This window comes from Aliivibrio logei, assembly GCF_001691055.1.
Lineage (GTDB): Bacteria > Pseudomonadota > Gammaproteobacteria > Enterobacterales > Vibrionaceae > Aliivibrio > Aliivibrio salmonicida.
On sequence record NZ_MAJU01000004.1, the window covers coordinates 576,196 to 633,866 of the forward strand.

General features: G+C 38.9%; 48 protein-coding genes (1 of these 48 running past the window's edge). 25 read left to right on the forward strand and 23 right to left on the reverse strand.

Features of this window, described 5'->3' with window-relative positions:
• A protein-coding gene (gene rsgA / locus A6E04_RS02790) for a ribosome small subunit-dependent GTPase A (protein ID WP_065609851.1) crosses the window boundary here: on the reverse strand, window positions 1-793 show its 5' portion. 251 nt of this gene lie to the left of the window's left edge; only the first 793 of its 1,044 coding nucleotides appear in the window; the start codon lies at window positions 791-793; its stop codon lies off the left edge, out of view.
• A gap of 292 nt (window positions 794-1,085) precedes the next feature.
• Here rsgA and A6E04_RS02795 point away from each other — a divergent pair, with 292 nt between their 5' ends.
• The 3 genes from A6E04_RS02795 (at window position 1,086) to A6E04_RS02800 (ending at window position 3,812) form a co-directional block, all read left to right on the forward strand.
• Window positions 1,086-2,432, forward strand: coding sequence for a magnesium transporter (locus A6E04_RS02795; protein ID WP_065609853.1), 1,347 nt, complete (start codon window positions 1,086-1,088; stop codon window positions 2,430-2,432).
• 309 nt (window positions 2,433-2,741) lie between these two features.
• A complete protein-coding gene (locus A6E04_RS21245) occupies window positions 2,742-2,915 on the forward strand; it encodes a hypothetical protein (RefSeq protein WP_175365406.1) in 174 nt (57 codons plus the stop codon).
• Window positions 2,916-3,035: 120 nt separating this feature from the next.
• Window positions 3,036-3,812: a glycine betaine ABC transporter substrate-binding protein gene (locus A6E04_RS02800; protein ID WP_065609855.1), complete on the forward strand. Its 777-nt coding sequence runs from the start codon at window positions 3,036-3,038 to the stop codon at window positions 3,810-3,812.
• A 121-nt stretch (window positions 3,813-3,933) separates the two neighbouring features.
• Here A6E04_RS02800 and A6E04_RS02805 read toward each other — a convergent pair whose 3' ends face one another.
• From A6E04_RS02805 to A6E04_RS02820, 4 genes are all read right to left on the reverse strand, one after another.
• A complete protein-coding gene (locus A6E04_RS02805; RefSeq protein ID WP_065609857.1) occupies window positions 3,934-4,779 on the reverse strand; it encodes a universal stress protein in 846 nt (281 codons plus the stop codon).
• Window positions 4,780-4,790: 11 nt separating this feature from the next.
• Complete coding sequence (locus tag A6E04_RS02810) at window positions 4,791-6,278, reverse strand: SulP family inorganic anion transporter (protein WP_065609859.1); 1,488 nt, start codon at window positions 6,276-6,278, stop codon at window positions 4,791-4,793.
• Between the two features lie 511 nt (window positions 6,279-6,789).
• Window positions 6,790-7,665: a DMT family transporter gene (locus A6E04_RS02815; protein ID WP_065609860.1), complete on the reverse strand. Its 876-nt coding sequence runs from the start codon at window positions 7,663-7,665 to the stop codon at window positions 6,790-6,792.
• 81 nt (window positions 7,666-7,746) lie between these two features.
• Window positions 7,747-8,121: a nuclear transport factor 2 family protein gene (locus A6E04_RS02820; RefSeq protein WP_065609861.1), complete on the reverse strand. Its 375-nt coding sequence runs from the start codon at window positions 8,119-8,121 to the stop codon at window positions 7,747-7,749.
• A gap of 115 nt (window positions 8,122-8,236) precedes the next feature.
• On the opposite strand from A6E04_RS02820, the gene A6E04_RS02825 reads away from it, so the two are divergent.
• Window positions 8,237-9,103: a LysR family transcriptional regulator gene (locus A6E04_RS02825; protein ID WP_065609862.1), complete on the forward strand. Its 867-nt coding sequence runs from the start codon at window positions 8,237-8,239 to the stop codon at window positions 9,101-9,103.
• 79 nt (window positions 9,104-9,182) lie between these two features.
• On the opposite strand, the gene A6E04_RS02830 is transcribed toward A6E04_RS02825, so the two are convergent.
• The gene (locus A6E04_RS02830; protein WP_065609864.1) at window positions 9,183-11,045 is read right to left on the reverse strand and encodes a PhoX family protein; all 1,863 of its coding nucleotides are present in this window, start codon (window positions 11,043-11,045) and stop codon (window positions 9,183-9,185) included.
• A 703-nt stretch (window positions 11,046-11,748) separates the two neighbouring features.
• Between A6E04_RS02830 and A6E04_RS02835 the strand changes: the two genes are divergently transcribed.
• The 8 genes from A6E04_RS02835 (at window position 11,749) to A6E04_RS02870 (ending at window position 21,886) form a co-directional block, all read left to right on the forward strand.
• Window positions 11,749-13,815 (forward strand): M4 family metallopeptidase, encoded by a 2,067-nt coding sequence (locus A6E04_RS02835; protein ID WP_065609866.1) that lies wholly within the window; start codon window positions 11,749-11,751, stop codon window positions 13,813-13,815.
• A 378-nt stretch (window positions 13,816-14,193) separates the two neighbouring features.
• Window positions 14,194-14,802, forward strand: coding sequence for a transcriptional regulator BetI (betI, locus tag A6E04_RS02840; protein ID WP_065609868.1), 609 nt, complete (start codon window positions 14,194-14,196; stop codon window positions 14,800-14,802).
• A 23-nt stretch (window positions 14,803-14,825) separates the two neighbouring features.
• Window positions 14,826-16,286 carry a betaine-aldehyde dehydrogenase gene (gene betB, locus A6E04_RS02845; protein ID WP_065609870.1) on the forward strand — a complete coding sequence of 487 codons (1,461 nt, stop codon included), beginning with the start codon at window positions 14,826-14,828 and terminating at the stop codon, window positions 16,284-16,286.
• A gap of 59 nt (window positions 16,287-16,345) precedes the next feature.
• The gene (gene betA / locus A6E04_RS02850) at window positions 16,346-18,046 is read left to right on the forward strand and encodes a choline dehydrogenase (protein WP_065609872.1); all 1,701 of its coding nucleotides are present in this window, start codon (window positions 16,346-16,348) and stop codon (window positions 18,044-18,046) included.
• Between the two features lie 77 nt (window positions 18,047-18,123).
• The gene (locus A6E04_RS02855; protein ID WP_065609874.1) at window positions 18,124-19,065 is read left to right on the forward strand and encodes a choline ABC transporter substrate-binding protein; all 942 of its coding nucleotides are present in this window, start codon (window positions 18,124-18,126) and stop codon (window positions 19,063-19,065) included.
• A gap of 47 nt (window positions 19,066-19,112) precedes the next feature.
• Window positions 19,113-19,955, forward strand: coding sequence for a choline ABC transporter permease subunit (choW, locus tag A6E04_RS02860; protein WP_065609876.1), 843 nt, complete (start codon window positions 19,113-19,115; stop codon window positions 19,953-19,955).
• A gap of 2 nt (window positions 19,956-19,957) precedes the next feature.
• Window positions 19,958-21,145: a choline ABC transporter ATP-binding protein gene (choV, locus tag A6E04_RS02865; RefSeq protein WP_065609878.1), complete on the forward strand. Its 1,188-nt coding sequence runs from the start codon at window positions 19,958-19,960 to the stop codon at window positions 21,143-21,145.
• A gap of 267 nt (window positions 21,146-21,412) precedes the next feature.
• Window positions 21,413-21,886, forward strand: coding sequence for a MarR family winged helix-turn-helix transcriptional regulator (locus A6E04_RS02870; protein WP_065609880.1), 474 nt, complete (start codon window positions 21,413-21,415; stop codon window positions 21,884-21,886).
• An 86-nt stretch (window positions 21,887-21,972) separates the two neighbouring features.
• Here A6E04_RS02870 and A6E04_RS02875 read toward each other — a convergent pair whose 3' ends face one another.
• From A6E04_RS02875 to A6E04_RS02895, 5 genes are all read right to left on the reverse strand, one after another.
• The gene (locus tag A6E04_RS02875) at window positions 21,973-23,247 is read right to left on the reverse strand and encodes an NRAMP family divalent metal transporter (RefSeq protein ID WP_017021591.1); all 1,275 of its coding nucleotides are present in this window, start codon (window positions 23,245-23,247) and stop codon (window positions 21,973-21,975) included.
• A 375-nt stretch (window positions 23,248-23,622) separates the two neighbouring features.
• Window positions 23,623-24,777 (reverse strand): hypothetical protein, encoded by a 1,155-nt coding sequence (locus A6E04_RS02880; RefSeq protein WP_023602809.1) that lies wholly within the window; start codon window positions 24,775-24,777, stop codon window positions 23,623-23,625.
• Window positions 24,778-24,896: 119 nt separating this feature from the next.
• Window positions 24,897-26,090, reverse strand: a complete 1,194-nt coding sequence (locus A6E04_RS02885; RefSeq protein WP_065609882.1) for a hypothetical protein — start codon at window positions 26,088-26,090, stop codon at window positions 24,897-24,899.
• Window positions 26,091-26,202: 112 nt separating this feature from the next.
• Entirely contained in the window at window positions 26,203-27,438 is a 1,236-nt protein-coding gene (locus A6E04_RS02890; RefSeq protein WP_017021588.1) for an RHS repeat-associated core domain-containing protein, read from the reverse strand.
• Window positions 27,439-27,447: 9 nt separating this feature from the next.
• Window positions 27,448-31,230: an RHS repeat domain-containing protein gene (locus tag A6E04_RS02895; protein WP_065609884.1), complete on the reverse strand. Its 3,783-nt coding sequence runs from the start codon at window positions 31,228-31,230 to the stop codon at window positions 27,448-27,450.
• A gap of 1,059 nt (window positions 31,231-32,289) precedes the next feature.
• Between A6E04_RS02895 and A6E04_RS02900 the strand changes: the two genes are divergently transcribed.
• On the forward strand, window positions 32,290-33,246 hold the full coding sequence (locus A6E04_RS02900) for an AEC family transporter (RefSeq protein ID WP_023602806.1): 957 nt from the start codon (window positions 32,290-32,292) through the stop codon (window positions 33,244-33,246).
• Window positions 33,247-33,401: 155 nt separating this feature from the next.
• Here the strand turns inward: A6E04_RS02900 and A6E04_RS02905 are convergent, their stop codons facing one another.
• Both A6E04_RS02905 and gcvA read right to left on the reverse strand, forming a co-directional pair.
• A complete protein-coding gene (locus A6E04_RS02905; protein ID WP_026469665.1) occupies window positions 33,402-34,364 on the reverse strand; it encodes a DUF3187 family protein in 963 nt (320 codons plus the stop codon).
• Window positions 34,365-34,616: 252 nt separating this feature from the next.
• Complete coding sequence (gene gcvA, locus A6E04_RS02910; RefSeq protein WP_065609885.1) at window positions 34,617-35,519, reverse strand: transcriptional regulator GcvA; 903 nt, start codon at window positions 35,517-35,519, stop codon at window positions 34,617-34,619.
• A 128-nt stretch (window positions 35,520-35,647) separates the two neighbouring features.
• Between gcvA and A6E04_RS02915 the strand changes: the two genes are divergently transcribed.
• Both A6E04_RS02915 and A6E04_RS02920 read left to right on the forward strand, forming a co-directional pair.
• The gene (locus tag A6E04_RS02915; protein WP_065609887.1) at window positions 35,648-36,319 is read left to right on the forward strand and encodes a cupin domain-containing protein; all 672 of its coding nucleotides are present in this window, start codon (window positions 35,648-35,650) and stop codon (window positions 36,317-36,319) included.
• Window positions 36,320-36,331: 12 nt separating this feature from the next.
• Entirely contained in the window at window positions 36,332-37,438 is a 1,107-nt protein-coding gene (locus tag A6E04_RS02920) for a flavin monoamine oxidase family protein (RefSeq protein ID WP_065609889.1), read from the forward strand.
• A gap of 68 nt (window positions 37,439-37,506) precedes the next feature.
• Here A6E04_RS02920 and pepE read toward each other — a convergent pair whose 3' ends face one another.
• On the reverse strand, window positions 37,507-38,244 hold the full coding sequence (gene pepE / locus A6E04_RS02925; protein ID WP_012552222.1) for a dipeptidase PepE: 738 nt from the start codon (window positions 38,242-38,244) through the stop codon (window positions 37,507-37,509).
• A 473-nt stretch (window positions 38,245-38,717) separates the two neighbouring features.
• Between pepE and A6E04_RS02930 the strand changes: the two genes are divergently transcribed.
• Window positions 38,718-39,575: a PA4780 family RIO1-like protein kinase gene (locus A6E04_RS02930; RefSeq protein ID WP_012552221.1), complete on the forward strand. Its 858-nt coding sequence runs from the start codon at window positions 38,718-38,720 to the stop codon at window positions 39,573-39,575.
• Window positions 39,576-39,681: 106 nt separating this feature from the next.
• On the opposite strand, the gene A6E04_RS02935 is transcribed toward A6E04_RS02930, so the two are convergent.
• From A6E04_RS02935 to yddG, 3 genes are all read right to left on the reverse strand, one after another.
• A complete protein-coding gene (locus A6E04_RS02935; RefSeq protein WP_065609891.1) occupies window positions 39,682-40,299 on the reverse strand; it encodes a lipase family alpha/beta hydrolase in 618 nt (205 codons plus the stop codon).
• A gap of 104 nt (window positions 40,300-40,403) precedes the next feature.
• A complete protein-coding gene (locus tag A6E04_RS02940; protein WP_023602801.1) occupies window positions 40,404-41,471 on the reverse strand; it encodes an AI-2E family transporter in 1,068 nt (355 codons plus the stop codon).
• Between the two features lie 148 nt (window positions 41,472-41,619).
• A complete protein-coding gene (gene yddG / locus A6E04_RS02945) occupies window positions 41,620-42,510 on the reverse strand; it encodes an aromatic amino acid DMT transporter YddG (protein WP_065609895.1) in 891 nt (296 codons plus the stop codon).
• A 267-nt stretch (window positions 42,511-42,777) separates the two neighbouring features.
• Here yddG and A6E04_RS02950 point away from each other — a divergent pair, with 267 nt between their 5' ends.
• Window positions 42,778-44,664 (forward strand): methyl-accepting chemotaxis protein, encoded by a 1,887-nt coding sequence (locus tag A6E04_RS02950; RefSeq protein WP_017021578.1) that lies wholly within the window; start codon window positions 42,778-42,780, stop codon window positions 44,662-44,664.
• A gap of 29 nt (window positions 44,665-44,693) precedes the next feature.
• On the opposite strand, the gene A6E04_RS21085 is transcribed toward A6E04_RS02950, so the two are convergent.
• Both A6E04_RS21085 and A6E04_RS02955 read right to left on the reverse strand, forming a co-directional pair.
• Window positions 44,694-44,864 carry a hypothetical protein gene (locus tag A6E04_RS21085; RefSeq protein WP_139078728.1) on the reverse strand — a complete coding sequence of 57 codons (171 nt, stop codon included), beginning with the start codon at window positions 44,862-44,864 and terminating at the stop codon, window positions 44,694-44,696.
• 523 nt (window positions 44,865-45,387) lie between these two features.
• Window positions 45,388-46,710: a 6-phospho-beta-glucosidase gene (locus A6E04_RS02955; RefSeq protein ID WP_065609897.1), complete on the reverse strand. Its 1,323-nt coding sequence runs from the start codon at window positions 46,708-46,710 to the stop codon at window positions 45,388-45,390.
• Window positions 46,711-46,831: 121 nt separating this feature from the next.
• Between A6E04_RS02955 and A6E04_RS02960 the strand changes: the two genes are divergently transcribed.
• On the forward strand, window positions 46,832-47,749 hold the full coding sequence (locus A6E04_RS02960; protein WP_012552253.1) for a LysR substrate-binding domain-containing protein: 918 nt from the start codon (window positions 46,832-46,834) through the stop codon (window positions 47,747-47,749).
• A 19-nt stretch (window positions 47,750-47,768) separates the two neighbouring features.
• Here the strand turns inward: A6E04_RS02960 and trpS are convergent, their stop codons facing one another.
• The gene (gene trpS, locus A6E04_RS02965; protein WP_065609899.1) at window positions 47,769-48,806 is read right to left on the reverse strand and encodes a tryptophan--tRNA ligase; all 1,038 of its coding nucleotides are present in this window, start codon (window positions 48,804-48,806) and stop codon (window positions 47,769-47,771) included.
• A 372-nt stretch (window positions 48,807-49,178) separates the two neighbouring features.
• Here trpS and A6E04_RS02970 point away from each other — a divergent pair, with 372 nt between their 5' ends.
• Genes A6E04_RS02970 through A6E04_RS02995 form a run of 6 tightly spaced genes read left to right on the forward strand, consistent with a single transcriptional unit; the run spans window position 49,179 to window position 54,418 of the window.
• Window positions 49,179-50,246, forward strand: a complete 1,068-nt coding sequence (locus A6E04_RS02970) for an ABC transporter substrate-binding protein (RefSeq protein ID WP_065609900.1) — start codon at window positions 49,179-49,181, stop codon at window positions 50,244-50,246.
• 8 nt (window positions 50,247-50,254) lie between these two features.
• The gene (locus A6E04_RS02975) at window positions 50,255-51,076 is read left to right on the forward strand and encodes an alkaline phosphatase family protein (RefSeq protein WP_065600459.1); all 822 of its coding nucleotides are present in this window, start codon (window positions 50,255-50,257) and stop codon (window positions 51,074-51,076) included.
• On the forward strand, window positions 51,073-51,960 hold the full coding sequence (locus tag A6E04_RS02980; protein WP_065609902.1) for an ABC transporter permease: 888 nt from the start codon (window positions 51,073-51,075) through the stop codon (window positions 51,958-51,960). Before A6E04_RS02975 ends, A6E04_RS02980 begins: the two co-directional genes overlap by 4 nt.
• Window positions 51,947-52,735: an ABC transporter permease gene (locus tag A6E04_RS02985; RefSeq protein WP_017021573.1), complete on the forward strand. Its 789-nt coding sequence runs from the start codon at window positions 51,947-51,949 to the stop codon at window positions 52,733-52,735. The genes A6E04_RS02980 and A6E04_RS02985 overlap by 14 nt, the downstream gene beginning before the upstream one ends.
• Entirely contained in the window at window positions 52,732-53,751 is a 1,020-nt protein-coding gene (locus A6E04_RS02990) for an ABC transporter ATP-binding protein (RefSeq protein ID WP_065609904.1), read from the forward strand. Before A6E04_RS02985 ends, A6E04_RS02990 begins: the two co-directional genes overlap by 4 nt.
• Window position 53,752: 1 nt before the next feature.
• Complete coding sequence (locus tag A6E04_RS02995; RefSeq protein ID WP_017021571.1) at window positions 53,753-54,418, forward strand: HAD family hydrolase; 666 nt, start codon at window positions 53,753-53,755, stop codon at window positions 54,416-54,418.
• A gap of 30 nt (window positions 54,419-54,448) precedes the next feature.
• Here the strand turns inward: A6E04_RS02995 and A6E04_RS03000 are convergent, their stop codons facing one another.
• Together A6E04_RS03000 and cspE are read right to left on the reverse strand one after the other, a co-directional pair.
• Window positions 54,449-54,658 carry a hypothetical protein gene (locus tag A6E04_RS03000; protein ID WP_012552261.1) on the reverse strand — a complete coding sequence of 70 codons (210 nt, stop codon included), beginning with the start codon at window positions 54,656-54,658 and terminating at the stop codon, window positions 54,449-54,451.
• 291 nt (window positions 54,659-54,949) lie between these two features.
• Window positions 54,950-55,159 carry a transcription antiterminator/RNA stability regulator CspE gene (gene cspE, locus A6E04_RS03005; RefSeq protein ID WP_012552262.1) on the reverse strand — a complete coding sequence of 70 codons (210 nt, stop codon included), beginning with the start codon at window positions 55,157-55,159 and terminating at the stop codon, window positions 54,950-54,952.
• Window positions 55,160-55,636: 477 nt separating this feature from the next.
• Between cspE and A6E04_RS03010 the strand changes: the two genes are divergently transcribed.
• Window positions 55,637-55,843 (forward strand): hypothetical protein, encoded by a 207-nt coding sequence (locus A6E04_RS03010; RefSeq protein ID WP_017021570.1) that lies wholly within the window; start codon window positions 55,637-55,639, stop codon window positions 55,841-55,843.
• Between the two features lie 77 nt (window positions 55,844-55,920).
• Here the strand turns inward: A6E04_RS03010 and A6E04_RS03015 are convergent, their stop codons facing one another.
• The gene (locus tag A6E04_RS03015; protein WP_023602795.1) at window positions 55,921-57,525 is read right to left on the reverse strand and encodes a mechanosensitive ion channel family protein; all 1,605 of its coding nucleotides are present in this window, start codon (window positions 57,523-57,525) and stop codon (window positions 55,921-55,923) included.
• Between the last annotated feature and the right edge of the window lie 146 nt (window positions 57,526-57,671).

Genomic DNA, 57,671 nt, shown 5'->3' on the forward strand with positions numbered 1-57,671 from the left:
CATGGAAAGTATCGCTCACGCCTTGCTCACAATCGCTTAATTGCAGCTCTCGCATTCCAGGAGTATCCATTAGCAACCCGCCTTGTGGCATCCACTTCAATGCGCGTGAGGTCGTTGTATGTCGACCTTTGCTATCATCTTCTCGAATACCACCAGTTGCTTGTGCGTCTTCTCCCATTAAGGCATTAACCAGTGTTGATTTCCCAACACCTGATGAGCCCAATAGCGCGATGGTTTTTCCTTGTGTACAATATCCCATCAGTTCTTTGATATGCTCACTGTCTAGTGCATTTATCGCATGAACCATCATGAATCGATTTAACGTTTGTACTTGGTAGCGTTTTTCCTCGCTGTCATCACACAAATCTGCTTTAGTCAGTATAATCACAGGTTCTACATCAGCTTCTTTAGCCATTGCTAAATAACGCTCGATACGGCTTAAATTGAAATCATTATTTAATGAACAAACAATAAATAAACTATCAACATTAGAGGCAATAAGTTGGTTATCCACCTTAGAGCCCGGTGCTTTACGTTGAAATAATGATTGGCGTTCCAACCCTCTTTCTAACTTTAATTGCTCATCAAACAAAACCCAATCACCAACACACACACGATCACTGTTCGGTGTTTGTAGTAAATTAAATTGGCCTTCTTCGCTCAATACCACCACACCACTTCGATGCTGTTCTATCACTCTACCTATTCGCAGTTCGGTCAGTTCCTCTAACGTTAGCTGCTGCTGGAAAAATGGACGCCATCCAAGTTGAGGCAATGAAGGTAGTAAATTCATGTTGATCTTCCTTTGGGCATCTTGCCCATAATCTTAAGGTATATGAGAGTCCGTAACTCTCGGCAAAGATAATAATCACTTTGCAATAAAAAAGATTGAAGAAAACCGACAATTTTGAAATTTAATTACATCTTTAAGATGATAATTTACTGCCTTTCACCGATTTATTATGCCTTTGTAAATAAATACTAGGATCAAGGTTATTCGCTTGTTTTATATCAGCTATATAACCATTATAATTATTTTTATTTCCCTATAGTTTAAAGACGCTGCTTTCTTATGGAGTAAGAGATTGAACGAATTCCAAGACTTATCATCCCAGATTGATCCCCTATTTAATGCAGACCCACAGCAGCAAGTCGAATTACTCGGTGAGTACGTTGAACATGGCTTAGACAACGGTTCTTTTGCCCGTATTTTAGAAGCCTTCCCCGTTGATCAACGTGTGCAATTGTGGCGTCGTCTGCCATTAGAAATGCATATTGATGTATTAACCGAAATGCGTGCTGACGCGCGTGTTGCTATTCTTGAAGCGCTATCTGAAGCAGAGTTAAATTTCACGCTCGCTAAACTGGATAACTTATCGTTAATTGAATGGGCAGAGTCTCTACCTGAAGATATTTTCAGCCTTGCTTTGCAGCTTATCAACCGTGATGAGTTGGATCTATATGACGACGCAAAACAATACGAAGACGATGAAGTTGGGCATTGGGCTGATAGAAAAATTGCGACATTGCCTTTTAATGTCAGTGTTGGGCGAGCTAAAAAACTGTTAAAAACCAATTTATTTGAATCTCACCAGTACATGTACTTAATTAACCGTGCGCATAAGTTTCACGGTATTGTGCAATATACCGATATTTTAATTGCTGACGATTCAATAAAAATAAATACCCTTAAAATTGAAGATTGCCTAGCGCTTAATGTGCATCAGCCATTAAGTGAAAGTATCGAAGCTATTGAACATTCCGTCGTACCCAGTGTAGCGATCATTGACGATGAGAATACGTTAATTGGCCAACTCGATTGGCAGTTTGCAATTAACACTCAACGTGAGATTTATGAAACTCGCTTAATGGCCGGTACGGGTATGGATGAAGGCGATGATCTATTTTCCCCTATCTTTCGAAGTTCTAAAAAACGTGGGCTGTGGCTAGGTATTAATTTATTAACCGCCATTCTCGCCTCAATTACGATTGGATTATTTGAAGATGTGATCACTCAAGTGGTTGCACTTGCGGTATTGATGCCGATTGTGGCTTCAATGGGTGGTATTGCTGGTAGTCAAACATTAACCTTGATGGTTCGTGCCATGGCGCTCAATCAAATCACCCCCGGTAACCGCTTTACCTTATTAAAAAATGAGTTGGGAATTGGATCGATTAACGGGTTGTTATGGTCGTTGATTATCGGTGGTCTGGCTGGCGCATGGTTTCAATCGTTCGCTTTGGGAGCCACCATCTCCCTTGCCATCATTATCAACATCATTACAGCCGCGCTATTTGGCGTCCTTATTCCTATCACATTAGATAAGTTTAAATTAGATCCTGCATTGGCCGGTTCCGTCATATTAACCACGGTTACTGATGTTGTAGGCTTCTTTGCTTTCTTAGGCACCGCAAGCCTTGTCATGATGTGATTTCTCAAGCACTGGGTTGCACAAGCGCCCAGTGTTTTTTCATTCCACCTAACCATCACAACCGCTAATCTCATCTTCTATTCAAATACTCAGTATCAAATCACTTCCCTCAAAATTTAGCCCGCTCGCTCACCGTATTTATCTCTAATCAATTATCTGTCATTGCACTTTTATTATTCAGATTTTACGAATAATCATTTCGAATATTACTCAATTATCAAAATTAAACGAATAGATATAATAGTTATCATTAGGCAATAACGACAACAGTGAAGACTAAAAACCGAACTTATATCAAAGGATATAATCATGAACACATTAAATGAAACACACACAAAACCAATGTTAAATCAAAGTGTTATTGATAATATACCTTTTGATTTTTCAGCTAACGACATTGAGATTTTTGATTGTAAAACATTATTGATATTAGAAAGTTCATTGATCATTTCTGCTTGTGCTTTCTACCAAATTTTATTTTAAATAAATACCGTCTCATTTCTGTATGAATAAATGGTATACGTTTAAAAACACCTTACGAAATAACAAAGAGGAACAAATCATGAGCGAAGTTCATTCTTATCACCTATCGGATAATCTGTTATGAAACATAAGATAACCCTCGGGGTCACTAACCTTTCTTTTCACCAACTCACGGCATCAATAATTACTCATGTTTTAGTAGAGATGGGATTCGAAGTAGATCGAATTTACTCCCCACATCAAGACAACTTTGAGAAATTAAAATTAGGCGACATTGATATGCTGGCTTCTGCTTGGCTTCCCTCTAGTCACGGTATATATAAATCTGATGTAGAAGAGACGGTAGAGTTACTTGAATTAGGGCTGCATTATAAGCCATACGCACTCTGGGGCGTACCAGATTACATCCCTGAAGAATCCGTATCTGAAATAAATGATTTATTAAAACCTGAAGTGCTTTCATGCATGAATAAAAAAATTCAAGGCATTAACCCAGGTGCTGGTATTACTCGATTTTCTATCAAAATGATGGATGTATACGGCTTAAGCCATGCAGGTTACACCTTCCATACAGGAAGTGAAGAAGATTGCTTTGCCGCATTCGAACAAGCCGTTGAGAATAAAGAATGGGTTATCGTTCCATTATGGAAGCCACAATTTTTACACCATAAATACACTATTCGTGAAATTTCCGAGCCAGAAGGTTTATTAGGTATCGTCGATCGCGCAGTGTTATTACTCCGACAAGATCGCGCAACTTATTTCACTCAAGAACAAATTCGAAGATTAGATTCACTTACATTCTCCAATGAGATTATCGCGGCTCTCGACTATCAAGTTTCCCGAGAAGGAAAAGATATCGATGAAGTAACCAAGCAATGGCTTAATAATCAGTAATGACCAAAAAACCAATGCGATTACTTAATCTCTCAACCATAAAAAACGCCTAAAGAAATTTACTTTAGGCGTTTTTCTAATAAGAAGAAAAAATGCCTAGGCTTTACGTATCATTGATTGACTAACGAATGACTAAGATCGGAACCTTACTTTTCGCCAAAACTTCCGTTGTATTGCTACCAACAAAAAACTGTCTCAATTTAGAATGCCCATACGCCCCCATAACAAACAAACCGACCTGATGTTGCTGTTGATACGTAAGTAACGCTTCATCAACCGATCCCGCCAATACGCTTTCATTAACGCTAAGGCCTGCGTCTCGCAACTGCGTTGCTGCTTGTTCAAACTCCGTACTCTTATTGCCAGAATCATCAACCATCACTAAGTGACATTCTAAACCAACTAACAACGGCGTCTTCATCGCTTTTTCAATCAGTTTATGACTGGTTGGGCTACCATCAAAAGCAATCAGATAAGAATTAGGCACAGCAAACGGCTCACTAACAACCAAAATATGCGCGCTAATAGATCGAATAACACTTTCAAGTTGTGAGCCTATTGTTTTGTTAATGCTGCTCTCTTCACCTGATTTACCTATCACTAACACCCTAATTTCATTTTCTAAATCAATGAGGCTATCAAGTAGGTTTCCATGTCGTTGCAATTTACGGACATCACTCACGCCCTCTTTAGATGCCCACGTCTTTGCTTCTTCCAGTAATTTATTACCGTGTTTAAGTGCTATTTTACTGCGTGCTTCATCAAGATCGGCCAGTTCATTAAGCAACTCTTCTTGGCTTCCTAATCCTATTTGACCTGACAACTCACTCACGACGGGTCTCATGGTTTTATCAAGTGCGTGCAATAGAACAAGTGGTGCATCGACCTTTTTTGCCACCCACGCACTCGCTTCACACGTGGCAAACGTAAATGTAGAACCATCAATACACGCTATTATATTTTTCATTCGTTTTATCCCTAATGTCCGGCCAATAGTTTTTCGACTTCTTCTGGTTTGTCATGCACACCAAATTTATCCACGATAGTCAGGGTCGCTTCATTCATCCCAATCAGATCAACGTGAGTGCCTTCTCGACGAAATTTGACCACCACTTTATCTAAAGCGGAGACAGAAGTAACATCCCAGAAATGCGCTGCCGATAAATCAATCGTTACGCTTTCTATCACTTCTTTAAAATCAAACGACGTTATAAACTTATCTGATGAAGCAAAGAACACTTGCCCTATTACGGTATATTTACGAGGTTCATTCTTATCCGTATTATTTTTTATCACCATCATACGGCTAATTTTATTGGCAAAGAATAATGAGGCAAGCAATACGCCAACCAGAACACCAAGCGCTAAATTATGCGTCATTACCACAATAATCACCGTGGCTAACATAACAATATTCGTTGATATTGGGTGCTTTCTTAAATCAGTAATTGAACTCCATGAGAAAGTACCGATAGCGACCATTATCATCACGGCAACTAAGGCCGCCATTGGTATTTGCTTCAACCACGGGCCAAGAAACACCACCATAATCAATAAAAACACACCTGCTGAAAGTGTAGATAAACGTCCACGGCCGCCCGACTTTATGTTAATCATTGATTGTCCGATCATCGCACAACCCGCCATACCACCAAGAAAACCCGTAAAGATATTGGCAAGCCCTTGGCCTTTACACTCGCGGTTTTTATCGCTGGTGGTATCGGTGAGATCATCGACAATCGTTGCTGTCATCATGGATTCTAATAAACCCACCACAGCTAAACCAATAGAATACGGCAAGATAATTAATAGCGTTTCTAGGTTTAAGGGCACATCAGGCCATAAGAAAATTGGCAAGGTATCTGGCAGATTCCCCATGTCTCCCACGGTACGAATATCAATATTAAATGACATCGAAATGGCGGTTAATACAACGATACACACCAAGGGCGAAGGAATTAATTTACCGATCACCGGTAGGTATGGGAACAGATAGATAATCCCTAAACCGGCGGCAGTCATGGCGTAAACATGCCAAGTTACATTTGTTAATTCAGGAAGTTGCGCCATAAAAATCAATATGGCTAACGCATTCACAAAACCTGTAACCACTGAGCGAGAAACAAAACGCATCAAGCTACCGAGCTTTAAATAACCCGCTAAAATCTGCAATATTCCAGTAAGTACAGTAACGGCAAGTAAGTATTCTAATCCGTGTTCTTTAACTAACGTGACCATCAACAGTGCCATTGCACCGGTAGCTGCAGAGATCATCCCAGAACGACCTCCCGTGAAAGCAATAACAACCGAAATGCTGAAAGAAGCGTACAACCCAATTTTAGGGTCAACACCTGCGATAATAGAAAAGGCGATAGCTTCAGGAATTAAAGCAAGAGCAACAACAATACCCGCAAGTAAGTCACCACGGATATTAGACATCCAATCAATTTTGAAATTTTTTAACATTGAATTCTCAATTTATGCACGGAAATACGCACCAGAAAGAGATCTGGGGTGTAAATAAGTACTTCTTTGATAATACCAATTCCAGTAATTCCTAGTCCTTATTACTGGTCAAATCACATAATAGCGTCGCTAAAAATTATTTAAGTAGAATAACTACTTATCAGAATATCAGCCTTACTCTTAAGTGCTTTTCCTGCGTAATAAATAGACCATTTAATTAATGGCATGGTATGAGTTTTAGCGCGGAAAAGTGGCCGAAAGTACGGCAAAGAATTAACAAGCGCAAAGAGTTAAGCCGAATACTCAGGTGAGTACAGTGCTTAGGTTAGCAATGAGAGCTATAGGGGGGATGGAGCGTTTAAGGCGGCGTAATTAACACAGTGATCAATATCCTCTAAATCAAACAGGTCACCAGTCTATATTTACGAAGGTATCAATTCAATTTCCATTATCGGTTCTTTAGGTTCCATTAATATATCTATGAAAAGTACGATATTAATGGAAGCCATTATTACATCAATTTTCTAGGCAGCAACTTCCTATAAAAACCCGTTACAAACATGGTTCCAGTCACAACTAAAATAGTACCTATAATGGCATTTATTCCGACGGTTTCTCCTAAGAATAAATAGCCCCACAAAATACCAAACGCAGGAATAAGGAAAGTCACTGAAAGCGCAGAAGAGGCACCTAACTCATTAATTAATCGGAAATACAATAAATACGCAAGGCCGGTGCAAACCGCACCAAGCGCAAATACTGACAACATAATATCTGAGCTAATTGTTTCTCTTACTGGAATAAAAGGAACCAACGGTAGCACCAAGATTACAGAAGCCCACATACTGCCGTGCGCATTATTAAAGGGCTCAACACTTGGGGCATTCTTTGCGTAATTAGTTGCAATACCGTAACTAAACGCCCCCACCAAAGCCGCAATCATTGGAATAATCGCTTCATCACCGACATTAATCGCTTCCCAACCAACAAGAACACTCACTCCAATCATACCTAGAACCAAACCAAATACGACTTCTTTGGTTAGCCAAGTTCGAGTCCAAACTGCGCCAATAATGGCTCCCCAGATTGGGGCACTAGAGTTTAATATCGCTAATGTTGAGACATTTAACACCTGAGCGGAATACGCAAACAATAAAAAAGGTAAGGCTGAATTAAATAACCCTAAAATAAAAAAATGCTTTAAATTAGAAGTGAACTGCAGTGATTTTTTAAGAAAGAATGAAACGACTAATAAGGTTAATGCCGCAAAAGCAACACGAGTTTCAATCAAGACAGCAGGACCAAGAGGGTTGGCTGCAATTCTGACAAATAAAAACGAACCACCCCATAGAGCTGCCAAGGTAAATAGGCTTAATATATTAATCATCCATAACTCCGATAATGAGGTGTTTTTCGAGTGTGGTTGATAATGATAAATTACTCAACCACATTATTTAAAAAGTGCTTTTTAGCGCTCACCTTGTACTTCAAAATCATCAGAAATTAAGCGAGCTTTACCATCTTCTTGAACTGTCCAATGCTCGCTGTGTACAACACCAAATGCTTTGTTCATCGTCCAATTAGCCGTTAATAGATAACCATCTTCACCGATAGGTTCCCATTTAACCTCTGTATAATCAACATCAGCAAAGCCTTGATCCATGATGTTTTTCCAAAACACTTGGATCTCTTCACGGCCAGTAAACGTTCCAAATGGACGAGCCTCCATAACGGTACCTTCCGCGTATTGCGCTGCACAACCGGCGGCATCTTGAGAGTTAAACGCTTGCTGCCACGCTGAAATACCTGCTTTACATGCTGCTAAAATTTGTTCTTGAGTCATGGTTGTTTCTCCTAATGTTTGTATGAGATGGACTATACGTGCATTATTAACACTGAAAAACAAACTAATTAGAAATCACTGTTTAATAAATTCAAACAATAGGATTGGTAAGAGTATGAACAAACTAAAACAAATGACACTCTTTATGACCATCGTTGAAACCGGTTCCATTACTAAAGCGGCAGATAAACTTGAACTATCAAAATCCGTCATTAGCCAGCACTTAAAACAATTAGAGAATGATCTCTCCGTTCCATTATTAAAACGTACTACTCGTAAACAAGTATTAACGACTTCTGGTGAGCGCTTTTATCTGCAATGTTGCGAGATGCATCAGTTAGCCGAAAAAGCATGGAGTGATATCTTACACCAGCAACAATTCCCTCAAGGGAAACTGACGGTCACAGCACCACACGCATTAATGAATAGTATTGTTATTCCGGCATTAAGCTCCACTTTTAAAACACACAAAGGCGTGGCGTTAAATTTAATTGCGCATGACGGGCAGCTCGATTTAATGCAAGAAGAAATTGATTTAGCGATCCGAGTTGGAGAATCCAAACTCAGTAATTTAAAACAAAAACGCATTGGAACGGTACAAGATGTATTGTGTGTTGCGAGAGATTACTCTCCTAGCAACTTAGAAAATATAGAATCCGTTCCTTATATTGCAAACCATTGGCAATCAAAACAGATCTCACATTCCTTAATTAATACAAAAACAAAAATCGCACACCGCTTAAATTTTACCGCCACACACCAAGTGAACACGGTTCAAAATAGCTTAGCATTAATTGAGAATGAATTAGGGGTTGGTTTACTGCCTGAGCTTATTTATTTACAACATCAAACAACAGTAAGAAAAGCACTGCCCAATAACGAGATCGCGCCTTCTAATGTGTATGCATTACATCCATTCCATGGTCAAACACCGATAAGTGTAACAATGGCAATCGAAGCGATTGAAAGTGCATTAAATTAAAAAGAAAAACGCCAATTCATCGGGGCGAATTGACGTTTTATTCGTTATCTTGAGGATAAACGATTTTATAATAGAAAAGTTAGCTTCCTATCACACCGCCGTTATCTTTAGTGATCATTACAATGGTTGAACGTGGTTTATTGTCCCCACCTTGAGGGAAATGCCCAGACGGATGTTGCACGCCAACAAACATGGTTTTTTGATCATCAGAGAACGTTAATCCCGTAATTTCACATCCAATTGGACCCGTTAAGAAGCGGCGAATTTCACCCGTTTTAGGATCACCACACAACATTTGATTATTACCTTGCCCTGCAAAATCGCCTTTGTTTGAATAATTACCATCGGTTTGGATCCATAAACGCCCCGCCTTATCAAAGCCAATACCATCAGGGCTATTAAACATATTGTCTTTATTTATATTGTCACTGCCTGCGTACAAGTTGCCTTTATGAACCGTTGGATTACCTGCGATTACATATAAATCCCACTGGAATGTATCGCTAACATGGTTGGCATTGGTGGGTGCCCAACGCACAATTTGTCCGTAATGGTTTTCAGCTCGTGGATTAACACCATCAACCTCTTGGCCTTCTTTTACGCCACGGTTTTTATTGTTCGTTAATGTGCAAAATACGTGTTTTTTATCAGGATGCACTGCAACCCATTCAGGCCTGTCCATCGTTGTCGCACCCACTTGTGTGGCGGCACGTCGAGCAAAAATCATCACTTCCGCTTGGCTATTAAATCCATTCTCTTTGGTTAATCCATTTTTGCCATAAGTCAGCTCTAGCCATTGACCATCACCTTCTAGCTTGTCATCTTTCATTACAAACTTAGCAACGTAAAGTGTCCCTTCTTCTAGCAAGTCTCGGTTAGCTGATTTATTGCCTTCTTGATATTTGTTTTTTGATACAAACTTATAAAGATGCTCACCACGCTCATCATCACCAAGATACACAACCACATGACCATCATCGTTCACAACTAAGGCGGCATTTTCGTGTTTAAATCGACCCAGTGCGGTGCGTTTTAATGGCGTTGATGTTGGATCATTGGGATCAATTTCAACCACCCAGCCAAAACGATTTGGTTCATTCGGATTTTTAGCGACATCAAAACGATCATCAAAGTTATGCCATTGATATTTACTTTGCTCAGCTTCAATGCCATAGCGCTTATCATCAGCGGTTAATGCGGCTTTCGTTTCTGAACCAAAAAAGTCATTGAAGTTTTCTTCACAAGTTAAATAAGTGCCCCACGGCGTTTCACCATTCGCGCAATTATTGAATGTTCCTAATACTTTCTTACCCGTTGGATCTGCTTTAGTTTTCAATAAATCGTGACCTGCTGCTGGCCCGGTTACTAACATTTCTGTATTAGCAGTGATACGACGGTTTGCTCGACCATTAATATCCATCGTCCATTGACCATTTTTCTTCACGATTTCAACCACCGTAACACCTACGGCTGCTTGTGCTTTTTTCACATCGTCAGCCGTCATCGTATTGCCTTCATGAGCAAACAAATATTCGTAGTTGGTGTATTCATTATTTACCGCAAGAATGGCGCGATCATTTGATAATGGAAACACACTCATTCCATCGGTATTATCACCAAATTGCAGCGCTTGAGCTTTTGAGTCTTGTTTGCCATTAGGATTAAATTGAGGGGCGTTAGCAAAAATTGGGTCTCCCCATGACATTAACGTACTAGAGCGATATCCTTTTGGAACAACAATATTGTCGCTTGTTGATACCGAGATAGTATCAAAGTTTAATAACGAGTTATCCATGCTACCCGCGATCGCTTTTGCCACTGGATTCAATGCTAAAAATGCACCAGCACTTGCTGCAGCAGTTCCCATCAAAAATCCTCGGCGAGATAAACGTGCATTAACCATGTTGCTAAAATCTGATTCTTTCTCTACAAAATTGCTCATCATACTTCCCTTTTGAAATCGTTATTTTTATAAGTGTGTTTTATATAATCAGCTGTAGCCTAAAGGGGAGTTATGACAGTTTCGTGGAAGATTTGTGTCGGTTTTATTGCTTGTTATTAAATTAAGATCCGGTTTCAAACAACAAAGGCAATTATTTACATTATTACAATGTGATTATTCACCAGAACAATCCATATTAAACACCTTTACAACGTTAAGGTAATAGAAGTAAATAATAGATCAGATGACAACCAGTAATAAAAATAATTGTTATTCATTCATGTAGTAATTAATATATTTCAATATTTAGTTTAAATACAAATTAATACAACTTATAAACAAATATATAAATTAAAAATACCGACACCGATTATAACTTAAGTATAATTAGTCACTTAACACCGTCATCTTGATATTAAAAACAACCACTTATAATACACTTAATTTTCTATATAAATAAACTAGGCACTATAATCCAAGTTTATAATTTTATATAAAATAAAAACAACCACTAAATGATAATATCATTAATAAAAAACAGTTTATATTTAATAATTAATATTAAAATACGGTTATAAATTTATTTTTTATTGACTCAAGATCATAAAATTAAATACACACGCTTTAGGTTTATATTAAAAAATACAAATAATACGCCGGAGTTATTAAAAATATAAAAACAATAAACCGGAAGAATATACTAATGAAAAAACAATATTTCGTCTTGCTAGGACTAACACCTTTCACCTTTGCAGTACAGAGTGCTACCGTTCTTGATGTTCAAGATGTCGATATAACTAAGCTTCTTAATCCATTAAGTACCACAAATGCTGCAGGTCCCCCTAACCAATATAGCTTCACAGAACAAACTCATATTGAACAACAAGGAAAAAAATGGGTTCGTCATCAACAACGGTATCTCGGTATTCCCATCTATGGCCAATCTGTCGTGTCATTAAAAGATCACTATGGCGTTGCTCAAGCCATCACTGGTAATGTTATCCAAGATATAGAGAGTGATATTGGGTCGACTCTACCGCTCATCAATCAAGATCAAGCCATTAACATTGCGAAAGGAACGAATAAATCCAATGTAAAAAGAACAACAACATCTGCCCATACTGACGCAGAATCCGCCGAATTAATGATTATAATTAATGATCAAAAAATGGCACAACTTATATACCGTGTTTCTTATTTAACCGTTAAAGATAAAGCCCCATCCCGTCCAATCACGATGATAGATGCCAAAGATGGTCGTATTCTCGATCGTTGGGAGGGCATTGCTTTTAAACAAGCAGAGGGGGTTGGCGGTAACCAAAAAAGTGGGCGCTACTATTTCAGTGACAATAGTAAATTTGGTGGATTTGAAGTCAATGATGCCTGTCAGATGGACAGCAAAAACGTGGTGACTCTTGATATGAATAGCAGTACGTGGAGCGGACGCATACACCAATTCACTTGTCCTGAGAATACCGCTCGTTCAGCTAATGGCGCCTATGCTCCGATGAACGATGCACAATATTTTGGTCAACGAGTCTTTGATATGTATGGCGAGTGGTTAAACACTCGGCCAATCCGTCAAAAACTAACGATGCGCGTTCATTATGGTAATAACTACGGTAATGCATTTTGGGATGGACAACAGATGACCTTTGGCGATGGAGGATCTTACATGTATCCACTGGCTACCTGGGATGTCATTGCCCATGAAGTTAGCCATGGCTACACCGAACAAAACTCCAATTTAGAGTACCGTGGTATGTCTGGAGGTATGAACGAATCCTTTTCCGATGTCTCCGCCGCGGCATTGAGTTATTTTGTTCACGGTTCTTTCAATTGGAAGATGGGTGAACACGTAATGAAACATTCAGAAGCAATGCGTTTTTTCATCAATCCATCACAAGATGGTGCGTCCATTCAACATGTTAATCAATATTATAATGGCATTGATGTTCACCATAGTTCGGGGATTTTTAACCACGCTTTTTATCTTCTTGCGACCAGTCCAGACTGGGATATCAAAAAAGCATTCTTAGTTTATGCAACTGCGAATAAACTATTTTGGCAACCACGTTCAACCTTCCAACAAGGGGCTGAAGGGATTTGTCAGGCTGCAACACAACTCGGTTATGAAACGCAGTCGATTGCTACGGCCTTTCAACAAGTAGGAATAACAGTACAACGCTGTGAAAGCTCAACGCCGAATCCACAGCCACCGATACCCAATCCAGAGACGCCAACGCCCTCGAATGAAGCCACGTTAGTATTAAATCAGCCAACGGTAATAAAAGGAGTTTACGGTGACAAACCACGCTTTAGACTGAATAATCCGCCATCCAATGGTTACGTTAGTATTGATACTTTCGGAGGCCAGGGAGATATTGATATATTCATTGCCATTGATCGCCAACCAACACCGACGGATTACGACTGTTCCTCTCAAAATTCTGGCACCGACGAAAGTTGCTTATTCTTAGATTATCCCGCCAATAGCTATCATGTATTGGTCGTAAGTAAGTCTGATTTTTCTGACGTCATTTTACTCATTGCAGGAAACAGTGAATCGACACCGCCGCTACCTACTCCACCGGTACCACAACCTGAAGATTATTGTGCATATGTACCAGAATGGAGTCCATACAACCACTACTATTATCAGGAAATCGTACAATCGAAGGGCTATATGTTCCGCTCCCTTCAACCATCATCAGGTTGGGATCCTTATTTATACCCAACAGTATGGCAATACCTTCGCCCTTGTCGATGAGTATCAAAGGCGCGATAAATCATCATAAAAAGCCTTAATATAAAAAGCAGTTTTCTAATGTTGAGAACTGCTTTTATTTTTATCATCATTACAAACATCACGATTCAACATTCCCATATTAGACAATGGAAATTTCAGGAAAAAATCAGCAGTCTATCAAAACGATTACACCTCAAATCTTTACACCTCAAATATAAAAATAATTAAAACATTAATTAACAATTTTATAACCACACGCAAACCACTGTTTATAAAAGAATTTAAACAAAAACAAAGCATTTCAAAAAAACCAAGATCGAAATAATAATTTGTACTCTAACTAAATATCTGTCATTTTATAATTAATTGAACGTTCAATAAAAAATAAAAGGACAGCAAATGCCCAAGGTAGGGATGCCTGACATACGAAAACCACAACTCGTCAAAGCGACAATGACCGTTATTGGTCGTGTCGGTCTACACGCAGCGAGCATTGCTTTAATTAGCAAAGAAGCGGGGGTATCTACAGGGATCATAAATCACTATTTCGGAGGTAAGCACGGTCTTCTCGAAGAAACCATGCGTGAAATTCTTCGCCAACTGTCTAATACCATCACGACTCAACTGAAAAGCTTACCTGTTGACGCTCACCAACAGCGTATCACTGCCATTGTTAATGGTAATTTCGAGGGCTATCAAGCAGAAAATGAAGTCGCTAAAACGTGGCTCGCGTTCTGGTCTTACTCGATGCATGACGCTCAATTAAAGCGTTTACAGCGTGTAAATGAAAAACGATTGCTGTCTCATTTGAAAATTGAATTAAAAGAAATGTTTAATAATCAACAAGCCGAACTCGTTGCTCACGGGATAGCGTCGTTAATTGATGGTATATGGCTAAGAGGTACATTAAACCCCGAAGGCATTGACGCAAATAAAGCCCGTACCGTCATTAACGATTACCTTGAAAAACAACTCTCATTTTATTCAAAAAATAAAAACCACTCATAATAATTATTAAGTCAGAGATTAAAATGGAAATGAATTCGTTATACATCGACGGTCAGTCTATTCAGGCAACGTCTGGAGAAAGCTTCACTAGCATTAATCCTGCTAATGGCGAACCCATTGCACAGCTAGGCCAAGCCTCTCAAGCCGATCTTGAGCTTGCTATTGAATCGGCAAAGCGTGGTTTCGCGGTATGGTCTGCCATGACCGCCATTGAACGCAGCCGTATTCTTCTCAATGCCGTAAAAATACTTAGAGAACGAAACAATGACCTTGCAATGCTTGAGGTTATGGATACCGGTAAACCGCTTCAAGAGGCATTAGAAGTTGATGTAGCCTCTGGTGCCGATGTCATTGAATACTTCGCAGGGTTGGTTCCTGCAATGCAAGGTGACCAACAACCACTGGGTGAAAGCCAATTTTTTTACACTCGTCGTGAGCCACTTGGTATTTGTGCGGGCATCGGTGCGTGGAACTACCCTATCCAGATCGCCATGTGGAAATCAGCACCGGCATTAGCGGCGGGTAATGCGATGATCTTCAAACCGTCAGAAGAAACGCCCTTAACGGCACTGAAACTGGCCGAAATATTTACTGAGGCGGGATTGCCAGATGGCGTGTTCAACGTCGTTCAAGGTGATTATCGTGTTGGTCAAATGCTGACTGCACACCCTGATATCGCAAAAGTGTCTTTCACTGGTGAAACAGGAACAGGCAAAGCGGTAATGGCTGACAGTGCAAAAACACTAAAATCAGTCACGATGGAGTTAGGTGGAAAATCACCAATGGTCGTCTTTGATGACGCAAAGTTGGATGATGCCGTCTCCGCAGCAATGGTGGCAAACTTTTATACTCAAGGCGAAGTGTGCACCAATGGCACTCGTGTTTTTGTTCATGAAAGCCTTTATGACAAGTTCATTAGCCAACTTAAAGTTCGTACTGAAAAACTGATTATCGGTGACCCAATGGACATCGAAACCCAAGTCGGTGCGCTCATTTCAAAAGTGCATTTAACAAAAGTATTAGAGGCCATTGAGCAAGCCAAACAGTCAGGTGCAACCCTGCTTACTGGTGGCTATCAAGTGACCGACAAAGGATTAGAAAACGGTAACTTTGTGGTTCCTACTGTCTTTGTAAATTGCGAAGACGATATGCCACACGTTCAACAAGAAATCTTTGGCCCTGTTATGTCTATCCTTAAATTCACAGACGAAGACGAGGTTATTCGCCGCGCAAACGACACTAAATATGGGCTTGCTGCCGGTATTTTTACTCAAAACTTATCACGAGCTCACCGAGTTATTCATCAAATGCAAGCGGGTATTTGTTGGGTAAATACGTGGGGAGACTCTCCTGCAGAAATGCCAGTAGGCGGTTATAAGCATTCAGGTGTTGGACGTGAAAACGGCCCTGAAACGCTACTGCATTACACGCAAACCAAAAGCATATTAATAGAGCTTGGTGATTTCGCTAGCCCTTACGCTTAATTTACCCTTCCAATAAAAACGTCTAGCCCTATACGCTAGACGTCACGGAGAATACAGACATGGAACAACGCTACGATTATATTATCGTCGGCGCGGGTTCGGCCGGCTGTGTGTTAGCAGATAGACTAACCGAAAGCGGTCAACACAGCGTTTTATTATTAGAAGCAGGCGGTACGGATAAGAGTATTTTTATCCAAATGCCTACCGCTCTTTCTTACCCTATGAACTCTGAAAAGTACGCATGGCAGTTCGAGACTCAACAAGAATCAGGACTCGATGGACGTCAATTGCACTGCCCTCGCGGTAAAGTACTTGGTGGAAGCTCGTCGATCAACGGCATGGTTTATGTTCGTGGACACGCGTGTGATTATGACGAATGGGAAGAGAATGGTGCGACAGGTTGGAACTACCAAGCCTGCTTACCTTACTTTCGTAAAGCAGAAACATGGAGCAAAGGCGCAGATCAATATCGCGGAGGCGAAGGCCCTTTAGGTACGTGTAATGGCAATGACATGACACTTAATCCTCTATATCAAGCCTTCATCAATGCAGGTAAAGACGCGGGATACCCAGAAACATCAGACTACAACGGGTATCAACAAGAAGGTTTTGGTCCAATGCACATGACGGTAGATAAAGGCGTTAGAGCATCCACCTCAAACGCGTATCTTCGTCGTGCTTTAAAACGTCCTAACCTGACATTAAAGAAAGGCATCGTTGCGAGAAAAATCCTACTTGAAGACAAAAAAGCCATTGGTATTGAGTTTGAAAAATCAGGAAAAATCATCAATGTGCATGCGAGTAAAGAAGTCATTTCAAGCGCAGGATCAATTGGCTCAGTTCAATTACTGCAACTGTCAGGCATAGGTCCAAAATCCGTCTTAGAAAACGCAGGCGTAGAGGTAAAGCATCAACTCTCTGGTGTTGGTGAAAACCTGCAAGATCACCTTGAGATTTACTTTCAATATCATTGTAACGAACCCATTACTCTAAACAGTAAGTTGGGCTTAGTGAGCAAAGGGCTCATTGGTGCAGAATGGTTATTAACCCGCAAAGGATTAGGGGCGACCAACCACTTTGAATCCTGTGCCTTTATTCGCTCTCGCAAAGGTTTAAAGTGGCCTAATCTTCAATATCACTTCTTACCTGCGGCAATGCGTTATGACGGCCAAGCGGCATTTGATGGACATGGATTTCAAGTTCATGTTGGCCCAAATAAGCCAGAAAGCCGCGGAACCGTGTCAATAACCTCCGCGGATCCACACGCGAAGCCAAATATCATTTTTAACTACATATCAACCGAAGGTGACCGCCAAGATTGGCGCGATTGCATTCGCCTTACTCGTGAGATTCTATCGCAACCATCAATGGATGCATTCCGTGGTGAAGAAATTCAACCGGGTATTGAGGTCACGTCTGACGAGGCGATTGATGAATGGGTTAAGCAAAATGTAGAAAGTGCTTACCACCCTTCTTGTGGCTGCAAAATGGGCAATAAAGAAGACCCAATGGCTGTGCTCGATGAACAGTGCCGCGTACGTGGAATTACGAATTTACGCGTTGTCGATTCTTCTGTATTCCCAACCATTCCGAACGGAAACTTAAATGCACCCACCATTATGGTTGCAGAACGTACCGCCGATTTCATTCTTGGCAACCCTATGCTCACAGGGGAGCACGCGCCAGTTTGGATAGCACCAGAATGGAAAGAGAAACAACGAATAAATACACCAATAAGAGAAACAAATTCACTCTCTTAAATAATAAGAAACACAAAAAATACAGTCAGCATCGCCGTTCTAACCAATGGCGAAAGGAATCATTACAAGGAATTATTATGTCACTTACAAAAAAGACACTTACCACATTAGCGATCAGCTCATTCGCTTTTAACGTGTATGCCAATCAATGTGAAACCGTTCGTTTTGCAGATGTCGGTTGGACAGACATCACCGCAACAACCGCAGTCACCTCTGAATTGCTTAAAGGCATGGGCTACAAGACGAAAACCGATCTTCTTTCTGTTCCCGTCACTTACTCTTCAATGGCGAATGGCGACATTGATGTCTTCTTAGGTAACTGGATGCCAACCATGGAAGGAGATATCGCTAAATACCGTGAAGCGGGCACAGTAGAAACCGTTCGTGCCAATTTAGAAGGCGCTAAATACACACTTGCCGTACCAAAATACGTGTACGACTCGGGCGTTAAAACCTTTGCAGATTTAGCTAAAAATGCCGACAAGTTCAAAGACCGCATCTACGGAATCGAACCGGGTAACGATGGCAACCGCATTATCCAATCCATGATTGATGCTGACGCGTTTGGTCTTAAAGACTTCAGTGTTGTTGAATCAAGTGAAGCCGGAATGGTGTCGCAAGTTTCTCGTTCAGTGCGTCGTAGTCAGTGGATTGTTTATTTAGGTTGGGCTCCACACCCAATGAACAGCAATGTTGAAATGGAATATCTATCAGGTGGTGACGACTTCTTTGGAGCCAACTATGGCGGCGCAAGCGTGTATACCAATGTTCGTTCTAACTACCTTTCAGAGTGTAAAAACGTCGGCCAACTTCTTCAAAATCTAGAGTTCACACTAGAAATGGAAAACGAACTTATGGAAGCCATCCTAAACCAGAAAGTACAGCCAGAAAAAGCGGCTCAACAATGGTTAACGAAAAATCCAGAACAAATAAAAGCATGGCTTGAAAACGTTACCTCTCTACAGGGTGATTCAGCCACAAAAGCGGTTACAGAATACCTAAAACAAGTGAAAGCTTAACTAAAAAAAGGTGGGCTTCGGTCCACCAAAGAATTTAAGGAAATATTGTGAATTTTATTACTGAGCACAAGATCCCTGTTGGTCAATGGATGGAAACCGGTGTTGACTGGTTAACTATCAATGCCGCTGGCTTCTTTGATGCTATTTCGTACTTCTTAGAAACCATCATTCTCTTTTTAGTCGATGTCTTTAAATGGATGCCACCTGCGCTTCCTATTCTTATGACCGCTGCTATTGCGTGGTATTTACACAGAAAGCCATCATTAGTGATTTTTGTCGTCGCAGCACTACTCACTATTCTAAACCTTGGCTACTGGCAAGAAATGCTGGAAACCTTTGTCCTTGTTTTTGCAGCGACAACGATTTCCGTATTAATTGGCGTACCGATTGGGATCATGGCCGCACACCGACCTTGGCTTTATACCGTGCTAAGACCAATCCTTGATTTAATGCAAACCGTACCCACGTTCGTGTACTTAATTCCAACGTTAGTGTTGTTTGGCTTAGGCATTGTTCCGGGCTTAATTTCTACCATTATTTTTGCTATCGCCGCCCCTATTCGTCTTACGTATCTTGGTGTTACAAAAGTGCCGGGAGAGTTAATTGAAGCAGGCAAAGCGTTTGGTGCAAGCCGCATGAAACTGTTAGTAAAAGTCGAATTACCCGCCGCCCTACCGAGCATAATGGCCGGCATTACCCAGTGTATTATGTTGTCATTATCGATGGTTGTTATCGCGGCACTCGTAGGGGCCGACGGCTTAGGTAAACCGGTGGTTCGAGCACTTAACACCGTTAATATCTCACAAGGTTTTGAAGCAGGATTAGCCATTGTTCTTGTCGCTATTATTCTTGATCGCTTATGTAAAGCACCGAATCAGAAGGAAGTATAACCATGGATGCGATTACTATTAAAAACCTCGATGTGGTGTTTGGAAAAAAACCAAAGCAAGCATTAGCATTGCTTGACCAAGGTAAAACTCGTCAAGAAATCATCGATGAAACAGGGCACGTTGTTGGCGTAGATAACGTCTCTCTTTCGGTTAAAGAAGGCGAAATTTGCGTTCTAATGGGTTTATCTGGTTCCGGTAAATCAAGTCTGCTTCGCGCCGTTAACGGATTAAACGAAGTAAGTCGTGGTGAGCTAATGATTAAGAATGGCGACAAACTTGTTGATGTCGCTCTGTGTGATGAAGAAACTTTACGCCATTTACGTACACAGCGAGTCTCGATGGTTTTCCAAAACTTTGCGTTAATGCCATGGCTTACCGTGCTAGATAACGTTGCTTTTGGTTTAGAAATGCAAGGCATCGCAAAAAGCGAACGCCGAGCAAGAGCTCGTGAACAAATTGAAATGGTTGGCCTTTCGGATTGGGAAACAAAATACCCTCATGAGCTTTCAGGCGGCATGCAGCAACGTGTCGGTTTGGCTCGTGCATTTACGATGGATACGGACATTCTATTAATGGATGAACCCTTCTCGGCTCTTGACCCTCTCATCCGTGCTCAGCTTCAAGATGAACTCCTTTTATTGCAAACCAAACTGAATAAAACCATTTTGTTTGTCAGTCATGATTTAGATGAAGCGTTAAAAATTGGCAATAACATTGCGATCATGGAATCGGGTAAATTAATTCAGCACGGCAAACCAGAAGACATCGTGCTTAACCCGAAAACAGAATACGTGAAAGATTTTGTGGCTCACACAAATCCATTAAATGTATTAAAAGGCCGTTCATTAATGCAGCCTCTAGATTCACTTAAGCAAGAAAATGACTGTTGGAAGATTTGTGATGCTAAAAATCTTTGGGTAAATCAACACCAAGGTAAATTGAACATTGAAGGTCAGCCAACGCTCACTTTAATTGAATGGGATGAATCAACGACAGATCTGTCTCTAATCAATCATTCAACACTGGTTATCGCAAGCCCAGAAATTGGCATGCGTGATGCGATAAAACTAAAACAACGAAGTAATCACCCAATTTTACTGGTTGAACATAATCAATTAGTCGGAATTTTAGATAACAGCGAATTCTATAATGCGCTTATTGGTGACTTTACATTACACAACGCCGCGTAATACCTAAGTAAAAGGGTGGGAATTCTCACCTTTTATTTTTTGAACCTTAGAAACACCTAAATAATACGACCTCCCCCTGAATATCTTCCATAAATACACTATCTTAAAATAGCGACATCTTGTTGTCAGGCCTCAATTGAGAGAAAAAACAACAATGGATGAGCAAGCAATACGAGAAAAGATTGAGAATAGTACGAACATCAGTACAATGCGGAAATCAACAACGTTGTAAACCATTCAATTTTACATTTATACAAAGGCTGTTACGTGGATAAACATGAAGAAGTTTTGGTCGCTATTCGTCAGATAATTCGAGCTATCGATTTACAATCGAAAAAACTGAGTAAAGAATATGGATTAACCGGTCCTCAACTTATTTTAATGCGTGCGATTCAAAGCATGCATAATGTAACGATCAAAGAACTGTCAAAACATACGAACGTAAGCCAAGCAACCACCACAACCATTATCGATCGCTTAGAGCATAATGGTTACGTTCAACGCATCCGTAGCGAATCTGACAGACGAAAAGTACATGCAAATTTGACTGAAAAAGGGGAAGAGTTACTTAGTAAAGCCCCACTCTCTTTACAAGATAACTTTGTGAACAAGTACCATAATTTAGAATCGTGGGAACAAAGCCTTATACTATCTTCAATGCAGCGTGTATCTTCAATGATGAACGCAGAAGACATTGATGCAGCCCCTGTATTACAACTTGAAAGTATTGCAAAGATCTAACGTTCTCATTCCGATTATCGAGATAACGTTCAGTTAAAATAAAAAAGCCTCTAATTAAAGAGGCTTTTTATTTGCGTAGAAAATAGTTATATAAACCATTTCCACCAAACAAAAATAGCTAAGAACCCAAACAAATAAATGAGGCCAGCAATCGACAACGCTTTCAATTTTGGTCCCATTTTCAACTCATCTGGCAATTCTGTTTTTGTTACTAAGATGTAGTTAAGCACGGCAAAAACAGGGGTCGTAATAAAGGCCATGATCATCGCGAAATTTAACATTCCCATCAATGATGAAATGAACATTGTGACAATCAACATCGCTATTGCAGAAACAATGATAACCCACCAGTTATAATGCTTTGGCTGATCTAACGGTTTATTTTGCAACAACAATTGCGCTTCTGACACCGCTCGAGAATAGCCATCAATAACCGTAATAGTACTGCCAAAAATACAGAAGAAGGCAATTACAGCAATCAAATAACGCGACCATTCACCAATCGTTGCCGCATAAATACCAACTAACTGATGAGAAAACCCAATCCCCGACGCTTTAAATTCAATGCCTGATCCGTATAGCACTAATGCGCCTAATGATAAGAAAACCACCGCTAATAACGCCGTACCAATATAACCGACATTAAAATCAAATAAAGCCGATTGTGCCGTCACTTCTTGAGTTTGGCATTGACGCTTTAACCACATAGACGTGATGCTTGAAATTTCAATCGGAGCGGGCATCCACCCCATGGTAATCACTAAGAAACCAATCGAAGCAATTGACCATACTGATGGCCCTTCGTAATCTACCGGAGCGACTGAACCATTAGAAAAAGCCACACTAAGAGCAATAACGGTCGTAAAGGTTAAAATAACCATGATGATCTTTGATAACAAATCAAGAGCTTTAAAGTGCCCAGCAAACAGTATCGTCATACAGGTAACAAGAACAATTCCAGAAAGTACATTCAATGACAAATCAAAAGGTAAAAAATACCCTAATAAACTGGCACTAAACAACAATAATGCGGCGGTATTTATCACTGCAGAAATCGCACTTAGCACTAAAAATACCCACAAATAACCACGACCTAACTTGTGATACCCCTGAATAATACTGTCACCCGTACCAACGGTGTACTGAACTGCTGCTCTAAAAAATGGGTATTTCAATAAATTGACAGCAAGAATGAGAAACAATAACTCCCATCCATAAATAGCACCCGCTTTCGTTGATGCCACTAAATGTGACCCACCAACCGCAGCAGCGGCCATCATGATCCCTGGCCCTAATGATCTAAATAAATCTTTCATTTTTAACTTTGGCTTCATGCCATCTTGAGTGCAAGACTGTCCCATATATGTTCTTCTTTTCCTACTTATCACAGATGTTAATACATTCCTTAAATGAACAAATTCCTTTTACATTTAAGCTAACAATTAAATTACATAAAGGGCTCGCTTAAATCAATTTAAAAAATGAATAAATACGTTAAATCTCAAATAATGACTAAACTGTCAATAATATTTGTTATTTACTTGTTCTCATAAAAATAATTCATTCACGTAAAAAATAAAATCGGCACGTGCCAATTAAAAAGCAAATAAAAAGGCCGCTAACATAAACGGCCTTTCTTATCGTATTTATCATGAACATGATGGTAAGTCTTCACAGACTCTTTGGAACAAGAGCGTACTCACTTTTCTCTAGCTGCCAATCTTTCAATAAAATCATTATTGAATATGGCTAGAACCGTAATAAAGATCGCCATTGATTAACTGGAAATTCAATGTATGAGATGTCCCATAATTATCCACTAGATAAACGTTGTGATTTTTCCTATGAGTAGTAGCAAGAGGCATAGGCCAAGCTTTTGTCGTGGATTTTTGATATTCTTGACAATATCTCACATATCCCACTCCGGTTGGAAGCGGACGAAAACCCCAACGAATACACTTGTTGGTAGTGTGAGTGGTTATTAAATTTTTCCCATAACCATAAGCAAGATTAAATAACGTTTTAGAGTCTAATGGAATATCAAGCGACCACGGATCAGATATTTTATAAGACGTTGTATAATTATTCATGTCTTTAGGTAAAAACTCAACAAAATACAGATAACTTCCATTAGAATTAACCTCCAACATTTTTCCATTTTTAGGGTCTGAATAAACATTATTGTTACTGCTTTTCCCTCGAAGATGTCCCTTACCCACAGTAAATTCTATGTTATTTAAGTGGCTTTTAGGTGATATTGAATAGCTTTTAATTTTTAGCTTTTTATTATTTGTTTCATTTGTATAGTTAATATCGAAATCATCAGTTGTATATTTAACTGGTCGCTTGGCATTAATAACCACACTATCTTGGTTTGTAGAATCGAAACAAGTTGTATCTGTAATTTCTCCGTAATTATTGTGTTCTGCGGTTAATTCAACACAGATATCCATATAGTCAACCTCTCTAGAGGTAACATATACTGCTTCCGCAGCCTGAGCGCTTTGTAAATTCGAACCAATTCGGGAACGAGAATCGATTATATGATCAAATTCATTTTCAATATGTGAAACCTTCCAAGTTGATGGTAAATCAAGGCCTAGATCTTTTTGTTTAAGTTCTATTTTTGGATTATAAAAACCATCAGATAAATCGTATTTAACTATTAATTTTGCCTGCATATTTCCGTTAGCATATATATTTAATTTATCACCAAGGCTTGAATGGATACTCAAAGACTTTGTTGCAGACGACGGTGGTCCAGGAGGAGTAGACGAACCTGGTCGACCATTTAAATCCCAGCTACCATCAGGTGGTAAAGAAACAGCTAAAGCACTCGATGAGATAAATATAGATAATAAAAGACTAGATATTAATGTCGAATTTTTCATAAATAGAATCCTTATTTAATTAAAAATAATAAATGATGTATTAAATCTATCATTGCAATGAACTTGCTATGATATTAAAAAATTGATAATAGTTACGTGGACGGTATAGATAATAAATATTAAAAGAGTTCAATTACTGATAAATAATTATCTACTTTTCTAACACCCATAATGATTTTAGATTCAGTGCCATAATAATCGGTCACTTTAATGGCACTGCTATTTCTGCTTATGCTTTTTGATGCAACAACCCCTGAATCATAAACTTCAACGTCACTTGAACCGACGGTGGTCAACATATTACAAGGAATCGTTGTATTAGAGCTCGCACCAGGTACAGAACAGTTCAAGTAGCTTTTATAGCCTGCTTGATACTTTCCTCTATCTAATCTCATAATTTCAGTGATAATTGAGAACAAATAGTTTGGATCACTTTTAAATGCATAAGGTATGTTTTTTTCTAAAGTAAGGGCATTAAAATTATTCCAACCAGTCGACTCAACATATTTAATTTTATTAACGCCCATATTCGGTAATACCGCCCAAGCCATAATATGCGATAAATGATACGGATCGTCACTTGTCGGCGTTGTACTTCCGTATTTACTAATCAGACTATCCTGTAAATAAAGCGTCGATGTGCTCTCTGATAAAAGATGATCAACTTCAATATCTAAAATAGCCGGTGTTTTGCTTGTTTTTCTTAATACTTGCTCTTTAATCTCTTGAGTTAAAATTCCTGTCGGTTGATTTAGCGTATGCTGACATTCGTAGTCATCTATTTCTGAAGATATATCCCACGGCAAAAGCTCAAAGTTATTTTTTGTTAGATACACGGGGTTGATTGCATTAACAAACACACTTGCTTGGTTAGTTCCAGGCTCACATGTTGAAGTCGTAAAATCTTGTCCCTCTTTAGTTGCTGTTAATTCAACGCACACAGACACTGATCTTGGCGAGCTTGTCGATAAATAGCGCTGTACAAATTTAGAACTTCTTAAATGACCAATTCGTTGCCCACCAATATTATGCAGATATTTATTTTCGAGCGAAGACTGTTCCCAATCATCTAAATCTTGCCCTGTATTGTATTTTTTTAGTGTCACGCTTTTTAATGAATACCCAGGCTCAAGATCATAAATAATATCTAGTGCCGCTTGCATATTACCATTCGCGTATATGTCTGTATTACCTAACCCGCTGTCAGATAATATCCTTAAATCTCGAACCCATGAACCCGGTGGATTCGAATACGCATTTAATGAAACAAGTGCAGATAAAAAGACACTTGATGTAAATATAAACTTTCTCATAAGATAAACTTCCTTTTTAATTTAGTTGAAAAATACACTCATTATTTACTACTTATTTCAGCCACACCTCTCCAATATAAGCGTTCCTTAAAATACACATCCTTTATTACGTTTAGGCTGCACCAATAAGAAGCCCATCACCAATCGTGTTATCAACAAAGCGGGAATAAAAACCTTGTCTTTGATTAATACCTTGTTGTAATGCATTAATTACTTGAGGCGAATGAGCGGCAGAATTCGACACAAAGACAGATGAAGATTGAGTAACCTCAGAAGCACTTGAACTGCTGTTCCCTTGTGTTTGAGCAATCACTTGATCGGTAATTGACCAAGGGTCTTTAGAAACAGAAAGACCTCGTTTTGCCCAATCCACTCTCATATCAAATTTTTTGTCTGATTTGATCCAACTCTGCTTTGTTTTACCAAACGATTTTCCGGTAAATGACGTCACTAACTTAGGGTTCCAGTTATCCACGGTTTTAATGATCCCTTTAGAAACTCCACCACCGAATTTAATGATTGAACCCCATAATTTCAGCTTTTTATCATCTTGTACCGTCGCCGCCATCACCATTGAAGCGCCAACGACGCCAACCATGTCGGCAGATAGACCCGCAAACTTGATGGTTGGAGCTTGGGATATTTGACCCAATATATTTTTATTAGAAAAGCCTGTAATTTTAATAAACGTTTTTGATCCCCACGCTTTATGCGCAAAAGACATTCCACTTCCTGCTTTGATCGTTGAAGCAATGCCTTTCACTCCCCCAGCAACGGCTCCGGCTAAACCAAAAGCCGCGGACGCAATTTTTAACCCCTTCGTTGCTGGGTTTGAACTATCATCAATACCAGCGACCGCCATATCAAGAACACCACTTACCGCACCTGCAACACCTCCAATTACGCCTAATGCAATGACAAGAGTTGCTCCTCCTGTAACCACCGCTGAAACCGCAACAGCAACCCCAACAATAAAACTGAACAACCCAAAGAAAAAACCTCTCGCGTTAAACTCACCCGTAGGATCAAATTGATTGATGGGGTCATTAATACAATAACTATACCCATTAATCCCGCCCTTCCCATGAGGCGATTCTAAATTATCAAATTGCAGAAAACTCTGTGAAAGTGGGTCATAAACACGATACCCATTCCCTGTATGATAAAGTCCGATATGGGTTTCCAAACGGTGTCCATGATAACCAAATTGTCCCAAATCAATAGATAAAGGGAGTACTTTGTCAAACACCATGGCATTCACAGGAAACGCTTTGTATGACCACAAAGTCGCCCCACTAACACAAGCCGTTTGTTTTAAAAAATTACGTCGAGATAAAGTAGTAAACATGGATAATCCTCATCCAAAAGGTAAGTATGATGAACTAGAGTGAGTCGCCTGCTCACGCGTAGACCCTAAATTACTGTTCGTTCCGTCAAGGTAGCTATAGCTTGCTTTAGTGCTTTTCGGATCCGTTGTGATCGTCAGTGATTTACCACTGTGCGCCCCAGAGAAAGCCATTGATTCATTGGCTCTCATGATTGCAACTAGCTCGTCATGGTGATAATAAAGTTGGGCAATGTTCCCTAATGCATCAACGGAAACACTTTGCATTCCAATCGCGTCGTAATGGTACGTGCGTATTACTTTTTCTTGATCATCTCGTATTTCAGATAACTGACCATAATTGTTATAGCTGAGTTGATACCCTCTTTGTGATAAATTCACTCGATTACCAAGAGCATCGTATTCAAAAGATTGGTTGGGGAAATCCCCGTGTGTATTATAAATATTGAGTAATCGAGTCGGCATGTCAGTATCGAATATTCGGCTTTCAGTGTTCACAATCCCATTTTGATACTGTGTGACCAAATCCGTAATATTGTCGAAATGGTCATAATAAAACTGCTGCTTTACGATCTCTCTTCCCATGACATCTTTCGGCGGGTTCACTCCTGCGCTGACAAACTCAGTAATTCGACCAAGTTGATCATAATCAAACGTTTCTGTTTGAACTATTCCATTCGTCGTGGTTTTTCGCTCGATAATCCGCATAGACTGGTCATAGGAAAGATCCATTTTTAACGTCTCTTTTCCATTACGAACCCAACGACGACGACTTTCCATATCATTGACACCGTAATCCAAATACATCTCTACTTGGTCATTTCCATCCTCATAATGTTGCGAGACAAGCCGATCAAATTGGTCATAACTGAGATCAACGACGGCGGTTGCATCACGGCTTCCAAAGACAAGTTGTTGAACACGGCCAAAGCCATCATAAGTGAGTGCTTTTGTGTTGCCGGTAAAATCACGCATAGACAACAAAAGTCCTTTTGCTGAATATGAAAACGTGGCGTTTTCTGTTATCGCGCCTAAGCTCGTCACCGTTTTTTTACTTGGATTTCCAAATGCATCGTACTCATATTGACTGCTTGTCATCGATGCCGAATCACTCACAACTAACCCACGTTTGTTATAGCTAAAGCGTCGAGTTGAGGATGTATCATTACTGACTTCTTGCTTTGTAACCAGCCCAAGCACTGGGTGATAGGTGTACGTCGCCGAATGGCCATTTGGCAGAACAACGCTTTGATAACGGTTTGAATCATCATAATCCTTGTACTGGTAACGTAAGCCATTGACGTGCCTTTCCGTCAGGCGCCCAAAGTCATCGTATTGATTACTAATAATGGTCGCGTGGGTATTTTCATTATCACCTAATAACCCTTCTCGAGTATGAAGCGTTAGGCTTTCTTCTTTGGTTCTTTTGTCATAGCTCATTCTATCGACAAATGACTCTGAAGCGTTGTTACCCGCAAAACGAGTTGCTTTTTCTATCACGCGATCAAACGCATCGTATTTGAATTCAATCACTGAACCACGACTTGTTTCTGTACGAATTAAACGGTTTGTTAGGTCATACTGATAAGGGATTTCGTAAAGAAGTTGGCCTGTTCTATCAAAATACTGCTCCGCGATGGTATTGCCCCACGTGTCTTGATGAGAAATAACGTACCCTTTCCCTTCGATGCCTTTAGTGTGAGTTCGAGATGCATAGTCAAATTGGTTTATTTCTACCGCTCCTGAAGGGTAGATAGTACGACTAATATGGCCATATAAGTCGTATTCATAACGCGTTGTTAATTCTAGTGTTCTCGTATCAAGATTGTCGTATTGCGTTGTCGAGATTTTCTGGCCAAACGCATCATACTGATTGGTGTAAGCCATTGTGTTATTACTGCCAATTTTTGTCGCCATTGAAAGGACATGACCATTAGCACTGTAGGTCTGAACGGTTATTTCACCCTCAGAATCTTCGATACTTAAAACATAGTTGTCACTATCAATATGACTCTGGTACGTTTTTTCAGAATAAAGGCTGTTATCTTTTAATAAGCGTTCTTTATTTATTTGATTCAACTCATCGTAATTAACTTCGAGCTCTACGCCTTCTGGTTCTTTTTTATAAATAAGTTGGCTATCTAAAAAATCATAATGCTCGGTATTGGAATAATGTAATGATCCATTTTCCGTGAGCACTTGGTAAACAAGGTGATCCTGATTAAAATCATAGGTGTAAGAATAACGCATCGGAGTCGCGCCAGACACCACTGAAGATTCCTCTCGTTTCTTTCCGTAAACTTCAATATTTTGGCGATTTTCATAAAACTGATAATTCGTTTTTTGCCCATTTATTTCTTCCGTCTCAAGAACGTAAAAAGAATGATCATCTAATAAAGAAGGTAATGTCTTGTAGGTAAATTCTTTTTTATTTACTACGTTTCTTTTTCTATCCAATATGCTTTGTGATACAGGGATATTTTTAAAATGACTTTGTGCACTCTGCTCATATTGACTCACCGTTGTAATACCACTTTCATCAGTGTGCTCTATATTATTCCCCCACTCATCAAACTGATAATATTCCAACTTTTTACTTATTAAAGAACCATTTAAAAATGCAATTTCTTTCTTTTTCAAATAGGTATATTGAGGCTCCTGATATTCAATACCGACAGCATTATTTGCATAATATTCATAATTTACTTCTTGGTATGATGATCCTCTAGAGAGATAACGCTCTTTTTCAATTAAGTGATATTTGGTGTATGTCTTCTGAATTTCAATCTCATTATCGATAGTTTCAATTGCAGAATATTTATAGTCTTGTGCTGCTTTAAAAAGAGTGTCTTCACCGGCAACGTAAGCCCGATCACTCGCAAATCCCAAATAGTTTTTATCCGAATAGGTATAAGTATGCGTTCGAATAGGTAATGCGGTACCTTGAGATACCCTCATCTTCGTAACTTGTGGTACATACTTATTTGGCGCGCCATCAGGCATTAAAAAACCACGTTCGTAATACGTGACTTCTTCTGAATATCCGGCTGGGTAGGTTGTTTTTAACAACAGATCCATTCCTGTATCACTGAACCATGAGTATTCGAATTGAAAATACAAATCTTCTCTGTTGGGTAATGTCGCATACGACAAGCGTTTAAAATCACCGCCACTTATTTTTCTAATTGTGGATGACTTAAGCAACATATCTTTGTTATATAATGAAATTTTTGTCAGCCATTCGTCTGACCACGTATCAATATTTATACTTAATCCAAAACTGTCTTCCACTTTATACAATGTTCTTTGGAAATTATAATTGGTGTACGAGAAACGAAGAAGATGACCTTTTGCACTGTATAATCGACTGAGAGTACCTTCTTTCCAATCAATAAATTCGATCTCTCCAGAGGCATTAATAACCTTTATTTCACCTTGCTCTGTCCCTGGCGTAGAGACATAGTAAATACGGACATCTTTTAATTTTCGGTATGGCGCTACATACTCATTCTCTGTTGAATTCCATTCAATTTTGAATTGTTGACCATTTCTCAAACTCAACATTGAATTTACATTATCAAAAGAACTGAGTGGCAATGACCACCCTCTTCCAAAACCGACATCAATCGCATTATTTGTATTATAACCAACAGTTAAATCAAAATAAGGACCATTAAGACGGTTGCCAATCATCGATAACAGCTTTATTTGAGCCGAGTAACTTCCTGTTCTAGTATCAACACCAGAATTAATAAAATCTGAGAAATTATATGCATTACTGATTATGTTTTTCATTTAATACCAACGTTATATCAATAAAATATAGTCAAACCTATGTATTAAAATAGATTAAATTAAGAAAGCCAAACTACTATTATTAATAATGTCATTATAATTTTAGCTTTCATTCGTTAAGTAATATAACCAAATAGAATAAAAGACCTATCTAACTAATATAAACAAACACGTTAAATAACTTATTAGTCTTTTAAATAAATTTTTACATTACGAAAACATTATCATAATCATTTAGTTTAAAATAAATAATAAAATGTATACTCCGTATCAAAAACTCGCATACATACAAAAAACAAATGATTAAACATAAAGTCGGCATATCAATAAAAATGGGGCGGTCATATTTAAAATCAAATAGATAAGATACTATAGGCATATTTATTTCAGAAAAAACAAATATGCTAAAAATAAATTAAATATAAAAAATAATAAAAAAATCAGTGACTGAATGTTTTTTATTTGAATTACTTCCATAAAAAAACAAAATTACCTATTATTTTTTTAAATATGTGACCTCACATATAGACTTTAATCACACTTACTTAGATAGGATAAATCCGAATAAAATAGCCGTATACTTTCACCTATTAATAATGGTGAAAAAATATCATTATCTTCAATTAAACATGGTGTTTAGTTATTCCACCTATTTATTCATTCAAAATGCCTTCTTGTTTATTTTATGATTTACCATCGTAGTTAAATAAAAATCACCTCAATATTGCATAGTTAATTGATGGGAACGGGTTCTACCACGCTAACGTTTACATACTGAAATTAAAAATACCGTGGTTCTTTATGTTCGTATTTGCATCAATTCACCTTCTAGAGTCATTCATAAGATCTCTTTAGTTACTAAAACGAACAAAACAAAACATTCACAAGAAAGATAAATACCGATAACGAACAGGCTTTCACCCAATGTGTTAATGAAAAAATCAAAGTCATCGCACTGTTCAAGTAAAACAAGGAAAAGATGTGGATATCCACAACTGAAATTTGATTTTTTGTGTGTAAAATAAACACTTCTACTAGGAAGCGACGAAGAACATAACTATGGATAATTTAATCACTCAACTGCTATTTTCAGCATCAATTACAGGCCCTATATGCTTAATGCTGTTTCTTGGTGTTGTACTGAAACGCATTCACTTAATTAACGACAACTTTATTGAAGTCGCTTCTAAGCTCGTATTTCAAGTCACCTTACCCGCGATGCTCTTTTTAAGCATCGTAAATTCTGAGCATGATTTCTCATCCAGTAGCCGTTTAATTATTTATGGTCTTATTGCAAACTTTGCTTTCTTCTTATTTACCACCTTTTCAACTAAGCTCGTTTTTAAGGATAAGCAAGATCACGGCGTTATTATTCAAGGCGGGTTTCGTGCGAACACAGCCATCATTGCACTGGCTTATGTTGCTAACGCTTATGGTGATTCTGGCGTTGCTTTAGCCGCTATTTATGTCGCATCAACTACTGTGCTCTATAATATTCAGGCCGTTATTGCCTTAACACCAAAAGAAGAGCATAACGAAAAACAAGCGTTTGGGGTGATAATTAAAACACTCACTAAAAATCCGTTAATTATTGCGATTTTATTGGGCGTTGTGTGTTCATTTCTCTCAATCCCAATCCCTGAGATGGTCACTCAAGCAGGGCAGTACTTCGCTAACATGACACTGCCTTTGGCATTATTGTGTGCGGGGGGGTCACTAAACTTAAGCTCAATGAAAAAAGACAATGGCCCTACGTGGTTTGCTACTAGCTATAAACTTATATTAAGTCCCTTTCTAATTACCGCAGGTGGCATCATGTTTGGCTTTAGAGGATTGGATTTAGGTTTGCTATTCTTTATGAGTGCCGCGCCAACCGCAGCGGCCAGTTATGTAATGGCAAGAGCCATGGGAGGGAATGCAACATTAGCGGCGAATATCATTGCCCAAACAACCGTTGCTTCATTAGTCACTTGTACGGTAGGAATATTTATTTTGTCTTCATTTAGTTTGATTTAAAATCAATACGTTATATTTTTAACATTATCTTCTATGAGAAACGGACTGGAAAACTAAAAAGCCATATCCTATAAGTATTAGGGTAACTTTGCTGAAGTACCAATATTCCCCAGAGAACTCATCCTCCTGTTCTCTGGGATTTTTTTATCCATCAATTACAGTACGTAGCGCACACCAAACGTAAAGGCAATATCAGTAGAGTTATCCATATTCACCGCATTCTCTATCACTGAAAACTCAAACGCTGCCGCCTCTAATAAATATCGATAACCTAATACGTATTCATGTGATGCTTCGGCATAATCTCCCCCCTCATCAAGCGCACCCTCATAAATATGATATGACGTTACAAGATGGTGAGAGGGAGTAATTGCATACCCATAACCAATAGCAAACGCAGCCGTATTCTTTTTATAAGGAATAGAAGTGCTTAATCCCGCGTCTCTGAACGTCACACCGACAGTCGAAAATAAGGCGTGTTTTTCATAACTAAAACTGTAATTTGCTTGAAGACCTTGCTCAAAGCTATCACGCTTAAATGAACCGCTGTTTACGTGGTTTAAATACAAACTTGCCCCTAGGCTAATTGCATTGTATTGATTTGAAAACACTTCGTACTCAAGATAACTATGTAAAGCACTCGATAGCGTTTCGCCTTCAAAATCTTCAATTTCAACACCGTACTTAGGGATAGAAATATTGAAACTATTATTATCTACTTCATCTCGTCCGTTCTGACCAATACCAAAAAAGTCATGAAAGCCATAAACAAACGAATCTAATCCATTATTACCGGCATAACTGTATTGATATTTAAGTTCTGCTTTAAGCTTTGATGTCACTTGCCATTGAGCCCCCGTAATGACCTGATTCTGATAATAATCCATATTGAAGCTTTCAGAATGTGCCCACACACTGGCGATCGTTCCCGTCGCAAACAATTCGACGCTGTCTTCTTTTAATGCAAAGGCGGAACGAAGTTCAGTAGTGAGCGTATTTGAATGAAGAGGAGCTTGAGCATAAATCTTCATTGGCGTAACCGCAGTATCTGCCGTCGCCAAAGAAGGATATAACCCAATAACAAAGGTCGATAATAAAAGAGACGTTATTGGCTTCATAGTAATCACAATAATTTACGCATAATTAATAGCTACTCATGCAATGATTACAAAAAGTAGGAATGAGATTCATATTTACAAACACTATTATCATTATGTTATCTCCTCATTCCAAATTGATCATAATTTGATGAGAGCTAGATCAACTAAAATGTAGATGCGCGTTCATTTAAAAAACAGTTTATAAAACAGATACCTCTTTAATATTAATAGAGTATATAAATTGCGCAAGTTCATTCACTTAAGTGATAGCTATGTCGCGACTTGATCTAATAACCAACGCTTAAATACCGCAACCTTTTCATTAGACACTGCACCCGGTTTCCAAACGATGTAATAAGCTAATTTGATATTACATTGCAACTCAGGAAAAGGCTGTACTAAACGCCCCCCATCCAGATCCTCTTGTACCAATACACTTCGACCTAATGCCACACCTTGACCACTTATCGCTGCCTGAATAACAGAAGCAGAATTGTTTATCTTCAATCCTTTATCTGTATTTACATTGTAAATTCCATTCTGTTCAAACCAACCACTCCACGAAGGAAAGCCACTCTCTTTAGGTAAAGAAAGATCATGCAGTAATGGAAAATCAACCAATGATTCCACGCTATTCAATCCTTTCTTTAGCAACTCAGGAGAACAGACCGGAAAAACAGACTCGGTCATTAACAAGATGTTATCTAGCCCATCCCACTCCCCTTTACCATAACGAACACCAATATCAATGCTCTCGGCAAGGTAATCAACGGTTCTAATATTGGTATCTAATCTCAGATCCCATTCAGGATGCAATGTTTGGAAGTCATCAATACGCATTAATAACCATTTCGCGGCAAACGCAGGGCTGACCGCCACGGTTAAAATAGTATTAACTTCAGCTGGCTTTAATAAAGCTAATCCTTGAGATAAATGCTCAAAACCACGAGTAATTTCAGGTAAGCCCTGCAAGGCTTCTTTGGTTAATGCTAACCGTGATACCCCAGAAGAGCGCCTTTCAAACAAAGAGATCCCTAACCATTCTTCTAACAATTTCACTTGTTGACCAATGGCAGCAGGCGTGACATTCAATTCTTTGGCCGCTAAAGAAAAGCTCAAGTGACGAGCAGAGGCTTCAAACGCTTTCAAGCCATTTAAATGATTTAACTTCATTCACACTCCTTATTCCAACATTAACCATTAAAGAAAAACTTTAGTGTAAGTATAGAAGTTCTGGTTTGTTACACCTAAAGAAAAATAACACAATAGATGTAATTACTCGCCATTCACGCAGGTTTACCATGAAACTACACACTGACTTATCGCTACAAGCGAACGCTTTTTTCACGGCATCAACATGGGTCCCATCCCCTATTAAAGAGGTGACTCGTAAGATGTTAGAACGTGATGGCGGTGAGATCGCAACAGCCACGTCTCTAGTAAATTATGAATCAGACAGTTATTTTTCTTCTCATGTACACACTGGCGGCGAAGAGTTTTTAGTACTCGAGGGAACTTTTGCAGACGAGCATGGTGACTACCCTGTTGGTACTTACATGCGCAATCCAGTAGGAACGTCACACGCTCCCGTAGTGATAGATGGCTGCATGATTTTAGTCAAGCTAGGGCAATACCAAGACGGTGACAACACACCCGTTCATATTGACACCCAAACTCAGCCCTTTAACAACGACTCTGCACGTCATGGAGTTCAGTTTCAGCCATTGCACACCTTTAAACATGAGGCAGTTCGCCTTGAACAATGGCAAGCCAATCAGACCATTGAACTTGAAAACCAAGGTGGAATAGAAATACTGGTCATTGATGGATCATTTACCCATGAGCACATCAGCTATGAAAAATTTGATTGGCTTCGTCTGCCTATTGGTGAGTCATTGCAAGCAATCATCGGGCAGCACAACTGTACCGTCTGGATAAAAACAGGCCACCACTTACACCAAATTCAAGCATAAGCGAGACAAAAAATGAAAACAGAGTATTTGATTGTTGGTGCCGGTTTAAGTGGGCTATACATGGCACATCAACTTGAAAAAATGGGAAAAGAGTATCGAGTCATTGAAGCGAGAGAGCGCATTGGAGGCAGAATTCTATCGTCACCAATTTTATCTTCATCAACGAAATTATCTCCATTAGATAGCGTAGACATGGGCCCATCTTGGTTTTGGCCACAAATGCACCCACGTGTTACGCAACTTATCGATGATTTAATGTTACCTATTTTTTCACAATACTCTCAAGGCGCTTATTTACTCGAAAATCAACAAAACAGCACACCAATACGTTATGACTCTGGATTTGAGCAATCGCCTACCTCCATGAGAATTGCGGGCGGTATGCAAAGTGTTGTTGATGCGCTACTCGCCTCTTTACCTTCTCATCGAGTGCAACTAAATAGCACGGTAACTCATGTGAGCTATCAAGAGAACAATCACTCTTCTGTTACTTTGATGCACAAGAATCAGCCAGAGACGATTGAAACGGCCCATGTGATTTTTGCCATGCCGTTACGCCTTTTAGCTGACCGTGTTGTTTTCACGCCAAGCTTGCCGAAAGAAACAACGCAACATTTTAGCTCTACAGCAACATGGATGGCGGCACACGCAAAGTTTTTTGCTATTTATGACACGCCTTTCTGGAGAGAAGAGGGATTATCAGGCTCTGCCAGCAGCCGCATAGGGCCATTAGTTGAAATCCATGATGCCAGTACGTTTGGTGGCGTTGGCGCTTTATTTGGCTTTGTCGGTGTCGATGCAGCAACACGTAAAAAAGCAGGAGAGGCAGTAATAAAACAAGCCGCAGTAGAACAATTGACTCGAATTTTTGGTGAGAAAGCCAGTCACCCGATTGATATAAAGCTAATTGATTGGAGCCAAGAAATTCATACTGCCACCCTTGACGATCATCAAGCACCGACAGCTCATCCTCGTTATGGCTTATCTTCATCAACTAAGGCCTTAAGCAACTTACATTGGTACTTTGCAGGAACAGAGGCAGCGCAAGATAATGGGGGCTATTTAGAAGGCGCATTAGAAGCCGCTGATGTGGTTATTGCAGAACTCAATCTAGATTAAAAATAAAAAGGCCAAGTTATCGAGTAACTTGGCCTCCTCTTAATCTATCGCTTTACGACAAACATAAATTAACAGCTGTGTTCCATTAAGAATTGAACATCATCTTCTGCACTGTAATACACAGGATCTTTACCATACGAGAATAACTTCAACGATTTCTCATTGGCAGTATGGTAGCTTAACTTACCGTCAAGAATATGCAGCCATGTGCCTTCAGGGATCCCAACAACCGGTTCGTGTTTATTGATTTCTAAAAATTCTTGAATACGTTCATCACGCGTTTCACCAAAGTGCCCTTCAACAGACGCTTCTAAATAGTGCGGATTAATTTGAAATGGCACTAAGTTTAGCGAAGGAAGAATCGCCCCTGTGATAATTGGCATATCATTCGTCGTACGGATCGTTGGGCAACCAATGTTTGTGCCCGCACTCCAACCAATGTATGGGATACCCTTATCCAATACGGCTTTTCTTATTGGACCAACAAGCCCTAAATCATGCAATGTTTTATTTAATACCCATGTATTACCGCCACTCACCAAAATCCCATCGGCTTCTTGAATCGTTTTTACAGGGTCTTCTGAACGGTGCAGACCCGTTACTTTACAATCTAGACCTAAGTGGTCAAACGTCTGTTGAACCAAAGCAACGCGGTCATCGTGACTAGAACGAATCACCGCATAAGGGATAAGCACTAAATTCTTTGCTTTAGTACGTTGAATTTGTTCAACAATTGCTTCACTCGCAAATTCCATTACGTAGTTGTTACCAGAAATCTTGCCGTTACTTAATAATAAAATATCCATTGAAACTGCCTTATGTCTATTTAACATCACTGTTTACTTCTATCCAATTCAAGTAAAGTAAGTGATAGGATTACGAAAAGATGATACCAATCTTGATCAGTCGCGGTTCAATTTTGCATGAAAAATTGAACCGAACAAAGTATAAATTGTGGTTAAATTGCCACGCTAATGGCACAATTAATAACACAGCAATGATCGACTTTAACAAGTAGAATGATCAGATACTTATGTTAATTGGTGTAAAACCATATCAGAAATAATGAGGTTAAAACTTGTGTTAGATCGTATCTGTAGTCTATAAATTAAGTCTAAATTAAAAGAAATATTCGCTTGATCACAAACAAGACAGAAAATAACTTATCACCAAAACTTGTGACAAAGCAGAATATAGGCATAATGCCCTCTAAATTTACACATAGTTCAAAAACACGTCACACTTTGCGACGTTACCTACGCTCATAATTGAAGGTGCAATGAAAATACCAAACAGATTACTGCCATTAGTTGAAGATGGTTTAATAGATGAAGTTCAAACCCAATTAATGAGTGGCAAAGAAGCGGATGTCTACATAGTTCGCAGTGGCGACGATATTAAATGTGCCAAAGTTTATAAAGAGATTGAGCAACGTAGCTTTAAACAAGCGGTTGCGTATCGTGAAGGCCGAAAAGTAAAAAACAGTCGTCGAGCTCGTGCGATGGAAAAAGGCTCTAAATTCGGTCGTGACGAACAAGAAAAAGTATGGCAAAACGCTGAGATTGATGCACTGTACAAACTATCAGCCGCTGGAGTTCGTGTACCACAGCCTTATGGTTGCTTTGATGGTGTATTATTAATGGAGCTCGTTACCGATGATGAAGGCTCTGTAGCCCCTCGCCTGAACGACATTTCATTATCTAAAGAACAAGCATTACGTGATCACGATTTAATGATCCAATACGTCACTCGTATGTTATGTGTCGGCATCATACACGGTGATTTATCTGAATTTAACGTGTTAGTTGATCACCTTGGCCCAGTCATTATCGATTTACCTCAAGCCGTTGATGCATCAGCAAACAACAACGCTAAATGGATGTTAGAGCGTGATGTCAACAATATGACTACGTACTATGGCCAATATGCGCCTGAGCTGCTTGGTACTGAATATGCTAAAGAAATGTGGGCTTTGTATGAAGTTGGCGAATTAATGCCAAACACAGTGCTAACAGGCGTATTTGTGGACAATGGCGAAGATGCCGATGTTGATGGATTGATGGCAGAAATTAATGCGGTCATGGAAGAGGCGCGTTTACGCAAAGAGCGTCAACTAGAAGATCAAGAATTCGATTAAGCAACACACTGTAGTCTCTAAATATTTAGTGTCTCATCGGCAGATGACGGATTATCTGCCTTACGTTTCAACCTATCACTCCCCCCTCTCGCTCAATGACGTTCAACTACCGTCTTTCAAACTCATGATTCGCAATAAAGTAATCTACTTGGTTCACTGTATCAGTCGCATAAATCAAACTCGTGTGAGAATATTTTAAGCACAAATGATCGCGTAAATCTGGCAATAATGTTTCTTCGACGGTCACCGTACCATCAGAAGGTTGCTTGTCTCTCATTATCGGAGTACGAATTCCAATCGGCATTGTCCCTGCAATAGAACCGATCGGGCAATCCGTCGTTAATTTGGTGACATCCACTAAACCTTGTTCTTTGGAGTTGCCTAAAATAAACCCTAATTTTTTGTTTTGAATTTCTTTCGCAATAGACGCGCCTTGAAGAGGTGAACCTATCGTAACAATACAATCAATCGGCGTATTCAAATCCTGATGCGAGTTTACAAAATTAATGGCTAAGATCCCGCCTAAGCTATGTCCGACCAATACATTCTTTTTAGATAACGATAAGCAACGATGAATGCGTTTAAACAATAGCGTTTCATTAATTCGCAATGAGTTATAGCTAATAATTTGTACGGTATGACCTTTCTTTTTTAACCGAGAGGCCATTGGTTTCATAACTACGCCATGCATATACAGACCATGCAATATGACTATGTTCGCCATTTTTCCCTCCCTTTTCATCCATCACGCTGTCAGCGTTTTTGCATCAAACTAATCCACAAATTTATTTATCAAAAGTACACCAATACGATGTATTTACAGAGCGATCATGCTTTGTTTTCTTTATCTTCATTCTCTAACCACACCATAAATAATCGATACGTTAAACTGAGAACCACCGCTCCAACAAATAATCCCACAATGCCTGACATTGCCATCCCACCCAAAGCACCAAGTAAAATAACGATCATTGGGATATCAGAACCTCTGCTTAATAAAATTGGTTTTAATATCGCATCACTGCTGCCAATTAATAGACACCAAATTAAAAAAATCACCGCAGTTGTGGTTGTATCGACACTAAATACATAAAAAATCACAGGTAAAAGCGCTAAAATAGGAGGCAATTGAATAATCGCGACCAACAGAACTAATAAAACCCAAAGACCAAGAGCAGGCACACCGACTAAGGCCATCCCTAATCCCGCCATTATTGCTTGAATAACCGCAACACCAATAACCCCTTGAACGACACTTCTTACCGTAGTTCTCGATAATGCCGTCAGCGCTTTGCCATGTTCGCCAGTTAAACGGTCAGTAACAAGAATAAATGCTCGCTCACACTTAGCGGCATTCGCCATGAAAACACCCGAAATAATCGTTGATACGATGAACTGAATAAACCCAAAACCAAGAGAACCCGCTAAAGACGCCGCTTTACCAGCCACCACTTTAATTTCGCTGCTGTATTTAAATAAGAGACTCTCAAGATTTGAAGAAGCCTGTAACATAAAAGCATACGCTTTATGTCCAATTAAAGGCCATTCCTGCATCGCGACGTTCGGTTTAGGGATCGCAATGGAGCCATCTTGATAACCAAAAAACAGTTCTGACCCACTCGTATAAATCCCTGTAGATACCGCGATTAAAGGAATAAACAGTAACAATACGCCAATAATGGTTAAGCCAATGCTAACTTTACTTTCACTCACTGAGGTTCTTTTACTAATAAAAGCGACAATAGGATACAGCGCCGTCGCAATAATACCGCCCCACACAACAAGTAAGAGAAACGGTTTTAGAATAGAGAAACACCATAAAACCAGAACAGAAAGTGCACTTATTTTAATAAAGGCATCAATTGCTTGATTCGAGAAATTATTGCTGAGTTTCATAAACATTCCTTGTTACATTAAAAGGTAAGTTATTAATTTTCATATATATACTACAACATTGAAATTTTAAATTTACGATAACCACATTTACGTTATGAATATCACTATAGTTCAAATCAATACTCTTATTTATCGGTAAGTTACCGTTTTATTTACTTTTCTCTCGAGTAAACCACCAACACAATAATGAGGCGACGGTCACCATTGTAACGCCTTGCCAGAATTGAACTGTTAATTCTATGTCTAAAATCCACGCAGAGAAGAACGTAGATAATACAGGAGTGAAATAAGAGAACGTTGCAAGTAGTACCATATTCCCACCAATGATCCCGATATTCCACAGTGCATAACCACTTCCCATAACAATTCCTGCTAATAACAAATCAATCATTACACCACCAGTAAAAACAAGGTTTCCTTCATCGCTGAACAGGTATTTAATCCAAAGAGAGAGTGCGGTTGCAATAAAAAACCACGTAATGGCATTCTTTCCATTCGCTAATTTTTTAGTGACATTACAATATGCAGCCCAAATAAATGCACCGACAAAAGCCAAGGTATAGCTCACAGGGTTTGTTGCCGCATTTGCCAATAACTGGGAAATGGAAAGCCCACCATCGCCACTTAATGTCCATGCGACACCAAAAAAGGACAATGCGATTGCGGGATATAATATTTTATTCACGGGCTTTCGACTGGCGACAACTGCAAATAATACGGTTAGAGAGGGCCACAAATAGTTGATGACACTCATTTCAACGGCTTGGGTTCTACTGTGTGCCATGCCTAAAGCCAATGATAAACACATTTCATAACTAACAAACATCCCTCCACCAATTAAGAGATATTTAGGAGAAAATAGCGTTAATCGAGGAGCACCAATAACAAGCACTAAAAAAATAGAACTGACGCTATATATCATGGCTGCGCCACCAATGGGACCAAGCTGTTCTGTCACATTACGGATCAACCCAACAATCAAGCTCCATAATAAAATAGCGGAGCAACCCGCTATCGTATATTTATATGATGTATTCACTCATTTTCCCTAATCGTAAAAATATTAAAAGCGACGAGCGCACTTTATCATCTTTAATAAACAATATATTGAATACGTAAGAAAAAACGGCACGAACCATGCTTAATAAATCTATGTACCCGATAATTATTGTCACTTCTATTAATAGACTCAATGTAATAGCAATGGCATTACTTATTTCAACATTGAAAAATACGACGACAAAGTTAAATAAACACTATTCAAAAAATTATTATTAATTAAACTATTATAAGATGAAAAATTATTATGCTTAAAAATTTATCCCTTAAAAATAAGCTCGCGATTTCCGCTGGTGCCGCCATTATACTCGGGGGAGTATTAGTTGAAGCTCTATCATTTAACGCCTCATTAGATCGATTAGATAATGAAGTAGAGCAACGATTAGAAAGCACAACGGCTTCATACAACCAATATGTAACTGATTGGATCCTATCAAAAGAACGCGCGCTGACCTCTTTGCCTAAAGAAGCCAACAAAGACGCCATTGTTGTTCACTTAAAACAAGTTCGTGATTCAGCGAAATTTGATAACGTGTTCCTCGCTTACCCTGATGGCTCCCAAGCGAATGCCAACGGTGTGATCCTGCCTCCAGGTAATGATGATCCTAGACAATGGGGTTGGTACACAAATGCCGTTGCTGCACCATCAAAGGTATTCATGGACAACCCAACGGTTGCCGCAGCAACAGGAGCAAATGTCGTCTCTTTAGGGAAAGCATTAAACCTACATGGCCAGCAAGTGGTTGTTGGTGCTGATGTTGAAATCACCGATATATTAAATAGCATGGAAAAAGTAATCATTCCAGGCGAAGGATTTATGTTTATTGCTAATAATAAAGGCAATGTTTTCACCCACCCCAATACCGCATTATTGAATAAGCCCGTGTCTGCATTGGGCCTCGATTTCTCAACGATTCAGCAAGCAACAAATAGTAATTCTGATATCACAATCGAGCTCGATGGTGAAAAATACATTATGTATGCTCAGAAAATAGAGGGAACCAGTCTAATTACAGTTAATGTAATTAATTACGATTCGTTAGTTGCACCTCTATTTGATGCGGTTTCAGGACAAATTATCGTTACTGCCATCGTTGTTATTATCTGTACTTTATTATTTAATTTATTATGTGGCATTCTGTTCCGTCCACTTAACAATGTTTCTCAAGCACTTGCTCAGATTGCCAATGGCAGCGGTGATTTAACCCAACGAATTCATGTAGAAAACAGAGATGAAGTGGGAGAACTGGCGAATAATTTCAATACCTTTGTTGAAAGTTTACAGTTGTTAATTCAACATATCCGCCAACAATCACAACAGTTAACCGATGGTTCAGAGCAAAGTACAACTCGTGCTAATAACTCAGTAAAAGAACTCAACCTTCAACAACAAGAAATCACCATGGTAGCCACTGCCGTAACCGAAATGGCATCTGCGACTCGCGAAATCGCCTCTCATGCAGAGCAAACAGCTCAAGCCGCACAAAACTCATCAAGCAGCACTCAAAAAGGACATTCTTTAGTGGTTGATACTAAAGCATCCATCAACAGTCTTGCGAATGAAGTGAGTGAAGCAAGCAATGTGATCAGTGAACTACAACAACATTCACAAGAAATAAATACGGTACTTGCCACGATTCAAGGTATTGCTGAACAAACGAACTTACTTGCATTAAATGCCGCAATTGAAGCAGCACGAGCAGGAGAGCAAGGCCGCGGTTTTGCCGTAGTAGCTGACGAAGTTCGAGTGTTATCACAACGTACACACACATCAACAGAAGAAATAAAATCGACTATCGACATTTTACAACAAACCACAGCTCGTGCCGTTAATCTAATGAAAAGCAGCTCTGAACTTGCGAATAACTCAGTTGAAGATGCCGATCGTGCCGCACTGGCATTAGAAGATATTAGCGCATCAGTCACGCTAATTAGTGATATGGCGACTCAAATCGCTACCGCTGCGGAAGAACAAACTCATGTAACAGGGGAAATAACACAAAACATAACGTCGATTAAAGACGTCACGGATCAACTGGTTATTGATTCAGAAGACAGTTTAACTCAATCCCATGACCTTAAAGAGCAAGCCGTTGATTTAAGCAAGAAAGTGGCAACCTTTAAGCTTTCATAAATACGAGTACTAAAAACAGAAGTGGTGGGTTAACTCACCACTTCTATTGTTTTATGCTGGGGACCTAAATACGTTCCTTCATCAATAAAGTAACGTAATGGTGCTTCGCACTCAGGACACTCAAAGATTTCATTTGGTTCAATCTCCTCATCGTTTACCCACTCCCAGCCAATATGCTCTTCGCAATTTGGGCATTCCATTTTTATACTCCAACAAAATTTTTCAGAGTGTAAGCAGGATAAGTCCAAAAGTCATTACCTAACTTTCTTTAACCAGAAAACAAAAAAGGACCTCAATAATGACGTCCTTTAAATTACGATATACATAGCTGTAATTAGTTATTTACATAATGTCACTAATTACGATGCCCTAAAACCAAAAAACTCCTGACAATCAGGAGTTTTGTTTTTTACCATTTTTTAGCCGTATCTTTTGCAGTGTCTTTCCAGTATTGAATTCTCGCACGTTGCAATTGGGCTCTTCTTGTTTTTTTCATAGATACTTCCTTTATCTCTCGCTCGTCTTTGAGCTGCTGTCATAATTCTTAATGACCTACCCAATCTATAGTAGAGCTGATCTGTTTGCGAGGATCAAGATCACGAATATTTAAAAGTACTCCGTATTTTTACTTCTATTTTATGATCTAGGTAACAGTTTAGAGCCCCTACTCACTAAACTGCCACTTAGGGTTTTATGACAAAGGAAAGAAACAACTATTTGAAATTACTCTACTAAATGACGAAATTGAGGCATGAAATCCATATTCTCTCTCACGGTCTCTTCTAATGCTTTGTCTAAAATAGTTCCCGTATTAACCAATGGATTTAAGATCAGCGCGCGTTTAGCTAAATTTAAATCCCCAGTAATTGCGGCTTCTACGGTTAACGTTTCAAACTCTTTCATTAGTTGGATTAAACGTAATGTATCGGTTGGAAATGGCGCTACATTTAATGGCAATGGACCATACTTCGTAATCATTGCACTCACCTCTACAGTACAATCATCAGGTAAACCTGCAATCGTGCCATTATTGCGAGTATTTACATGCATTATTGTACGCTTGTCGTTATAGATAGAACTCATTAACTCACAAGCCGCTTCTGAATAATATTGACCACCACGTTTTTCTAACTCTTTTGGTTTTTCATTTAGCTCAGGGTTACGATAAATATCAAACAAACGATCTTCCATCTCCTTAACGACTTCACCACGCGTCCCTTCACCATCCGCTTCTTTGATTTCTTGCTGCATAATGTCATCACTCATGTAGTAATAACGTAAGTATGCACATGGGATCATCCCCATATTAGAAAGTAGCTCTTTTGACCATGCAAAAGGAGGGATATTTTTAGGTACTAATTTATCATTACCAGATAAAATTTCGTTAACGATTTGTGGTAACTTGTCTTGACCTTCATGCAAAATTTGACGAGCCCAAATAAAGTGATTTAACCCTGCAACTTGCATGATAATGTCTTCTTCTTTTGCTTTCAGTATTTCTGCAATCCCTTTTTGCATAATCACGGGAACATTACATAGCCCAACAGTTTTTACATTCGTGTGTTTTAATACTGCTTCCGTCACCATTCCTGAAGGATTAGTAAAATTAAGTAGCCACGCATCAGGGCACAATTCTTCAATGTCTTGACAAATATTAAGCGTTATAGGTATGGTTCGACAAGCATTTGCAAAACCACCAAGACCATTCGTTTCTTGGCCGATCATTCCATATTTTAAAGAAATACGCTCATCACGAATTCGGCCTTCAAGGCAACCGGCTCTAAATTGAGAACAAATAAAATCTGCCCCCTCTAAAGCTTCTCGACGGTTTAAAGTTACTTTCACTGTAATCTCTAAATTTTCACGCTTAATCATGCGGCGAGCCAATCCAGCAATAATGTTTACTTTTTCTTTACCATCTTCAATATCTACCAACCACAATTCACCCAATGGTAATTCATGTTTACGTTTTAATAACCCTTCAATTAACTCTGGCGTATAACTTGAACCACCACCAATAACAGCGATTTTTAAAGATGTTTTCATTATTGCTTCCTCATTACAGATTAGTTGCATTAATTAAACGGGAAGTTGACTCGTTGAACAAACCATATAAGAATACCTATAGATTAGGTAGGCTAATCCATAGGTCAACAGTGAGAACATCATGAATAATAAACAATCACTCTTAACCAACTTGTATACCTTCAATATAGCGGCAAAAAGTTTGAGCTTCACTTTAGCCAGTGAGCAACTTTTTTTAACCCAAGGAGCGGTAAGCCAGAGAATCAAACAACTTGAAGAGCAATTAGGTTTTAATTTATTTATTCGTCTCACTCGTAAATTAGAGCTTACAGAAGAAGGGAAACGTTTGTGGGATGTGCTTGATACATCTCTTGAAGCCATCTTCTCCGAAATAGAAGATATTCAATTTAATGAACTCAGCGGAGAGCTTTATATCGGAGTTGCTCCCACCTTCGCTCAATCATGGTTAATGCCCAGATTGCCTGAGTTTCAAGCTCTATACCCAAACCTTGATTTAAAAATCCGAGTAAAAGCAAGCCCGCTCGATTTTAAACATGAACCGGTCGATCTCGCTATTTATTACAGTAATGGGCTTCATCCAGATTTACATTGTGAAAAGTTATTTGACGAATATTTAACACCAATTTGCACCCCAGAATATGTAAATAAACTACCAAAAGACGTATTCAATATTGATGCCGTTTGTTTAATTCATTGTACTGAATCGTTAGAGTCTATTCGCACTGATTTTGAATGGACATATTGGCTATCTATGACAAATAACCCAACACCAGTTCAATCAAATAACTATGTCTTTAATCATTCTGAAATGGCGATATCCGCCGTTAGAAATGGAATGGGAATTGGTATAGCAAGAACACGCCTAGTCGATACTTACCTTAACAATGGGGAATTAGTGACTCCTTTCGAAGCGATCCCATCCAATTTAAGCTATAACTTAATTTGCCCAAAAGGACAAGAATTACGCCCTAAATATCAAGCATTTACTCGCTGGTTACGAACTAAAATAGACCAACAAGCAAAGTCTTCATCATCTTAATCCATAATAGAAAAACCATTTAAAACAACGTCAAACCAAATGCTTTTTTCACATTATGTAAGACTTGGTTTGATTCTTCTTGAGATTTTTGGCTGCCTTTTTTCAGAATATCAATAAGCTGCGATTTATCTGAAATGTACATTTCTCTGCGCTCTCGAATTGGTCTTACTATCTCTTGTAGGCACTCTTCTAAAATTTTCTTTGTCGTACCATCCCCCAAACCACCTTGTTGATATTGGCTTTTTAGCTCGTTGATATAAGCCGCATCAGAATGAAAAGCATCTAAATAGGTAAACACCACATTGCCTTCTACTTGACCTGAGTCTTCAACTCTCAAATGAGTAGGATCGGTATACATCGCTTTAACCGCTTTAGAGATATCTTTTACGCTTGAGCTTAATAGTATGCAGTTTCCCATCGATTTCGACATTTTACTTTTGCCATCAACGCTAGGTAAACGCGGCATTTTACTTAACAATGGACGGCACTCAACAAGCACTTCTTCTTGAGCGATATGATTTAACTTCCTTACTATTTCGTTTGTCTGCTCTATCATCGGTAATTGGTCGTCCCCCACCGGAATTAAGGTTGCTTTAAACGCCGTAATGTCCGCTGCTTGACTAATTGGGTAGGTCAAAAACCCAGTAGGAATCGAAGAACCAAAGGATTTATTCGCAATTTCATTTTTTACGGTTGGATTTCTTTGTAGACGGGCAACCGACACAAGATTTGAATAATACATAGTAAGTTCTGATAACGCAGGAATAGCTGATTGTAAGCAGATAGTTGTTTTTAAAGGATCAATTCCGACAGCAAGGTAGTCAGCCACCACATTTAAAATATTAGAAGACACTTTATGAGGGTTATGTCCGTTGTCCGTCAGCCCTTGTAAATCAGCAACTAAAATGGTTTGCTCATACTGATGTTGCAGCTCAACTCGCTGTTGCAAAGAACCAATAAAATGCCCTAAATGCAATTGTCCCGTAGCTCTGTCGCCAGTTAATACTTTTTCTTTTTTAACGGATTGATGTGTCGTTGTTTGAGTGTGATTTTTCATAATATTGCTCCTAATAGACCATCGGAGACACATATTATGGGTATTCATAAGCAGTCTTCCGACGGCTTTGAATAGATGTGATTCAGCGCCGCTCTATAAAATAGAACGCCACCAACAAATTGAGAGGTATGTAGCTTGAGTATTCATAATCATGCTTACAAACTATCATCATAAAAATAAGGACTCAAGCACTATTTGTTAATCCTTTATTGGATGAAAGAAATAACGTTATGCCCTCTTTTTTCACCTCACACTGAAACATTAATGACATCAAAATCCACTAAAACTGTCAGAAATCCGCCTCAAAATCGTCACAAACTCTCTCTAGGATGACAATCAAATTATTGATGTAGTCCAAAAGGATAGAGACGAATGAAAACATTACTAACCAGTGCAACATTAATTGCGACAACCCTATCTACACCGCTATTTGCTAAAGAAGCAGATATTCAATCTCTTGTGAATGCGGCGAAACAAGAAGGTCACATTTACAGTGTTGGTATGCCAGGAAGCTGGGCAAACTGGAAAGATACATGGAATGACCTAGGAAAAATCTACGGATTAAAACATCAAGATACCGACATGAGCTCAGCTCAAGAAATCGCAAAATTTTCTGCAGAAAAGAAAAATGCAACGGCTGATATTGGTGACATTGGCTTTGCCTTTGCACGAGTCGCGGTTAAAAAAGGCGTCACTCAAGCGTATAAACCAACGACTTGGGATTCCATTCCTGATTGGGCAAAAGACAAAGAAGGGCATTGGGCTCTAGCTTACACGGGCACTATCTCATTCATATCAAACAACCAATTAGTAAAAAATCCACCAACATCGTGGAGTGATTTATTAGAAGGTACATACAAAGTCAGCGTAGGAGATGTTGGGGTTGCAGCTCAAGCAAACAATGCCGTTTTAGCGGCGGCATTTGCTAATGGTGGCGATGAAAGTAACTTAAAACCAGCCATTAAATTCTTTGCTGAATTAGCAAAACAGGGTCGTTTGTCTTATACCGATCCTGGCTTAGCAAACTTAGAAAAAGGCGAAGTTGAAGTGGCTATCTTATGGGATTTCAACGCGTTGAATTATCGCGACAAGCTCGGTCATAATGAATCAGGGCAGGCACGTTTCAGCGTAAATATCCCTCAAGATGGTTCGGTTATTTCAGGCTACACCACCATCATCAATAAATTCGCTAAAAACCCGAACTCAGCAAAACTAGCCCGTGAATATATTTTCAGTGACCAAGGGCAAATCAACTTGGCTGAAGGCTACGCTCGTCCAATTCGTAGCGACGTAGTATTACCTAAAGCCATCCAAGACAAATTAATTCCAAGCGACCAATACACTAACGTTCATCCTGTTAGTGACTTCAAAGCATGGGAAAAATCCGCGCGTAAATTGCCTCGTCAATGGCAAGAAAACGTCCTTATCAATCAACAGTAGAGGTTGCTATGAACAATAAGGTTATCCTTGTTGTTCTTGATGGACTTAATTACCAAGTAGCCCGCGATTGCATGGGCTACTTAAATGGGTTAATTGAGCACCAAAGAACAACGCTATATAAAATTCAATCTGAATTGCCGTCGATGTCTCGCCCACTCTATGAGTGCCTGCTCACCGGTGTGTCTCCAGTCGAAAGTGGCATTGTAAACAACAATATAGTGCGTTTATCTCATCATGAATCAGTATTCAGCTTAGCCAGAAAACAAGGCCTAAAAACAGCGGCTGCCGCTTATCATTGGGTCAGCGAACTTTATAATATCGCCCCTTATCATGCAGTACGTGATCGCTTTACTGATGATGAAAATCTGAATATTCAACATGGTTGTTTTTATCATTGGGATCACTATCCAGATGAAGCATTATTTCTAGATGCAGAGCACCTTCGTCGTACTCACCAACCCAATTTCTTATTAATTCACCCAATGAACATTGATGATATTGGACATAAATTTGGCTTAGATTCTCGCCAATACAGAAACAGCGCACGCGTGGCCGATATCATTCTGTCTAATTATATTGATGATTGGGTTCGTGATGGTTATCAGATCCTCATTACCAGTGATCACGGCATGAATAACGACTTATCACACGGTGGGATCTTACCAGAAGAACGAGAGGTTCCTTTGTTTGTCATAGGTCATCGTTTTAGTCATCAAGATCCAGATCTTAAAAACATAAAGCTAAAGCAAACCGATATCTGCGGTTCTATATGTCAATTATTGGCACTTGAACACGACAAACCTTATTCTCAGGAATTATTAGCATTATGAGTAGTTCTGTAGTCACTCATTCTAAAAATAGCCCAAGTAAGCGATTACCATTGTGGTTACATAAAATAAAACCTGCGATTTGGCTCACTCCATTGGCATTATTTTTCTATTTATTTCAATTAGCTCCGATGATTTGGGTGTTCATCAATAGTTTTATTTATGAAGATGAATACTCTTTCGAAAACTATCAAGAAATATTCGATTCAAGCTTTATGCTACAAGGGTTTAGTAACAGTTTATGGCTGGCTATTTGGTCAAGTTTTATTGGGCTCGCAATTGCTACTTTATTGGTTTCATCATTACGAAGAATTGACAGCAAAATTCGTGATGGCGTTATTGCCTTTACCAATATGAGCAGTAACTTCTCAGGCGTACCACTCTCTTTTGCCTTCATTATTATTCTAGGCGTTAATGGCGCATTCACTTTGCTACTCAAGCAATATGGTCTCATTGATGATTTTAATTTATATGGCCAATGGGGCTTACTCACGCTTTATATTTACTTCCAAATCCCTTTGGGTGTTTTATTACTTTATCCCGCGTTTGATGCATTAAGCGATGATTGGCAGGCCGCTTCAGCGCTACTTGGTGCAAAAACATGGCAATACTGGATAAAAATCGCCTTACCTGTGTTATCACCCGCGTTACTCGGCACCTTCATCATTTTAATCGCTAATGCCATTGGTGCTTACGCCAGTGTGTATGCTCTCACCAATGGTAACTACAACGTCATTACCGTTCGTATTGCGAGTCTTGTTTCTGGAGATTTATTCTTAGAGCCAAATTTAGCCGCCGCTATTTCTGTCATCTTAATGGCAATACTGGCCTTCATTACCCTAATTAATCAGTGGCTTATTGCTAGGAGTTATCATGCAAAACGTTAACGCCACCTTTCACAAATCAGTCGTTTATTCTATTGTCGGTATCATGATGATCCCAATTATTGCGACGTTTGTGTACTCGATGTCTTCACGCTGGGGGGCGACAATCCTTCCAGATGGATTCACTTTGAACTGGTATGGACAACTATTAACAGACGAGCGTTTCATCGCTGCATTTGGGCGTTCATTATTTATTGGTCTCGCCGCATTAACGTTGAGTGTTGTACTTATTATTCCCGCTATTTTTGTCGTGTTTTATTACTTCCCAAAACTCGATAAAGTGATGAACATTCTCATTCTACTGCCCTTTGCGGTTCCACCTGTCGTGTCATCCGTTGGGTTATTGCAAATCTATGCTGACAGTAGTATCCCTTTAGTTGGAACACCCTGGATACTCATCGGAACCTATTTCACTATTGCATTGCCATTTATGTACCGCGCCGTCGCGAATAGTTTTGAAGCCATCAATTTACACGATCTAATGGATGCAGCTCATTTACTAGGAGCGAGTACAACCAAAGCCTTTCTCTTGATCATTCTTCCGAATTTAAGAAAAGGATTAATGGCATCACTCTTCTTATCTTTTTCATTTTTACTGGGTGAATTTGTGTTTGCCAACATCTTAGTCGGCACGCGTTATGAAACTCTGCAAATCTACCTCTATAACATGCGACAAACGAGCGGACACTTTACGTCTGCATTAGTAATGACCTATTTCTTATTCATCTTTTTACTGACTTGGCTAGCAAGTCGTTTTAGCCAAGGGATCAAATCATGAGCTATGTAAGCGTAAATAAATTAACGAAACGTTTTGGTGATAATACCGTATTTGAAAATGTGCATTTCAACATTGAAAAGGGGGAATTCATCACGTTACTAGGTCCAAGTGGTTGTGGTAAATCGACACTACTTCGCAGCTTAACGGGCTTAGATCCCATCAATAACGGCGAAATTTGGGTAAATGGCGAAAACATCACAAATCAAACACCACAACAACGTGGCATTGGGATGGTGTTTCAATCTTATGCCTTATTTCCCAATATGACCGTAAAAGGAAACATCGCATTTGGTTTGAAAATGAAAAAAATCGACGAAAATACGGTCGAAAAAGAGGTAAATAAAGTCATTGAATTGGTTGATTTGAATGGAAAAGAAGATCGCTACCCACATCAACTTTCTGGCGGACAACGTCAACGAGTAGCATTGGCTCGTGCGTTAGTTGTAAAACCTAGAATATTATTACTGGATGAGCCATTATCGGCATTAGATGCAAAGATCAGAAAACGCCTTCGCCAACAAATCCGTGATATTCAAAAAGAGCTGAACTTAACGACGATCTTTGTCACTCACGACCAAGAAGAAGCGATGATAATGTCCGATCGCATCTTTTTAATGAACCAAGGCGAAATCGTTCAACAAGGATCACCAGAAGAAATATACACCCAACCTGCAAATGAGTTTGTGGCTGGTTTCATGGGACACTACAACTTAGTTGACGCATCAAAAGCAAAACAACTCTTTGATATTGAAACAAAGTGGAAAGTCGCCATTCGTCCAGAATCGATTTATGTAAAAGAAGAAGGTCGGCACTATGCCGAGCATATTTCAGCCCCAAAACAAGGCATTATTAAGAGCCACCAATTACTTGGTAATGTTATTCGCTACCAAGTCGATGTAAATAATTGCGATCTTACCGTCGATTTATTGAATCGTTCTTCAGAAAGGCTGTTAGCCGCAGGAAGTACATTAGACTTACTCTTTAATCTTAACGAAATTCAACCAGTGAGAGCTTAATATGATGCAACCATTGTACGTATTTGATATGGATGACACGTTGATCAACGGTGATTGTGCCATGATTTGGAATGAGTTCTTAGTGGATAAAGGAATTGTCACGGATCCTAGCTTTTTAACGGAAGATAAACGTTTAATGGCACTGTATTCGCGGGGTTTGATGGATATGGAAGATTACCTTGCCTTCTCAATGCATCCATTGAAAGCCGTGGCAAAAGAAAAAATCACAGAACTTACGGAAGAATGTGTCGAAGAGCGAATTTTGCCTTTATTGTTTCCCGAAGCCAAAACACTAATTCAAGAATTAAAAAACGATAACATAGATATTGTGATCATCTCTGCATCAGTCACATTTTTAGTTAAAGCGGTCGCTAAAAAAATTGGCATTGAACATGCTATTGGTATTGATTTAAAAGAAAGAAATGGTTATTACACTCGCCATATATTAGGTACAGCAAGCTATAGAGAAGGGAAAGTAACGCGACTAACGGAATGGCTAGGTGGAGAAAAAAATACCTATTCTGATATTCACTTTTATACCGATTCTATCAACGATTTACCATTGTGCTTGTACGTGGACCATACGTACTTGGTAAATCCTTGTGAACCACTAAAAAGCTATTCAGAGAAAAAGAATTGGCCAGTGCTATTTTGGGGGAGCCAATAAAAGTTCAGTTAAATCTAAAAACGTGATTAATTAGTAAGAAATTGAAAAGTTGCCAATAGAGTGATTATCGCTATTGGTAATACTTCCTTCGCCCGTCTCTTCACAATATGAAAATTGAATATCAAACGTATTCAAATTGCCTTTGATTAAGACATTACGCAATAAAACATCACTGTTTAGTTGGTGAATTGGAGCGTCCCATGAAACATTATTTTTGAAAATAGTAAAACTTACGTTCATTTAGTACCTTTGGATTTATAAATAAGAAATATGCTTAATTTTTGACCTGCATTTTTTAAATAGAATGAGGCTAAAAAATTAATTTAAATGATGTAATAGATTGATGTTACAGAAAATGATTGGATTAAAACTAAAATAGTAGAAGTAAATAAGAGAGGTTAGGACAAGTACAAAACAGGAGCAGATGTTTGAAATGTTTATATCTTACAGAGTAGAACTAAATCGAGTGTTAATAAAGCATTTAAAAGTAGCGCAAATGGTATAAATACCATCTGCGCAACTTATTTGAAATTAAGCAGCTACAACGTTCGCAGCTTGTGGGCCTTTTTGGCCTTGCTCAACTTCAAAAGAAACTTTTTGGCCTTCAGCAAGAGTTTTGAAACCCTCTGAAGCGATAGCACGGAAATGTACGAATACGTCAGCGCCGCCGTTATCTTGAGTGATAAAACCGAAACCTTTCTCTTCGTTAAACCATTTAACGATACCAGTTGTTTTAGACATGTGATGTCCCTTATATATTTAAATTCATAAAAAATCGCATAATGCGATGCGCTTAGAGCTTGAATTATTAAATGTGACTACAAAGCTAAGGGAAACACTGAGAATAACAACATTACGAAGAAATACTAAGGCTTACTTTTACTTGATGTTCATTAACAACTCTGAGCAACAGAGCGAGATGGATAATACCCTACTGCCGAATATTGTAAAGATTTTTCTTCATCTATTTTAAAATAATTTTCATTCACCCGAAAATCAAGGCAGAAGGTTGCTAAACATAATACGTAGATCTTGCCTTTCTTTAGCGGAGACATTCAATCTTGTCGTCCCCCACAAATCACCCAGTTTTTTGAACACATCAAGGTCTGATAAAAAAGTAAACTTACATTACCAATAAAGGCGATTCAATTTGGCTTACCTTTCGTTATTATTGTTAACACTACATAACGACACCCTACATTAACGGAGCATAAACGAATGAACAAAATCATCCCATTTATCATGTTGGCCTTCTTCAGTTTACGCTTATTTGCCTCTGTAGGCCCTCATGTACAACAATTAGAGCATGATGGATTCACTATCTTACGTTCAGCTCTTATTGTCGGTGTCGTGTTTTTTGTTGTCTCTCTCATCATAAAGAAATTTAAAAAGCCATCTGACATTACTATCGATTCAGATAAATAGTCGCTTAAAATAAAAACAAAAAAAAGGAGTGATTCAGAATCACTCCTTTTTTATTTATTGTATTTTATACCCAGATATTAAGCATCATGCTTATAAACATGCACATCACGTTGTGGGAACGGAATGCTCACGCCTTCAGCATCAAAGCGTTTCTTAACGGTTTCTGTCACTTCCCAATACACATCCCAATAATCGTCAGTTTTCACCCATGGGCGAACAATAAAGTCGACTGATGATTCATTAAGAGTATGCAATTTCACCATATGTTCTGGTGATTTCAATACGGCAGGATGACTCGCTAAGATATCATTAAAGATGGCTTTCGCTTTCTCAATATCATCTTGATAACCAATACCAAAAACCATGTCGACACGTCGTACAGTCTCAGCCGTTACATTCTTAATAACATCGCCCCAAATCTTATTATTCGGGAAAACAAGCTGTTGATTATCAATTGTTTTAACAGTAGTCGACACTAGGTTCATGTGACTTACTTTACCCGTAATGCCTGCAATCTCAACTAAATCATTCACATCAAATGGACGATAAATTAAGATCATCATGCCTGATGCAAAGTTAGATAATGTATCTTTAAGTGCAAAACCAATAACCACACCAGCAACACCAAAGCCTGTTAATAGTGGTCCTAAATTGATACCAACTTGCGATAGCGCAATCAGAATACCAATTAACGTTACCAGCTTCGTGCCCATTGAAACAAAGAAATCTTGCATCAAATGACTGAATTTCATTTTAGAATGAGACACGCTTTTCTTTATCGCTTTTCTAGCTAAACGAGAAATAACTCGAGTTACCCATAAAATAATAATAAATATTAGCGTTTTTAAAACCAACGATGGCGCATTCTCAATCGCCCAATCCTTAAACCCGTTAGCCCACTCTTCAGTTAATCCATAAGCAACGCTTACGTCTAATACATCGCTATTAATATCGCCCGTAATTGAGAAGATAAGCTGTTTATATTTTGTAATATCAACGTTATTTTCTTCCATCAATGCCGTCGTTGCTTCTAAGCTTGCAACCATCAACGATATTCGCTCTGCCATGTTCACAGCATTTTGCTTTAGCGTTACTTTCTGCTCAGGAGAAGCAAATTTAAGACGTTGAGCAATATCATTTCGTTGTGAATCAAGATAATGAATAACATTAAATAATAGGTCAGCTCTAGTTTCTAGATCTTTTAAAATGTTTTGTTCTTCATTTGCAAAATCAATATTTAACGACTCACCCCAAGCTAACGTTTCAAAAGCTTCAACGTAATATTGGTCCATCATACCTAAGCGCTTTTGAGCCGCAAATTCTAGGTCAGCCTTCTCGTCACCGCTTGCTTTTCTTGACGCTTTAGTAATACGAATCAACTCTTTCTGACTGTATGCCAATAGTTGATTTACTAATTTCATTTCTAAGCGCACGGTTTCAACAAGTGCAGGATCTTTCGTTTCATCTTGAATTTTTTCAGAAATATTGTTTCTAATTTCTTCATTCTTTCGACGAAGTACATCTTCAAAAAAGAGCTTATCAGCAGGATCTGCCGCAGATAATTGTACTAAGCGTTCTTGTAAATTTTGCTGTGTTACTTTCATTTCATCAATGCTTTGTGCGTACGTTGGTGCAATAAAGCTCACCATCAATAGCAACAAAGCTACATATTTCTTAATCATAAAAAACGTCCTATATAAATCATGACCATATAATAATCTAAGCCTGTCTATTCTCGTGCATAACTCTTATCAATAATAGTGATAAATGATGACATTACGTTCACTTGTTGAGAATTTGTGACTTAAAAATAAATTTACTGAGTGAA

Bases quoted from the DNA above. Each gene is read 5' to 3' on its own strand.
- A6E04_RS02855 (WP_065609874.1), top strand. From the start codon at position 18,124: ATGTCACTTACAAAAAAGACACTTACCACATTAGCGATCAGCTCATTC.
- A6E04_RS02940 (WP_023602801.1), bottom strand. From the start codon at position 41,471: ATGAAACTCAGCAATAATTTCTCGAATCAAGCAATTGATGCCTTTATT.
- A6E04_RS02930 (WP_012552221.1), top strand. From the start codon at position 38,718: ATGAAAATACCAAACAGATTACTGCCATTAGTTGAAGATGGTTTAATA.
- A6E04_RS02895 (WP_065609884.1), bottom strand. From the start codon at position 31,230: ATGAAAAACATAATCAGTAATGCATATAATTTCTCAGATTTTATTAAT.
- A6E04_RS03015 (WP_023602795.1), bottom strand. From the start codon at position 57,525: ATGATTAAGAAATATGTAGCTTTGTTGCTATTGATGGTGAGCTTTATT.
- A6E04_RS03000 (WP_012552261.1), bottom strand. From the start codon at position 54,658: ATGAACGTAAGTTTTACTATTTTCAAAAATAATGTTTCATGGGACGCT.
- A6E04_RS21245 (WP_175365406.1), top strand. From the start codon at position 2,742: ATGAACACATTAAATGAAACACACACAAAACCAATGTTAAATCAAAGT.
- A6E04_RS02815 (WP_065609860.1), bottom strand. From the start codon at position 7,665: ATGATTAATATATTAAGCCTATTTACCTTGGCAGCTCTATGGGGTGGT.
- A6E04_RS02905 (WP_026469665.1), bottom strand. From the start codon at position 34,364: ATGAAGCCAATAACGTCTCTTTTATTATCGACCTTTGTTATTGGGTTA.
- A6E04_RS02990 (WP_065609904.1), top strand. From the start codon at position 52,732: ATGAGCTATGTAAGCGTAAATAAATTAACGAAACGTTTTGGTGATAAT.
- A6E04_RS02950 (WP_017021578.1), top strand. From the start codon at position 42,778: ATGCTTAAAAATTTATCCCTTAAAAATAAGCTCGCGATTTCCGCTGGT.
- A6E04_RS02805 (WP_065609857.1), bottom strand. From the start codon at position 4,779: ATGAAAAATATAATAGCGTGTATTGATGGTTCTACATTTACGTTTGCC.
- A6E04_RS02995 (WP_017021571.1), top strand. From the start codon at position 53,753: ATGATGCAACCATTGTACGTATTTGATATGGATGACACGTTGATCAAC.
- pepE (WP_012552222.1), bottom strand. From the start codon at position 38,244: ATGGATATTTTATTATTAAGTAACGGCAAGATTTCTGGTAACAACTAC.
- A6E04_RS02890 (WP_017021588.1), bottom strand. From the start codon at position 27,438: ATGTTTACTACTTTATCTCGACGTAATTTTTTAAAACAAACGGCTTGT.
- A6E04_RS02985 (WP_017021573.1), top strand. From the start codon at position 51,947: ATGCAAAACGTTAACGCCACCTTTCACAAATCAGTCGTTTATTCTATT.
- A6E04_RS02880 (WP_023602809.1), bottom strand. From the start codon at position 24,777: ATGAAAAATTCGACATTAATATCTAGTCTTTTATTATCTATATTTATC.
- A6E04_RS02835 (WP_065609866.1), top strand. From the start codon at position 11,749: ATGAAAAAACAATATTTCGTCTTGCTAGGACTAACACCTTTCACCTTT.
- cspE (WP_012552262.1), bottom strand. From the start codon at position 55,159: ATGTCTAAAACAACTGGTATCGTTAAATGGTTTAACGAAGAGAAAGGT.
- A6E04_RS02970 (WP_065609900.1), top strand. From the start codon at position 49,179: ATGAAAACATTACTAACCAGTGCAACATTAATTGCGACAACCCTATCT.
- choV (WP_065609878.1), top strand. From the start codon at position 19,958: ATGGATGCGATTACTATTAAAAACCTCGATGTGGTGTTTGGAAAAAAA.
- A6E04_RS02920 (WP_065609889.1), top strand. From the start codon at position 36,332: ATGAAAACAGAGTATTTGATTGTTGGTGCCGGTTTAAGTGGGCTATAC.
- A6E04_RS02820 (WP_065609861.1), bottom strand. From the start codon at position 8,121: ATGACTCAAGAACAAATTTTAGCAGCATGTAAAGCAGGTATTTCAGCG.
- A6E04_RS02825 (WP_065609862.1), top strand. From the start codon at position 8,237: ATGAACAAACTAAAACAAATGACACTCTTTATGACCATCGTTGAAACC.
- A6E04_RS02935 (WP_065609891.1), bottom strand. From the start codon at position 40,299: ATGGCGAACATAGTCATATTGCATGGTCTGTATATGCATGGCGTAGTT.
- A6E04_RS02810 (WP_065609859.1), bottom strand. From the start codon at position 6,278: ATGTTAAAAAATTTCAAAATTGATTGGATGTCTAATATCCGTGGTGAC.
- betB (WP_065609870.1), top strand. From the start codon at position 14,826: ATGGAAATGAATTCGTTATACATCGACGGTCAGTCTATTCAGGCAACG.
- A6E04_RS02975 (WP_065600459.1), top strand. From the start codon at position 50,255: ATGAACAATAAGGTTATCCTTGTTGTTCTTGATGGACTTAATTACCAA.
- betI (WP_065609868.1), top strand. From the start codon at position 14,194: ATGCCCAAGGTAGGGATGCCTGACATACGAAAACCACAACTCGTCAAA.
- A6E04_RS02875 (WP_017021591.1), bottom strand. From the start codon at position 23,247: ATGGGACAGTCTTGCACTCAAGATGGCATGAAGCCAAAGTTAAAAATG.
- A6E04_RS03010 (WP_017021570.1), top strand. From the start codon at position 55,637: ATGAACAAAATCATCCCATTTATCATGTTGGCCTTCTTCAGTTTACGC.
- A6E04_RS21085 (WP_139078728.1), bottom strand. From the start codon at position 44,864: ATGGAATGCCCAAATTGCGAAGAGCATATTGGCTGGGAGTGGGTAAAC.
- trpS (WP_065609899.1), bottom strand. From the start codon at position 48,806: ATGAAAAATCACACTCAAACAACGACACATCAATCCGTTAAAAAAGAA.
- A6E04_RS02955 (WP_065609897.1), bottom strand. From the start codon at position 46,710: ATGAAAACATCTTTAAAAATCGCTGTTATTGGTGGTGGTTCAAGTTAT.
- A6E04_RS02800 (WP_065609855.1), top strand. From the start codon at position 3,036: ATGAAACATAAGATAACCCTCGGGGTCACTAACCTTTCTTTTCACCAA.
- gcvA (WP_065609885.1), bottom strand. From the start codon at position 35,519: ATGAAGTTAAATCATTTAAATGGCTTGAAAGCGTTTGAAGCCTCTGCT.
- A6E04_RS02980 (WP_065609902.1), top strand. From the start codon at position 51,073: ATGAGTAGTTCTGTAGTCACTCATTCTAAAAATAGCCCAAGTAAGCGA.
- A6E04_RS02960 (WP_012552253.1), top strand. From the start codon at position 46,832: ATGAATAATAAACAATCACTCTTAACCAACTTGTATACCTTCAATATA.
- A6E04_RS02830 (WP_065609864.1), bottom strand. From the start codon at position 11,045: ATGAGCAATTTTGTAGAGAAAGAATCAGATTTTAGCAACATGGTTAAT.
- A6E04_RS02885 (WP_065609882.1), bottom strand. From the start codon at position 26,090: ATGAGAAAGTTTATATTTACATCAAGTGTCTTTTTATCTGCACTTGTT.
- betA (WP_065609872.1), top strand. From the start codon at position 16,346: ATGGAACAACGCTACGATTATATTATCGTCGGCGCGGGTTCGGCCGGC.
- A6E04_RS02900 (WP_023602806.1), top strand. From the start codon at position 32,290: ATGGATAATTTAATCACTCAACTGCTATTTTCAGCATCAATTACAGGC.
- A6E04_RS02915 (WP_065609887.1), top strand. From the start codon at position 35,648: ATGAAACTACACACTGACTTATCGCTACAAGCGAACGCTTTTTTCACG.